The organism is Dolichospermum sp. UHCC 0352 (genome assembly GCF_009711925.1).
GTDB lineage: Bacteria > Cyanobacteriota > Cyanobacteriia > Cyanobacteriales > Nostocaceae > Dolichospermum > Dolichospermum lemmermannii.
This window is the reverse complement of sequence record NZ_VIKY01000029.1, coordinates 1-57,671: the sequence shown is the minus strand read 5'-3', so window position 1 is coordinate 57,671 and position 57,671 is coordinate 1. Positions and strand designations below refer to the sequence as shown.

Sequence of the window (57,671 nt, the reverse complement as noted above, 5' to 3'; positions counted from 1 at the left end):
TGCTGCGTCTGTAGAATACAAAAATTCCCGGGTAGGAGAACCATCACCCCAGACAGGAAGTTGTTTTTCTCCCCTGGTTTGGGCTTCTTCCACTTTGCGAATTAAAGCGGGAATTACATGAGAACTGCTAGGGTTGAAATTATCTTCAGGTCCATACAAGTTCACTGGTAACAGGTAAATACCATTAAACCCATACTGCTGACGATAAGATTGTAGTTGGACTAAGAGAGCTTTTTTTGCCACTCCATAGGGGGCGTTAGTCTCTTCTGGATAACCATTCCAGATGTCATCTTCTTTAAATGGTACAGGGGTAAACTTAGGATAGGCGCAAATAGTTCCTACACAGACAAACTTTTCTATCCCTTGTTGATAAGCTGCATGGATTAACTGAGTTCCCATGATCAAGTTATCGTAAAATAACTCGCCGGGTTTTTCTCGATTTAGACCAATGCCACCAACATGGGCAGCTAGGTGAATGATAATATCCTGTTGATCTGCTGCCCGTTGGCAATTTTCCCATACTCGTAGATCACAGTCGTGCGATCGCGTTACAGTAATTTTCTCACTGTTAGCGCCATGCTGACATAATTGATCTATCACCTGACGGCCGAGAAAACCCGCCCCACCAGTGACAAGAATCCGTTTATTTGCTAAATCTAAGGCTGTCATATTATTATCCTTGATCTGATTAAAAGTGCAGAGATCCTAATTCTTGACGGGTAGTAGCAATATCTTGAGGGTATTTTGCACCATTACCATTAGGGGAAGTACAACCCACAGCTTGTAAATCAGCTTCTACCATGAGCGCAACCAGTTCTTTAAATGTTACTGATGGTTTCCAGCCTAATTTTTGCTGTGCCTTAGTCGGATCACCAATTAATAAATCTACTTCTGCAGGACGCAGATAACGTTGATCAAACTCTACGTATTTCTGCCAATCGAGATTAACATAACTAAATGCTAACTCCAGAAACTCCTTCACTGAATGGGTTTCACCAGTTGCCACCACATAATCATCTGGCTGCTCTTGTTGCAACATCAACCACATTGCTTTTACGTAATCTTTGGCATAACCCCAATCTCTCTTGGAATCCAAATTACCCATGAAGATATTTTTTTGTTTACCAGCAACTATGCGGGCTATGGCTCTAGTAATTTTGCGGGTAACAAATGTTTCGCCCCTTCTGGGAGATTCATGATTAAAAAGAATACCGTTACAAGCAAATAAATTGTAAGATTCGCGGTAATTGATGGTTTGCCAGTGGGCGTACACCTTAGCACAAGCGTAGGGACTGCGGGGATAAAAGGGTGTGGTTTCACTTTGGGGAACTGCTTGCACCAAACCATACATTTCCGAAGAACCAGCTTGATAGAAACGGACTTCAATCCCAGTGCGGTGCTGATAATCGCGGATTGCTTCCAATAAACGTAATGTCCCCATACCTACAGCATCTACTGTATATTCAGGTGAATCAAAGCTGACCCGGACGTGGGATTGAGCGCCTAAATTATAAATTTCTGTAGGTTTGACTTCTTCTAAAATCCGCCGCAGTGTTGTTCCGTCTGTCAAATCACCATAGTGAAGAAACAGCCTTGCGCCCTCGTTATGAGGATCTTCATACATATGATCAATTCTGTCTGTGTTAAAGGTGGAAGTACGGCGAATAATCCCGTGGACTTCATAACCTTGTTCTAGTAAAAGTTCAGTTAAATAAGAACCATCTTGACCAGTAATACCAGTAATTAAAGCCCGTTTTCTTTGTGTCATGGTTGGTGATGCCTTGTTGTTTTTAGTTGAAGATTACAAACATTCTGATATAAACTAGCAGTTAATTGATATAACTGCCCAATAGTTAGGCTACAAATATTAGTTGCTATTACAAGTTAAAGGTCAACAAATATTTTTGCTAAAAAACACTTTAACAAATAATTATAGGTTTAGTTCAATTAATATTCTTGATTTCAAGTGTATCAATTATTGTCAGCACTAGAAATTCCTTGAGCCGTATATATGCGTAAGAATAAATTTTATACCTTTGCTATCGAAAATAGTTTTTGGGGCATAATGTTGCCCCATAAGATGGAATTTGCGTACTTACTTAGTAAGCTCCTTTATTTTTGGGCATAATGACAACATTAACTGTTTTCAGGATGATCCACAAATCAAGCCAAAAATTCCTAAAATTGACATAATGGAGGTCTATTTGCACCCGGCGAGGATATGGAATATCATTACGCCCGGATACTTGCCACAAACCAGTAATTCCAGGACGAATCGTTAAAACATGATTGATATAATCACCATATTTGATTAATTCTTCCGCGACTAAAGGTCTTGGACCAACTACACTCATATCTCCTTTGAGAACATTCCAAAATTGGGGAAATTCATCTAAGCTGGTAATTCGCAAAAAGTGACCAATTTTAGTGATTCTTGGGTCTGTTTTCAGCTTAAAATTGTCTTCAAATTCTGCTCGGAGGTTAGGTGATGTAGCCATCATTTCGACAAGAATTTCGTCAGCATTGTTGACCATGGTGCGAAACTTAATGCAATTGAAGCTGCGGTAGTTTTTGCCCACCCGTTCTTGAACATAAAAGATCGGACCCTTTGAGCTTATGGCTATCAATAAAGCCAATATCATGTAAATGGGAGAAAACAAAATCAAGACCGACAATGAAAAAACTATATCAAACAGTCGTTTAAAAAACTCTCCGTATAAACCCTGAAAAGATAAACTTCTGGATTTCACCTTTGGCTGTTTAACTTTTTGACCACGTTTTGATAAAACAGTCACAGATGTACTGTTATCCTTCCGCGGGTATCGCTTGCCGGAGAGGAGTGAACTCTGGGCAGTCATCATACTCCTTTATAATCCACACCACACATAGTCCCAATCTTAAAGCTAAAAGGCAGTAATTTTGAGGAAAAATTTGCACTCTTCTGAGAAAATAAATACAAAAGGCCGATGTTTACTTTTGGTAAACTCCTTTTTCACGACATTCATTCACAAAACCTAGATAACGTTCTGCAAAAACCTGGCGAGAAAATTGATTAGCGTGTGTTTGTATATACTCGTAATTGTATAAATGCTCATGATCTACAAATTTTTCTACGGCATCTACTATAGCTCCTACTGTTTGGATTTTAAATAATATACCAGTTCCTGTATCAGGATGTGTCTGAATATCTCTCACTGTTTCTAATGCACCACCTGCACGGTATGCAATTACGGGAGTTCCACAAGCTTGGGCTTCAACTAGGGCAATGCCAAAGTCTTCGCAAGCTGCATAAACAAAGGCTTTGGCACGGGACATATAATTTTTGACGATACGATCGGGTTGCCATCCTAAGATTTGAATATGTGGTTGAGCTATTTCCCGTAATTTGTTCATTTGAGGACCAGTGCCAATAATAACCAAGGGTTTTTTGAGGCTATTAAAAGCCTGAACAATTAAGGAAACTTGTTTATAACTTACTAATCGGGAAACTATCAAGTAAAAATCTTCTTTTTCTGGAGAAAATAAACATTCATCTAGGTTAACCGGTGGATAGATAACGGTTGCTTCCCGACGATAGCAACGCCAAATCCGTCTGGCTGTGTGTTGTGAATTGGCAATGAAGTAATCCACCCGGTTGGCACTAATTACGTCCCATTGCCGCAAATTATGGAGGATTTGGCGGGTGATCCAGCCGATTGCTCCTTGCCCTAGTTTGCTTTGGTTGAGATAATCAAAGGTTAAATCCCACGCGTAGCGCATGGGGCTATGGCTATAGCAGATATGCAATTGATTAGGGGTGGTTAAGACTCCTTTAGCTACAGCATGAGATGAAGATAAAATAACTTCATATTGTCGCAAATCCAATTGCTCAATGGCCAAGGGTAATAGGGGTAAATATTTTTGGACTCCTTGACGGGCTTGGGGAAATTTCTGTAAAAACGTTGTGCCAATTTGACGTTTATACAGGTAACTTTCTGGATTGCTGGATTCAAAATCAATCAGGGCGTATAAATCAGCGTCAATGTGATTTAATATTTCCTGGACTACGAGTTCTGAACCTCCTGTGGCTTGAGGGGTTAACCACTCATGAACTAAGGCATATTCTAAGGACACGTTTAAGTTGAATGGGTGGAAGGTAAGTAGGTGAGCATTAAAAATTGTCGTTCGGAGAAGGCAGGGGGAAAGAGTTTGATCTCTCTAGATTGAATAGAAGATATAATCCTACCAAAAGATGTTCCTCTAGTGATACTACAACCTGATAACCTCTACAGATAGCGGTAATTTTTATTCAGGAATTAGAAAGTTATGCGGATTCTGGTTATCGGTGGAACTCGGTTTATTGGGGTGTATTTGACTGAATTACTGATGAAAGCTGGACATGAGGTGGTTTTGTTCAATCGTGGTAATCATGCTGCACCTGCGGGGGTAGGACAAATTATAGGCGATCGCACTAACTCAACTCAACTTCAAGAAAAGTTAGCACCAGAAAGTTTTGATGTCGTTTTTGACAATAATGGTAGGGAACTCACGGATACACAACCTCTGGCAGAAATTTTTCAAGGACGGGTCAAACATTTTGTTTATATGAGTTCTGCGGGTGTTTACCTCAAATCTGACCAAATGCCCCATTTAGAAGGGGATGCTGTTGATCCTAAGAGTCGTCACAAGGGTAAACATGAAACGGAAGCTTACCTCAAGCAGTTGGGAATCCCCTTTACTTCTATTCGTCCTACTTATATCTACGGGCCGCAAAATTATAATCCTTTGGAAAGTTGGTTTTTTGATAGAATTGTACGCGATCGCCCGATTTGTATTCCCGGAAATGGTATGCACATCACTCAACTTGGCCATGTCTGGGATTTAGCTCAAGCGATGACCCAGATAATTGGGAATGATCAAGCAATTGGGCAGATTTATAATATTTCGGGCGATCGCTTTGTCACTTTCGATGGGTTAGCGCGTGCTTGTGCTGTAGCTGCTGGTAAATCTGCCGATGATGTGAAAATCGTCCATTATGATCCGAAAAAGTTTGATTTTGGTAAACGGAAAGCTTTTCCGATGCGGGTACAGCATTTCTTTGCATCAGTGAATAAAGCACAAATAGAATTAAATTGGCAACCTAAATATGATTTGATTTCTGGTTTGCAAAATTCTTTAGTAAATGATTATTTAATCAATGGACAAGATAAATTAGAAGTTGATTTTTCTGTAGATGATGAGATTTTGAAAGCTGGGTAATTTCTGGCAATTGCCGGGGTTTAGCATTGCTCATTGGTGAGGCAAGAGGCAAGAGGGTTTGGGCGATTTTACTTTTCTTTACACAGATTGGTTTTATTGTGTTCACCTACTTAGATGAAGATTAGAAAAACAAAGAACAAAGAAATTCCCGCTTCCGTCTTGCGTCTTGCCTGTTTTCGTGGCACCACATAGGAATAGTTTTAAGGTTTTGTGTTATAACCCAGTTGTGAAAATGAACTCAAACGAAAGACTACTCTATGGAACCAGATAAGCTGGCACGATTGAAAGAGTACGGTGAATTTATCCTCCGCAAAATTGACTCAGTTCCCCAGCGCCCTTCCCAGGAGGAAGATTGGGTTCCCACTAGCCTTGATGATTGTCTGCTGCGGCTGCGAGAGGCAGCAGAGAAAACTGTGGAACTGGCCAACTCACCGGTAAAAATTGGCATCATGGGGGAATTTAGCAGCGGTAAAAGTTTGCTGCTAGGAAGTCTCATTGGTTACGCAGACGCTTTACCCGTGAGCGAAAATCCGACAACCGGTAATGTCACGGCTATTCATATTAAACCCCAGGATGGTTTTGCAACTACCCAAGCAAATAATTATACGGTAGAATATTTATCCCATGAAGGGGTAAATGAGTGCTTACACTTCATGCTCAAAGAAGCAAACCGTCGCGCTGCGTCCGCTGGGGTGACACCTTTACAGGTAGCTAAAATTAAAACCGGTAAGGATATCAGTATTTGGTGTGAGGAAGTTTGGAAAAGTTCCAATAATTTAGAGTTGCGTTATTTGGTGCGGGAGTTAGTGTTATTTTTGCGGGCTTATCAGGCTTATGGTGAGGCTTTATGCGGTCGCCTTTACCCAATTGATGGGATTACAGCCCGTGAAGGTTTACAACTGGCAGAAATGCCCATGGCGATTCAATCTCTCAAATTTGAGGATTTACCAGCAGCGAATGTTCGCTTACCAAATGCGCCACAAAGGTTAGGAACGCAATTATTACAAACCAGTTTTCCCTTAATTCGTCGTGTTGATATTGATGTGAAAATATCACGAGAAATTTGGGATGTTACAGGTGCAGAAGAATTTGTCCTTTTAGATTTTCCCGGCTTGGGTGCAGCTAATTCTGGAACTAGAGATACATTTTTATCCTTGCGAGAATTGGCACAGGTACAGACAATTTTAGTCTTACTTAATGGTAAATCACCGGGGAGCGATCGCGCCAATAAAATCTTCACAATGATGCAGCAACAGCGTCCAGGACAAGACCTCAAGGATTTAATTCTTGTCGGTGTGGGACGTTTTGATCAACTGCCTTTAGAAAGTGAAGGAGGAGAAAGGGAACTAGATTTATTAATTAATAATCAATCTGATTCTCAACCGTTACAAACAAATGCAGTTTTTCAAAAATTGAAAGTTCTCAAAACCATTATTGATGGGGCGGAAGCATTTACTTCTCAAAAAGATAGAATTGTTTTATTATCGCCACTGTTAGGATTGTCTGAATTTGCCAAACGTTCTAGTCAAATTAAAGCAGGTTCTGAGGAATTTCTTGCCAATTTAGATTATCCTGATTATCTGGAAAGACCGAAAAAATTACAACAGAAATGGGGTGATTTAAGTGAAGCTTTATTAGCAGCAGATGGGAGGAATCAATTAGGAAGACAATTAGGTTATTTTGCTCAAGATGGTGGGATTAGTAAATTAAGAGAATTGATTCAAACTCATGTTGCTAATCATGGCTTAAAGCAACTGTATGAAGATACTCGTCGGGCTGCTGATGTGATTCGTCAACAACAAGAATATCTCAAAGAAATTATTGCCGAAATCCATGAACAAGGCATACCCACAGTTGATACTCCAGCTTTACTAGAATTAAGATCAGCCATAGAAAGTTTAGATAGAACCTACAGAAACTTTCAGAAAGATTTAGGTAAAGAACAACTTAAAGATAGAAGAGGAATTGTAGTTAGTGATGTCATTAAAGATGAACTAACTTTGAAAATTTTGAATTGGAGTCAATGGACATTATTATTTAATAAAATTCAAAATGGCACAATTACCTTAGCGGAATTTAAAGGTGCAGCGGGGAAATTATTTGATAGAGGAAATCGAGTCAATACCTCCATAGCAACCAAGAGTGATGACTTTTATCCGGCTTTCGAGAAAACCGTTAAAGAACTGGAGAACTTTGCGAGCGATCGCATTCATCAAGCTGTGGTAGACTTATTAAGCTCATTGGCACATCAAATTACCTTAGAACGGGAAAAACTGCAAACCATTCTTATCCCAGAAATGGAACAAGAAATTGAATCAAAATTTGGACTTGAAGAAGCAGATTTATTTTATAAACTCTTACTAGGATCTGATCCTCGTCAATGGAAAGAAGCCATTATTACCGAAATCAATAACCATGATCAAAGTATCAAACCAGAAAGTATTTTTCCCCTAGCCAGACAAGATGAAAAACACAGTGTAGGACAAATTTTTGATTGGTCACCAGAGAGAAATCAAAACACATCAAGAAGCGCAAATCATCAACTTTTCGTTTTACGACTGCGAGATGAAATTACCGCTAGTGCTAGTCTTCACCTCGTGCAATATGTGAGTGAAAGTAATCAGCAAGTAAATATAGAAATCAACGGAATTTTAGATCAAATTATTCCCAGCTTGCAAAACCTGGCCAAAAAAGAAGCACTACTAAGATATATTGCTGCAAGAGATTCACAAACCGAATTAGCCATTCCAGCTTGGTTAGAAATCTTAACCGATATTGCCACAATTAATGAAGAAGAATTATTTACCTGCATTTAATTGGTACTACTTTTATTCTTCATTCTTCTTCCTTCTTCCTTCTTCCTTCGTGTTCTTCGTCCCTTCGTGGTTCATTTAATCCATATTCTTTTATTAAGAAAAGAGTAAACCTTTAGTTATCAAATAAATTTAGGGAAATGCACTATCAATGAAATATTAACAAACAAAAAAGGAACATCAAAAATGCCTGTGGAAATTCAGCTTCTACCTAGCTTTAAATTAGGTGTGAAAGAAAACACACAGTTGCATCTACCCACCATCCAAATTGTCCCTATTAAAAGCAACATACCGTACATTTCTCGAATTACCTGCATAGTTAGAGGTACACCAAATGAATTAGCAGCACAAATTCAAAAAAGTTATAGACAACTTCACACAGCCACACCCAAACAAATTTATAATATTTCTCAATTAGGACAAGATCCCTGTCAGTTAGATGCACCTTTAATCACAATAGTTGATTGTACCTTAAAGGTGATTGTCGAATATTTTGATTCTGACGCTGGGGGAAAACCAAATTTGTCCATATCTAATCATGTATGTGCTGAATGTGATCTTTGGTTTATACCCAATTTACAAAAATCATCAAGTTCATCTACAAAAAATCATCTACCCATGAATACTTCACAATTTGATCACTATTTGAATAATTTAAGTCAACAACTCAGTGAAAAACTCAACGAAAAACAAAGAAAAAGATTTCCTGGTTGGTTAGCGTTAGATTTTGGTACTTCCAACTCCACAGTGACACTTTTTGACCCCATAGAAGTCCCCATTGCCGAAGTTTTACCCAGAGAACAAGAACTGAGATTAAGAGAACGGATGGCGGAATGGTTCAATTCCTCCCCAGATTTAGCCTTACCAGATGTTAGTAGTAGTGAGTGGGAAAAATTTCTAGTTGATATTAGCAAAAACTTAGCAATAGAATCAGATCAATTAAGTGAAATTTTTGAAAGTGATAACAAAGAATTATTTTTAGAAGCAATTCGCCAAATTGAATTATGTTTAGGAACAAGTGATAGATTTCGGCGGGCTGTTAGCAAGAAACTTTATGCTATATATCACGAAGTTTTCCGCGTTCCCACATTAGAATCACAAAATTTAATTCCCGTAATTTTAGATATTGATAGACGCAGTACAGAAATTCCCAGTGAAATGGAAGTATCGCAATTAATTCCCTTAAAACTACGCATGGGTAGAGACGCAAGAGATAATAGAAAAAAAGCCATAGCCCAAGGAACAACTGTTTCAGTTAAAGAAATTATTAGCAGATTTCATCATTCACCCAAACGCTATTTTGGACAAGATCGATCTTTCCCAATTATCTTAGAAGAAGATGAAGAAAACATTCAAGTTAATCGCCTCATTCAAGCAGCTTGGGCGCAATTAATTGAACTAACAGAAGATTATCGGCAACGGGCTAGACGGAGATTTTCAGAAGGCGATTTTTTAACAGCAGTTGTTACCTATCCCACCGTTGCCCCTCCCGTAGTTCGCAAAGAAATTAAGCAATTAGTCCAGGAATTAGGCATTGATGATGTGCAAACAGCCTATGACGAAGCTGTTTCTGTAGCTATCTTTTTCCTGTGGCGAGAATTTGGCGGAAATCTGAATATTGGGATTGAATCTTTTAAAACTCGTTGTCGTCAAAATGGGAATAAATGGTCACAAAATGTCCTGGTTTTAGATATTGGTGGGGGTACAACAGACTTAGCTTTAATTGAACTTACTCTAGAAGATAAAACTCCCTTCTTTGCAGATCATGAAGATAGAGGTTTAGGAGGACGTTACTATAAACTTACTCCCAAATTATTAGGTTCTTCGGGACATTTACAATTAGGTGGTGAATTAATTACTTTACGAATTTTCCGTTTGTTAAAAGTTGCAATTTCTGATTTTCTGCTGACCGCAGTTACCACAGGTGACATTGAAAGCGATAAATTAGAAGACTTAATTAACTCTGAATTAAATGACCGTTTTTTAGAAGATGGAAAATTTAAAACTGGTAGTTTATTAAAATGTATAGATAAAGAAAATCCCGAAGGTGACGTTGCTTTTAAAGATGCCCTAGATACAGCGGAAAAAGTCTTACCAACTCGTTGGCAACAAGCAACCCAACGCCTACAAACCTTTTACACATTGTGGGATCATGCTGAAGCTGCTAAACTCAAATTAGGGCAAAAACCACCCGCAGATGGTTCTTTATTAACCTTCACTTTAAATGAACAACAAATTGGTGAACTTCTTGCCCAAAGTGCGATTAAATTTCAAGTTAGAAGTTCTGAATCTATTTCTCTAACTTTAGATCATCAGCAATTTGAACGGGCAGCAACTTCTTCAATTAAAGAAGCCATTGGTATTGCAAAAGGCTTAATGGAAAGCCGTCTTAATTCAGAAACAAATCAAAAAGTAGATTGGTTAATTCTGTCTGGAAAAACTTGCAATTTTAATCTTGTTCAACAACAAATTTACGAAGAATTTAGTAAATCGCCTTATTTTGTTTGGAATCCCGAACGAATTACTTTTGTTTTAGAATTTACCAAAATTGCCACTTCCGCAGGTGCTTGTTATGCCGAAAAATTGCGTCGCTTTCGATTTGATCCAGAAGAATCTAAAAATCTGTTACGTAAAGGTGCAAATCAACTAGAAATTGATGTCAAAAACCTGTTTTATTATCTTCCTTGTAACTTCAAACGCAAAACCCAAAGTAACGAACCATTAGCCATTTTTAATGCTGGACAAGAACTATATCAACTTGCACCTTGGGACACTGTTGCTAAAGTGCGGACACCTTGGCAGGGCATCCAATTAACAAATATTATCCATCGTCAAGATTATGAAAATGGCACTTTTCGCCTGTGGGGTAGTTTCGACGGTAAAATATTGATGGATAAATTGGGTATGGAAGAACAGGAATTTCTCAAAAAAATTAAAATCCAATTTGAGATTGACCAAGCTTTACAATTTAGCGTTTTACTATGCCGAGGTAATCCCCATTATTTAATAGATGTGGTTGGCATTGATATTAATTCGGTCATATCTAAATCTACTGAAAATACCTTATTTACTGATGGTAATTTAAAATGGAATATCGCCATAGAAAACCATCAACACAACTTAAATGATGGTGATATTGCTGTTAATGTTTTAGAATCTGCCACAGTTGATCAACCTCATGCTTATCATTTAGTATTTGCAGTTGATAATAATGAAAGTAAATCAATGGAAACATTTCATTATTTACAAGATGGTGTCAAACAACCAGGAACAGGATTAATCAGTAAACCTTTGCCATCATTTCCCCAAAGTGGTCAACACACCTTCTATATTTATCAGACTGATAGTGATACAAATACTAAGAAATGGCTACGGATTGGCACACTCAGCAGACCAGATATTATCACAGATTATCCTTGTCAATATCATGTAACTATTGATAATACAGGCATATTAAGAATGCACGCTGGGGCAGTTCCTTATTGGACATCTAATAATCAAGAATGTCTGGAACAAGAAGGATGTGTTTATCGCGCAGAATTGGAATTACAACCTAACGAAGTTGATAAAGAACGTGATCCTTTTTGCGGTATTCATTAATCTTATATCCCCGACTTCTTTAAGAAGTCGGGGATATAAAATCTTCTATTTTCATCCTAACAAAATTATGCAGAATTTACATAAACTACTAAATACAAAAAACTCAGAATTAGCCAAAATATTACGGTTTAATTTATATGGATTAGCCGCAACTTTAACAAAAGCAAATCAAGAATATCCGCTTGATACCGGATTTCAGCTATCAGAAGAAATTCTCCAAGAACTTCATCAATTATTAGATCCCCGACTTCTTCAAGAAGTTGGGGATCTAAAACAACCTCAGTTAATAAAATTAAAAGATGCTTTTAATGATGATTCAGAATTAAAATCTTATCTTGGTAATTCTTGTATTCAAAGCCAAATTGATGCGGAAATATGGAACGAAATTCATAGAAAACTGTTGCGAGTTCCTGAAGATGTAGCTACATTTTGGCGACATAAGGCCTTAGAATTAGCGCAAGAAGTAGGTGCAGTTGTAGATCATATAAATCTGGAGGAATTACCATTTGTCCGTGATGAAATTATTTATCCAGGGTTAAGTGGTACAGTTAAGGCCAAAGGATTATGTTTATCTCAAACAGCTTTGGTAAATTCAGGAATTGCCCAAACTCATCTTTCTGAAAATTTATATTTAATCGCCGGATTTTTACTTTTATATATTAAGTTTATTGAAATAGATCCAGACTTACATCATGCTTTAAAAAGTGTTTTTAGCTTTGACGTAGTTTCTTTACATTCTAAATTAGAACAACGTCATCAATATATTGACACATTAAGCGATCGCTTTCACCGCCTGCAAAAATCCGAGGAAAATACTGATACTATTTTAAATTTATGTGCCTGGATTGACATGGATGAAGCCATTCATTCCTTAGTATTTATTCCCCCGGCTGAACGTTATTCTTGGTGGGGAAAATTACAAAAAGAATCTCGTCGTCTTCTCAGAAAAGCCGTTGATAAAGCTATGAAAGCAGGTAATGAAGTCCGACTCAAACAGTTATCAGGACTGTATGGTGATGTTTGTGAATTTTCTAAAGATGACTTGCAATTAGACTGTGGTGGTAATCCAGGTGAAGTATTAACTTGTTTGCGAGTCTATACCAAAATTAATCAGCAAGAGTATCCGGGAAGGGTGATATTTCGGACTTTAAGGTAAGAGAATAATTGAAAATCATGACAACCCTCCTTCGTAATTCATTCAGTTCTAATGTGTTTTTCCAAAGTGTGTTATTTTCTATCTTGTAATTTTGCTATGAATTTTGACTTGGAAATAGCTCGAATTAAACTACAGTTATTCGGGCATTATGGCTAGATTTAGGTTTTACTCTAATTTCTACATCAATTTCAAAAGCATTGAGAAATCTAAACATTCTTTCTAGAGAAAAACCTGTGAGTCTTCCTCTCATTAAAGCAGAAACTTTTGGTTGATCAATTCCTAATAATTCAGCCGCTTCAGCTTGGGTGATATGACGTGCGGTGATAGCATTACTGATTTTGCGTGCTAGTTCTGCTTTTACTAGCATTTCATCTGGGTTGGGTAAACCTAAATCAGCAAATACATTACCGCTACTAGTTGTTATTTCAATATTTTCTGTCATGATTATTTATTTTTCTCTTACCGATAAACTTGGTTATAATGCTGTTTTGCCCTTTCAAGTCTTGCTTCAATTAAGTCAATGTCTTGCTTAGGTGTAGCGATACCATATACTATTGTTCAGGAAGATGAGGAAAAATTTTTAATTAAATAACCGTGTTAACCAGTCAGTAAACTTTATAGCAATATCTGTATGAGGACGAAGAGATTGTTTAGTAATTGCCTGTCCCATAGGATATCCTGGTTCATCTTGCCAAGCTAGATATGTGTGAATAATTGCTTTACTAAGATCCAATGATTTAAAAGTTGTTAATTTATTAATTTGTGCTTTAGTAATACATTCTTTCGCAAATTCTAAAGATTTAGGTTTTGCTAATTCTGCACAAAAATCCTCTAATTTACCCGAATCTTGATTATTCGGCATCAACCAAAATCCAAGTTTAGGTTCATCTTCAATACCCTTAATTATTGTTCCATGCTTATCAGGAATCTTAGGTAAGTTATAGCTATAATGAGTTAATTTGCCTTTAATGCTTGCCCATCTTCCTTCTAGAGAAGGGCTATCAGCATCAAGCATTACTCCGATTACTTGAGGAGCATTAGAACGGGATATCAAAGCATTCAGACGCTTCAAAACTTCTGTATCTGCACCGCATTCATATATTCCAAAAGTTTCAGGAACTTGGTGAGCAGCACACAAAGCCATAACAACATGACAATCATTTTTACCTTCCAAAAGTAACACTTTATCGGTATCTTGTTTACAAATATCTTTCATACTATTTCTCTTTATCTTGTTTCAACGTCCATTTCAATAGAATCTGCCAATGTTTCAGCAGAATATTCTTTTACTTTAATCAGATTATTTTTAACTTCTAGTCTAAAGAAAGCACCAAGTAAAGGATACTTATTCCATGCACTATCAAAACCATTTACACAATCACGACTATGTGTGGTTGCAAATACTTGAACATTGAGCTTTTCGGAAAAATGAAAAAGAATCTCCCAAACTTTAGGTTGTACTGTCCAATGCAAGCCATTTTCAAATTCATCAATTAACAAAATTCCATCTTTCGCATTCACCAGAGCTACCATGATATGAAATAAACGATTTAAACCATCACCCATACTTTTAAGAGCTAATGGTTCATCTATACCTTCAACTTTTACTAGAGGAATACGATTGTCGCTACTACGGCCTTTACTAATGTCTTCTACAAAAGCAACTCCTGATATCTTAGGTTCAATAAGTTTAAGAGCAGAAATCACCTCTGATTCCAAACTGGTTAAACTTGTCAAATCCCATAGAGCAGCTAATTTTCGGTTGGGCATATTCTCTGTCGAGACAAATTGCCATTTGTATTTTAATTCAGAATCTTGTCGTTCATAAACAACTCTAGAACCACGTCTAATTTCTCTAAAATCCTTATCTAATCTCAAGATTCTTCGAGTTTTTTCGCCTTCTTCTGCTACTAGAATAACTTCAATATTTGATAAGTCTTCATATAGTTGCTCACCAGAAATGCGAATTCTTTTCATTGTCCCTTCATCATCAGATTTAATCTGATATACAGCAATGCCGATGTGAATTTTTGAGGTTGAAGAAATTTCTCCAATAATGATACCTTGTTCTCCTATATCGGGTAATTTATGACTAAAAAATAGATGACGTATGGGATTACTAAGAAAATTTGGAGGATGCTGTTGTGCTTCACTAATCCAAGATCCTTGCCTTGATTCTACAAGCTCAAGTATAGTCATAGGGGAAGCATTACTGGCATAGAGTTCTACTGCTTCGAGAAATGTACTCTTACCAGCATTATTCATACCGACAATAAGGTTAATATTACTTAATTTTTTAACCTCTATTTGATCAAAGATTCTGAAGTTGCGTATTTCAAAAGACTTCAGCATAGAAAATTGACCTAATCCTTTTTCATTAGTTTACAAGAAATTGGAGCATACAGCATCCTTAAAAGGGCAACCATACCCCACAAGAGTAACCTGTCAATTTCAAGGACAAAATGGACAAATTGTCCTAGACCAAATTCGCACAATAGATAAAACTCGATTAGTCAAACTTCTGGGTCAAATTACTACAGAAGAACAAAAAACAGTTCTGGATATCCTAGCTGAAATGTTCGCCGAATAACTCTTCTTCCTCCTCTTCCTTTGCGCCTTTGCTCCTTAGCGACTTTGCGCGAAACAAAAATAAAACAAAGACGCAGAAAACACCCTCCGTGCCTTGTGCGTCTGTTGCGAGAAAAAAACCCTTAAACCATCTCAGCAGTTTGTTGCGCTTGAGGCTGGAACATAAACAGAGAATAAACCACATCACGGCGGATATTCACCATCATATCCAAGAACAACTCATAACCCTCACTCTTATACTCAATGAGCGGGTCTTTTTGCCCATAACCACGCAAACCAACAGACTCACGCAAAGCATCCATTTGTTGCAGATGCTCCCGCCACAAAGTATCTATGCGTTGGAGAATAAAGAACCGTTCTGCTTGGCGCATTAAACCCGGTTGAATTTGGTCAATTTGCGCTTCCTTCATATCATAGGCAATCCGCGCTTGTTCATGGAGAAAAGCTTTAATTTCCATCATCCCCATATCCTCCAACTGTCCAGACTGCATATCAGCCAACAGGTAAACAAACTCCTTCACCTTATCTACTAACTTTTCTAACTCCCATTCTTCCGAAGGTAAATCAGGGTTGATGTAATAATCAACGATGTCGTCCATCGTTTTTTCTGCGTATTTTATCACCTGTTCCTTCAAATCCTGACCTTCCAACACCCGGCGACGTTCCGCATAGATAGCCCGCCTTTGGTTATTCATTACCTCGTCATACTCAAACACCTGTTTGCGGATGTCGTAGTAATAGGTTTCCACCTTTTTCTGTGCGCCTTCTAAGCTGCGAGTTAACATACCTGATTCTATCGGCATATCTTCTTCCACTTGGAAAGCATTCATCAAGCCGGCAACGCGATCGCCCCCAAAGATCCGCAATAGGTTATCCTCTAAACTGAGGAAAAATCTTGTCGTTCCAGGGTCGCCTTGTCTTCCCGCTCGTCCGCGTAACTGGTTATCAATTCGTCGTGACTCATGACGTTCCGTTCCAATTACGTGCAAACCACCTCTGTTGACAACGTCATCATGTTCGCGGACAGTAAATTCTTCATACTCATGCTTAATCTGCTGGTAAGCTTCCCGCAATTTCTGAATTACCAGGTCATCTGTCGGGGCTTTTTCCGCCGCCACAGCTACCTTCTCTTCTGCTTCCAATTCCGGTAAACTGCGCTCACCATAAGCCTTCACAGCCACCTCTACAGCCGCTTTTAAAAGCTGTTCTGTTTCTTTTCTTAATTGGGTGGGGAAAATTTCTGGAGAAGCCCGCCAAGTTTTCACCTTTTTACCAGGAACAAAGCCTTGTCCACCACCGCTACCACCCATAGGTAGACCCGAAGCCCTTTGTACGCCAAATTCATCATCTTCAGGGCTAACAATGCGAGGCATAAAGTATTCCCGCAGTTTCAACCGCGCCATATACTCAGAGTTACCACCCAGGATAATGTCTGTACCCCGTCCTGCCATGTTGGTAGCGATAGTTACAGCCCCACTGCGTCCAGCTTGGGCAATAATTTCCGCTTCTCGTTCCACGTTTTCTGGTCTAGCGTTAAGTAACTCGTGGGGAATTTCCATTTCCTTGAGGAGTCGGCTGAGAAGTTCGGACTTTTCGACGCTGGTTGTCCCCACTAACACAGGTCTACCATTTTCGTGCATTTCGGCACATTCTTTAGCGATCGCTCCCCACTTCCCTGGTTCAGTCTTAAACACCATATCAGACAGGTCTTCCCGTCTTCTAATCCGATTGGTGGGAATAATCGTCACTTCCCGTTTGTATATCTTTTCAAATTCCACTTCCTCAGTTTTTGCCGTTCCCGTCATTCCCCCCAACTTGGGATAGAGCAAAAACAGATTTTGATAGGTAATTGTCGCCAAAGTTTGGGTTTCTGGCTGAATTTCTACGTGTTCCTTGGCTTCAATAGCTTGGTGTAAACCATCACTCCAACGCCGTCCCGGCAGTACCCGACCTGTAAATTCATCTACAATCACAATTTCGTCATTGCGGACAATATAATTCACATCTTTGAGAAATAATTCCTTAGCCTTAATCGCATTAAACATAAAATGCGCCCAAGGGTCTTCTGGGTCAAACAAATCTGTCACACCCAACTGATTTTCCGATTCTGCAAAACCCTCATCTGTCAAGAGAACGTTACGATCCTTTTCATTAACTTCGTAATGCTCATCTTTTTTGAGACTAAAAGCAATTTCTGCCGCTTGTAAGTATTTTTCCGTTGGTCTTTCCACCTGACCAGAAATAATTAATGGAGTCCGGGCTTCATCCACTAAAATCGAGTCTACCTCGTCAATTACACAGAAATTAAACGGACGTTGTACCACCTCAGCCATTGAAGTAGCCATATTATCCCGGAGATAATCAAAGCCTATTTCGCTGTTGGTGACATAGGTAATATCACACTCATAGTTTTTTTGGCGTTCACTGGGGGTCATAGTGGACTGAATTAGCCCCACACTTAACCCTAAGAACCGGTGTACCTGACCCATCCATTCCGCGTCCCGACGCGCCAGGTAATCATTGACGGTAATCACATGGACACCTTTACCAGTCAGGGCATTTAAATAACTTGGTAGGGTAGCTACTAAAGTTTTCCCCTCACCAGTTTTCATTTCGGCAATTTGCCCAGTATGCAGAATTATCCCACCCTGAAGTTGCACATCAAAGTGTCGCAATCCTAAGACACGCCGTCCTGATTCCCTAACCACAGCAAAGGCTTCCGGCAAGATATCATCTAGGGTGTCGCCATTGGCCAACCGTTGTTTAAACTCGACGGTTTTCGCTTTTAACTGTTCATCAGACAGCGGCTTAATATCTTCCTCTAAGAGGTTAATTTCTGTAATGTAAGGTTGGTATTTTTTAAGTTTACGAGCGTTGGGATCGCCCAACAAAAGTTTTAGCATGGCAGTTTATAGAATTAAATCAAGGGAAATGGAGATTTAAGCTTTAGCTATATAATTATAGACTTTGAATGTCATTGGTAATTGGTAATTGGTCAGTGGTCATTCGTCATTGAGAAAATTCTTCTTCCTAAACTCCTACCCCTACTTCCATTCTGGACTAAGGCTGCGGAAGTCGTACTTATCAGCATTAAAATGACAACTCACACAACTACCCATATTTATAGGAGTGGGTAATTTGACACCAGGATGCAAAGCCTTAAAATAACGAGAGTCCTTGAGACGATAGGGTGTTGTTTCTTCCTGTAGTTGCACACGGGAAAAGGTGTAAAGATATTTTGATACTAAAAGATGTTCAAGTTTGCCTAAAGGCTTAATTTGTACGCTATAGTGCTGGGAGTCTTGTAAAAGGTTTTTCCAAGTTTAACTAGGAAATACAGCCGGTGGTAATGCGATATGACAAGATGAGCAGTTTTCTAAATACAGTTCTTGTCCTGGTTGGTATTGTGTTGGTACGACATCAACAGTCCCAATTGAGTCTACAGGATTTGCACCGCGAGCGCTGGTAGCGAATCCTAATATCCAGCCCATAGCCACACTCCAAGCAAAAATCACCAGCATGACGATAAGTAGTTGGCGTTTTAGTCGGCGGTGGGATTTGCTTTTTGCTACATTTGACATAAGGTTCTCAGTTAGGAGTTCAGGAGTTCAGACGGAAGAATTAGATCAAATTAGGAATAGTCTCGAATCTGGGAAGGTGATAGATTTTTGATAGAAGGGGGAAGGCAAAATTTTGATAGATGAAGTATGATTTTTTATCTAACTTCTCGCACTTCTCCCAACCGTGTAAAACGGATTTCAATTCGTCGTCGAGTGACATCCTCTTTCCGCGCTATCCCTGCAAATTTTCCATTTGGTAATATTAATTGTGCCGCAGAATAAGCACGAAATGATAGTCCAGATAGTTTACCTTGTTTTTTCTGGATATCACCCAGCACCTTCACAACTGACAAAGCCCGCATTAATCCTAAATCAGCATTAGAACCAGCTTGTAGTTTTCCTACTTGTAAGTTACCACTAGCTACATTTTCTAAATTTACATCTAAATTACTTGTTACTTTACTATTAGCTTGTCCGTCTGTATGTCCGATTATTTCTACTACATTAATCCCATATTGTTTAGTTCTAGCTTCTATTTCCGGTACTATTTGGTTAAATATATAAGTTGACATTTTCGCAGGAATTTCCGCACTACCGGAAGCAAATCTATAATCTCCTTGATCTTTTATAACTATGATTGGAGGTGTATCTGTTGATTGTTTTTCAGACTGTAGTTGTAGTTGTATTTGTAAATATTTTACTTGCTGCTGTAATTGTTTGATTTTTAAAGCTAACTGTTCTGAATTTTGAACACTTTGATTGATATTTTTACTAATCTGTGATTTATTGATTTGTGATATGATAATAGTTAAAAACAAAAATAAAACCAATATCATAAACGCATTAGACATTAAATCAGTAAATGCTGGCCAAACGTTTAGATCTTCATTATATTCTGTGTAGCGTGAACGACGAGCCATAATTGCAATGTTTTATTTTTGTAAATTTGTTAGTCAATTTAAACAGTAGGGTGTGTTAGCGCCAGCGTAACGCACCTCATGTATCGTTATTTGTGTCATCAAGTTTTTGTTGATATTTCTCAAGATTCTTGATTAATAGCTCCAAACCTTTAATATTAGCATCAAAACCCTTCTTGTTGATATTAGTTTGTCTGTCAATTCCTTGAATAATGGTATTACTCACATTTTGATATTCAGCAATTAGTTGAGAATTATTATTCTCTAATAATTTCATCAGTTTTTGATTATTAGCATCTATTTGATTAGATGCTATACTAGTAGCAGTATTCACATCATTTGTATATGTTTTCACAGTTTTTAATAACTGCTCAATAGTTGTGATTAATTTATCAAAACTATTAACTTTATCGCGCACTCTTTGATCTAAATCATCCAGTTTATTAACTGCTTTTTCATAACTATTAGCTCCTTGCTGAAGTCCGGGAATAATTTCAGTGAGAAGATTTTGGTTATTTTGATGTGAATCTAATACTTGAATTGAAGTTTGGTTCATAGCTTTTATCTCTTCAGCTAAACTAATTAAGCTCTGACTAGAATTTTCAGTTTCCGTTGAAACCGTGCTAATTAATTCCGTTGTATATGTTTTCACATTTTCTAATAACTGACTCATAGCTGTGATTAATTGATCAAAATTATTGAATTTATCTCCCACTCTTTGATCTAAATCATCTAATTTACTAGTTGCTTTTTCGTAAATATTAGCTCCTGCATGAAGTTGGGGGATAATTTCACTAAGAAGATTTTGGTTATTTTGATGTAATTCTAGTACCTGAATTGAAGTTTGGTTCATAGATTTTATTTCTTCTCCTAAATTAATTAAACTCTGACTAGAATTTTCTATTTCAATTAAGGCATTTATAATCAATTCCGTTGTTGCTGCTAAACTTGTAGCTGACTCAGAAAATTTCTGCTGTGTATTACCCAAATCTACAGTAGCTAATGATAATTTGAGAGGAAACTCACTTTGATTAAAAGTTTCAGCAGACTGTTTAAAGATTTGAGAGGTTGCATTTAAGTCTGACATAGAATTTTGAAACTCATTAGCAGCACGAGATATAGTTCCAGCAGCGTCTGTAAATTTTTCATAAACCTGTCTAGCTAAATCTGTAGTTTCTTTATTCCCGTCAGCAATTTGTTTTGCGACTTTTCCCATAGATTGTTCTACAGCTTTTCGCACTGTTTCCCCAAAATTTGTTAAAAATTCATCTTGCTGGGATACCATTTTATTAACTATTTTATCAAGACGGGTATCACCCTGCACTTCAGGAAAATATACATTATCTAGATAATCTTCTAAAGAACTAATTAATTGATATTTTGCAAAACTAGTATTCCAGATACCATTGGATATTGTTAATATAGAACTCAAGCAAATTCCTATCAAACTCGTACTAAATGCAATACTCATTCCTTGTAATGGTTTCTTTAATTCAGTAACTAAATTACTAACATCACTAGCATTAGTTTGATTAATCGTTTGACTAAGGGTAGATAAATTAATAGTGATACCTAAAAAAGTTCCCAGTAACCCAAAAGCTAACAGTAAATTTGGCAGAATTCGACATAAATAATCTATTTGTTCACAGGTAAATCCCTTGATTGTTTCCTGACTATAAATCTGGTCTATTAATGCTCCTGTATTTACCTGTTCTAATTGTTTACTAGCTTGTTCAAATCTAGCTTCTAATGTTTGGATAATTTTCGGTTGTCCTTCCGCTGATCCTGTTTTGATTAATCTTTGGACTTTATTAGTCAAAAGTATTAAATAGCGATAAAGAGATCTGCGAAGAAGAATAGTAACTATAGTAACTATAGATAGGATGATGAAAACTAAGTAAAGTAGTAATAGTGGCATAAAAATGACCTTTGGTAGTGCAAGAAGTTTGCGAGAATTGGGTAGATATGAACTACCCATGAAAAACTATAATGGATATTGCAGAAAGATTTTTTGTTTTTCTCGCTCGTATTCTTCTGGAGTCATAAAACCCTCATCTAAATCTTGTTTAAGCTGCTCTAATTCTTGTCGTCGTCTTGAACGATTATCAGAAGAATTAGCAACTATTTCCCCCACAATAGATTTTTGAGTTCCTGTATTGTTTCTTGGTAAAATTGACTTTGTGTTTATAAATTTTGCTTCCATTTTCTTCAAAAAACGATTTATAGCCCCCTCCCTTGTATTATCGGTAGTATTCCTTGTATCTGTATATACTCTTGTCTTATAGAGAGAATTAGGACTATCTTCGGAAATTCTGGTCAGCTTATCAGGAAATTGACGCAATTTGGGTAAATATTCATTTTCCCATAATGTTGGATTATTTTCCATTTCTAAAATTGTATTATCCAAAATTTGCTTTAATGCTTCAGTCATATTGGGGTTACTAGCTAGATATTCCAAAGATTCTATCCAAATTCCACTCAAGGAAACAGTATCATAACTATTCTGAAAATGGTCATAATATTGAAACTCTAATTCTTGAGTAGCATGATTTTCTGCTAACAGTTCTAATGCTAAACAAGGATAAAAAATATTTTCCACTTCTTCCATTTTTCCAGCATTAGGTGGCATAATATCAGGAAAGGATATACGATAATCATTATGCAAAAAAGATTTACCAGAATTTTGTTCTCGTAAATATGGATTTCTCATTCTTTCCAGACTACTAATTAATCTCAAAGGAAACGCAGCATATTCATTAACAATTAATATCTCATCATCTGCTTGAACTTCTTTTAATTGACTTTGTTGAACAGATAAGTCCTGTGTTAGCAAACTTTTAAACTGTTTGACTTCTAATTCATCTGTATTCTTATAACCTACTAATTTACTACTTTTACCAGTCTCATCTCGAAAATAAGGATCATTCAAATTTAAACGCAAAAGTGGTTGAGCTTCTTGCATAATTTGTGCTAAACGAGTTGAACGCGCAGCTAAGGAGTATTTTTGCATGAAGCGTTTAATCACAGAAGTAACAATATTGCTACCTCGAAAAGCAAATAAACTATCAATTTTCAGATCAATTTCTTGTTTTATCTGAGATTGAGTAGTACGTTCTATATTCAGGAAAAAAGCTAAAGATGCTCCTCTACCATTTTCTTCGGTAAGTGCTGAACTTGCTAATATTAATTGAGGACGACTATCATTTTCTGGAATCATTGTTTGATAGCAGAGTTCTATATCTTCAGTATCAAAAATTGCCTCTCCACTCATTTCATCGAAATTCAATTGTTTTAATTCTCGTTCCTCTTTTTCATAAGCACTTTCTAAGTCCTCTACTAAACTACTAAAAGCTGCAATTTGCTTTTCTTTTTCTTGAACTTGCTTTTGTAATTGATTGACCATTTTCAAAGTTTCTTGCAATACAGTTAATTCAAAATTATGCTTGATAATTTTGTAAACTTCTTGCATTACTTTTTTGCACTCCTCCTGAAATGGAATATTTTTGAAATCAACAAAGGGAATACCTATTTTATTTTCCATATCTTCAATTGTTTGTTCTGCATTATCCCATTTTCTTTCTACATCTTCTAAGCGCTTCATTCCTCCAAAATCAGTAATTGATTCTTGTAAATCTCGTTGATATTTATGTAATTCGTGTCGAAGAGAATCTAACCAATTGTGTGTATTTTTAATGGAGAAATTAGGATCTACTGGTGTGAGTAATTGCATCACATAATCATCAATATTCCCATTAAGTTCTTTGGTAATTTTGGGAGTAGCTTGCATTAATTTCGTCAACCAATAACCGCGACTACTTTCTGTTTCTCCTGGTTGCACTGTGCGAAATTGCTTATAAAACTCTGTTGCTAGTTGCTGACGGATATTAGTGCGGTCATCCTTGTTTCTACATTCAGTAATTAACCGGGATAATTTATTTTGCCAATTTTTGAGACTATTACTAAAGGTCTTATTAGATTCTTCTACAGACTCTGCTAATTTATTAGTTAAACCATCTCGTTTGCCTAAGTCATTATGCCAATTATGTTGAATCAAAAATTGCTCAAGTAAGTTAATAGGATCTGGACTTTGACCTTTACCATTTAACCAAAACCTGACTAACTCTAAACCTACCTTTGTTAAAGCAATTTCAATAATAGTATCACGAGGAAAATAAATTGCTGACAGTCCAAATGTTAAGTATCTTTGGGTGTTACGACGAGGATGTTTATCTGATTCAATCATTTTTTCTTTAAAATTATCCCTGTTGCTTTTCATTACAGGTGCTAATTCACCTGAAAAATCAAGAGCAATCTTATGAGCAATCACATTACATAGTTTACCTTGTGTCAGAATCTGATATTCTCCTAGCGTTTTATTAGAAATTAAATAAGCATAGTCAAATGGCTCTTTTTTATTTTGTACAATTACCGAATTTTCAAGATCATAAACTGCTTCAAAAGTTGTACCGGGAGTGCTGTAATAATTTAATTCTTTCAGAGCCGCATAAGTATTTGTAATCATTTTGTTGGTATTGCCATATAAATCAGGACTAATCACTAAATAGGCAAAAATTTTAGCAGTTTCATCTCTATAGATATCTCTAAGGCTATAAGCAACATCTAAAAACATCCCACTTCCTGTACCACCACAGAGAGAACCAACAACAAAAATATTTAACCCTGGTTCAATTCTTAACCCCGATTTCAGCAAAAAAGATTCGTGTCCTCTCGTTCGGTTTTCTGCTGTTACAATTGATGTTTTAATTTTTTGGTAGTTGTGAAAAAAGGCTAGTCTTCCTACAGGTCTTATACATTTTGCTCCGTCTTCAATTGCTCCAACATCTTGCAATAACCCAGGAGGAAACCATCTTCCAATATGGTCATAAGGTCCGTAATTACTATATTCCGAACGCCGTTCTAGTCCTTCTACAAACATGGTGACATCTCTTGATGACATGGTAGCGCCGACTTTTTCAGCTTCTTTAAAACTTAAATCCACACCATGATAGGTACTCCCTGTTCTAATCCCTGTAACTTGGGTGGCTGCTTTATCTGTGTCAATGTGAACAAAACTGACAATTGGTAAGTTATTTAGGTCTCCATAACGGTCAACAATTAACCTTCTAATTCGCATTAATACATCTCTACCAGTTCCCCCTAAACCGATACAAATTGTCCGATTAATTCCTCTAGTTTGGTTTTCCTTTGCAGATGCTTGAGTCATGATGTTTTTCCCTATAAACTATTTCTTGATTTTGATAGATATTTCGTATTCTCTCTGGCGTGAATCTGGGCAATTTAGGGTAAATTTAGAAGTTGATATGAGAGTTCGTGATGTAACTTTTTTATTGTTAAGTTCAATTTTTGTATCTTCTGTGGGAACTAAATAAAGTTTTTCTCCTTTCCGTTCTAAATATGCTTGTAATTCTCCACCTCTAAAGTCAATAGAATGTATACAGCTAGGATCATATTCACCAATAGCAATTTTTTTATTATTTGGTAATCTACATATTCGTTCTTCATCTTCTCCATCATCTTCTAACTTAATTCGTACCTCCCATTTTTTTTGCAATTTAGCATATTTTAATATACCCCCTACCATTGATGCAAGTATGAATAATAAAATTAAACTTGGTAGCCATAGCTGTTTGAATAAATAAGGATTAACTAAACAAGTTTCTTGTCCTCCTGGTACTGGTGTGCAAACTTCTTGAACTGTAGGATTAATGTCTACTACAGATAATGTATAATCTTTATTATCTTGGTTTTTAATGATGAGCGATCGCTCTTTGAATGATAAAGCCTTAATCCAATTCTGTCTTTCTTGACTTTCCGGTGATGTCGCAATTCTAAAAGGACTATTAGCAGGAGTTTCTATCCAAACTTGGGAAGTAATTCCTGGTTTAGTAGATAACGGTGCATCAGTAATCCAAACAACCGATTGCGGCTTAATTAGTTGATTTTTGGAAACTCGATTTTGATTAATCTGGGCAATACCTTGATATACTATTAACTCTGCTCTTTGAATATCTGTTCCATAGCGGTTAGGGTCGGAATTAAAAGGAATTTTCGCTAATACTTTATTAATATTTTCCGAATTTTTATCTCTAAAATATATGGGTGTTCCTAATGGATTTTCAACAGAGATAACGGCATCAAAAACCAAATTTTGAGCAAAGGGAACAACATAAACAGAATCTCCAGGTTTGAGACTGTCTTCAACTATTTGACGTAAATGAATCCGACCTTGATCATTTAAACCTACACTTTCCGTGATATCAATAGCTAAAACCACATCACGTTTACCCCCACCCCACAGGGATACTAACTGTAAGCCATTTCTTTGCGTATCAGTCAGTGGTTGTCCAGGGGTAATTTTTGTCAAAGTCACAAACCCTATAGCCCATTAAATAGTGTGTATCAGAATTATTACACAAAGAGTCTTAAAGTTTTCGTCTTTACGCCTTGACGCGAAACATAATTTATATAGCTATTATGTAACGCCGTCATATCATATCATGTATACTTCTTATTGATTATCAGTTAATACAAATCCACAATTGTTGAATCCTGCAATAAAACTTTACAATCTTTGCGTTTTACCCTCAACCAGCATCTCGTATTAAGACAACTTTACATATCGTTACATACCTTTGAATTTTTCTGTTCCCTGTTCCCTATTGCCTCTTTTAACGAGTGAATTTAATTTTGTCTGACAAAAGTTCATAGACTTTCTAGATAGCTTAAAAGGTCTGCCATTTCTTGAATACTGGGCTGGAATTTAGGCATAGGCGGAGTTTCACCGCTAGTTACTTGATGAATTAGTCCATAGCGGGATTTATATTTGGAGATTTCATGTAAACTCGGACCAACTAGTCCATTTCCTTCTAAACCATGACAACCAGCACAGTTGATTTGGAAAATAGCTTTTCCCTGGACTGGGTTTCCCTGGAGGGATAGAACACTTTTAACATAAGGATCAGAGGCTTTTACTATCTCAATCCCAAACAGGATTAATGGGAGGGCTATCAGCATCGCTACGGTGAACATAACGAACTGTTGAATTAGGGTTTCAGGTTTGATGAGCTGGTTATCCAAAAGGGTTGCTTTGACAATGTGCAAGTTTTCATTTCCTACACATAGCTTAAAATTTCTTGATGGTGTTCGCAAGTACAAATGATAATTTTTATCTAGTATTTAGATTTAAAACTGTTATGGGATGGGGGATTATTGCCAAATTTGGTAAAATCAAAAACAGGACACGAATCTTTCCATAATTACAACAAGGAGCTTTACAGTGGTTGAACCCCTACTATCAGGTATTGTGCTTGGTTTAGTTTTTGTAACTTTAAGCGGATTATTCTACGCTGCTTATAGACAATACAAACGTCCTACCGAATTGGGCGGCTGATATTAATTGATGAGTTGGGAGTGAGGAGTCAGGAGTGAGGAGTCAGGAGTCAGGAGTCAGGAGTCAGGAGTCAGGAGTCAGGAGTCAGGAGTGAAGGAAGAAGAAAGAAGAAAGAAGAAAATTCTCCGTATATTCCCTATTCCCTATTCCCTATTCCCTATTCCCTATTCCCTATTCCCTATTCCCTGTTCCCTGATCCCTGTTCCCTGTTCCCTGTTCTTGATAAAATGTCAAAGCTGTTTTGCCATAGCTTTTTTGACGGCAGATTTCCCAGTTGTCAATGTTTGCTGGTTGCCAATTTCTGTAACGATGTTCGACGGCTATTTCTCCTTGGCAATCTAAAAGCTGATATTGAGCGATCGCTTGTAATACTGGTTCATATAATCCACTAGTATAAGGTGGGTCAAAATATATTCTGTCAAATTTTTGACCTGATAATTTTTTTAACTGTTGGGTGACATCTCCCCGTAATAGCTGAAATTTTTGGTCTGGTTTGGCTACCTGTTGCCAATTTTCTTGGATAATGGCACAGGATTGACTAGATTCTTCAATGCCGATAACGACGCTGGCTTCCCTGCATAAAGCCTCCGCGCCCATAGAACCACTACCGGCGCACAAATCTAACCAGCGACAACCAACGATTGTTCCCTGCCAAATATTAAACAATGCTTCCCGGACTCGCGCACTGGTAGGTCTGGTATGTTCACCTGGTAAAGTTTTAAGCAGACGATTCCCGTAAATTCTTAGACTCATTACTTAATTGATCATTAAATCTTCAACTTTGAGCAAATAAACACCTGAAAATATTACAAACTTTTGTTAAGCAAAAACTTTTTCACGGACTTGAGCCACAAAATTAGATAGAATTTGCAATCCGACATTTGATGATTTTTCAGGATGGAATTGGACAGCCATGAGATTTTCATGAGCGATCGCTGCTGTAAAACTTTGATCACCATGAGTCACAGTTGCCGCGCGAACTTGGGGATTTGTGGGTTCAACATAATAAGAATGCACAAAATAAACCCAAGGATCGATAGGTAAATGTTCCCATAAAAGACTTTTTGGTTGGTTAAGTTGGAGTTGATTCCAACCCATGTGGGGAATTGTCATCCCCGGTTGAGAACGAAAACGGCGGACTTTTCCGGGGACAATTCCTAGTCCTGGTAACGTTCCTTCGGCGCTGGATTCAAACAAAATTTGTAATCCTAAACAAATACCCAAGAACGGTTTACCAGAAGCGATCGCATCTTTAATCGGTTGTTCCAAACCACGCGATCGCAAATGTTGTACCGCTGGATCAAATGCTCCCACTCCTGGTAAAACTATAGCATCTGCTTTTGCCAACTCTTGAGAACAATAAGTAACGAGAGGGGTCGCACCAGCTTTTTCTAATCCTTTGCAAACAGAGTGCAAATTTCCCATATCGTAATCAACAACTGCAATCACTGCCATTTAGCTGCTCCTTGTAAATTTATGAGGCAGGGCTTTTAATTATTCTAATTCTAATTATTATTTATAATGCAAAAAAAAATACTATTAACTTCTTTTGACATTTGGTTAAGCCAACAAGAGTCAAATTCATCCGATGACTTGTTACTCGGACTAGCCAAAATGGCTTCACTCTCCCATGATTTAGAATTTTTGCACCGTCTCCCTGTCGATGTGCAACTGGCAAGTTCTCTCGTCATTGCCAAAATTAATGAACTCCAACCTGACTATATTATCTGTTGTGGTATGGCTGCAAGTCGTTCCCAATTAAGCGTAGAAGTCCTTGCCAGTAGCACAAGCACCTTGCCTGTAGAGTCTACAAATTCTGCCGACATCTTACCTCAAGAGTCTAGAAATTCCCCCGAAAATATTTTCCAAACCAGCGTGGATTTAGAAAAATTATTAGTCGGAACAGCCGCAGTTGAGATTAGCTACGACTGTGGTAAGTTTGTCTGCGAGGGACTTTATTATTCAGTTTTAGACTATTTACACCGGTCTCAACTGTCAGTTAAGTGTATTTTTGTTCATGTCCCAATTTTAAATCCAGAAAATTCGCTCAAGATAATTGCCGATTTCGTTTTGATCATGAATAACTTGGCACTTCTTTAGAAAAATTCCCGTCTGTTAAAAAAAAATTACTCAGTATTATTATGTTGCCACTATTACTAGCTTTAACTCTTGCTCAAGCTGTTCCTGCCACACCACCACCAGAAGAAATATTACAAATACAATCAGTCCGTCCTTTACCGGGAAAATTGGATTCAGTGCCGGTATTTAATAGCAATAGTCCAGAACTGGTATTAAAAGAAGGAATTTTACTTTCTACCTTTCCCGCAACGGGAAAAAAAGTCACATCAGCCCATTTAGATTTTCCCTTGCGTGGACAGTTTGATATTTTTGCCCATCATATTGCTAAAGCTGACCCACCGGAAAATTTACGTTCTTTGTATTTGGGCATCATCTTACATAATCCTGGTTCTCAACCGGTGACAGTAAATATATGGCAAGGTGCGAGTTATTTAAGTCAACCAGATGCCCCATTTAAGGAATTACCATCTTTAATCCCTAATGATTTAGGAACAGTTTTTGCAGGTCCAGGGAGTCGAGTCATGTCTGATATTTTGAGAGGAAAAAGACAAGATATTTTTCCCTCCCAAATTGTCATTCCCCCAGGGACAAGTCAGATGTTATTAAATTTACCAATTCCCGTCCAAGGACTAACACCCCCTTTAAATGGTCGTTCTACATATCTGCGACTGCGAAGTAATGGTAATGTTTACGCCGCAAGTTTGGCGATGTTTGCCCGGACAAATACTGACGGTAGTGAGCGATCGCCTAATTTAGCAGAATGGCAAAATTTATTAGATAATGGTGAATTATCCACCCCTAGAGATAAAGTCCCCACTCCTATCACAGGAAACAACAAACCGACAATTTACGGACGTGTAGCGGGAGTATCTAAGGGTTCTCGATGGTTAGCCGATATAGTAGATACACCAAAAAGCAAGTATTTAACTATTCCTCAACCGGGTGCAGCGTTTTCCTACGGTTTGAGTACCTTACATGGGGGAACATTAGGAACAAATCAAATTCAAACCGCACCCATGTTAGTGCGCTATCCTGATACTGCTTATTACGCTCATGGTAATTATGGGATTCAATATAGTCTCAAGTTACCTTTATACAACAATACTCAAAATCAACAAACCGTAAGTGTTGCAGTCCAAACTCCCCTCAAAGAAAATCAATTAAGTAAACCTGGACTTCGCTTTTTTAAGCTACCAGCGCGTCAAATCTTCTTCCGAGGGACTGTGCGCTTACGTTATCAAGACCAGGGAAAATGGCAAAATAAATTTGTGCATTTAATTCAAAAGCGTGGTGAAACGGGAGAACCTTTGGTATCGTTGAATATAAAACCAGGAAATACATCTTTAGTCCAAGTTGACTTTCTGTATCCACCAGATGCTTCACCACCACAGGTTTTAACGGTATCAACTCAAGTTAAGTAGGTAAACAGCATTAAACTGTAGGGGTTTAGCAATGCTCATTGGTGTCAAATTAAGGGTAATTAAAAGAATGCAGAATTTAGAATTTAGAATTTAGAATTACGTTTTGCAACGGGGATTTTACCCCGACGCAAAACCCGCTGCTTGTAGAAGCAGGGGACTTTAACCCCCAAAGGTAAGTTAATAAATAAAATCCCTATTTTCATCTAAATTCTTGTTGCAATTCTGCCCCATAATCAGCTTGACAATGATATTCCGATAATTCTTTCCAGTTAAGTACAGATTCTAGTAAGTCCTGATAACCCAGTGTATTCGGGTGCAGTCCGTCATTGGTAATCCGTTCACTTCTCCATCCTTGACTACGTTGCATCCATTGATCAAAAATATCTAAATAGGGAATTTGTCTTTGTTCACAAGCTTGCCGTGTTGCTTCTTTGTAGCGGTATTGGTCAGCGTGATTGTAGAATAAACAATCCAGAAAAGGCATTTTTGTTTCGTCTACGGGAACCATCCCCACAAACACCACAGGACAAAGTTGTTTTGCTTGATCTAGTAATGTGGCGATTTCTGATTCAAACTGACTAAAATCTGTGTAGTTTCTGCCCTTGGGACTTCTTAATCGAGGTGTATCGTTGACACCGACAGATAAAATAATCAAGTCTGGTACACGATTGCGGATTTCTCCCCGGTGGCGAAATTCCACTTCTAAGCGTTGGGCAATTTGCTGTGTGCGATTGCCCCTTACTCCCAAATTATAAAGCACATGACCCACACTATCCGGTAGCATCCACCACCGTCGCAGTTGTTCCACCCAACCACCTTTTTCTGGATCACCGTATCCATATACTAAGCTATCTCCCAAGGCGACAATCTTTAAAGGTTGACAAAGTTTTGGCGATACAGATAATTGCATTAAGGTAGAAGTCTGAAAACTTGACATTTTAAAAAGTAATGTAATGGATATTTGCAGAAGATTCTATTACAGGAGTCAGGAGTCAGGAGTCAGGAGTCAGGAGTCAGGATGAAGAAGAAGGAAGAAAAAAGAAGAAAAAAGAAGAAAAAAGAAGAAAAAAGAAGAATAGTTTTCACCAATCACCAATCACCAATCACCAATCACCAATCACCAATTATAAACTAATGGGTAACACGCTATAACTACCAAAGATTTTCAAGATTTCTGTATAATTTTGTAACTCTCTTAAAGCAGATTTCATCATCTGTGCATTCACATCTGCTTCAATATCCAAATAAAATAAATATTCGCCCAAAGAGCGTTTTGTAGGACGCGATTCAATCCGACTGAGATTAATACCCAAACGAGCAAATACCGCCAATGCTTTCATTAATGCGCCCGGTATATTAGCTGGTACACTGAATGCTAAGGATGTATGAGTACAATCAATGGGATGATTTTCCTCCGTGCTAACCACCCAAAACTGAGTGCAGTTTTCTGGGTAATCATTAATACTCTTAGCTAAAATAGGTAAATTATACAATTGCGCCGCTCGACTAGAAGAAATTGCCGCTGTAGTTACTTCCTGTTCTAATCTCTGTAGTGCTTCAGTAGTAGAATTACTAGGAATTAAATTGACATTTGGTAAAAAACGTGACAACCATCCTTGACATTGAGCTAACGCTTGGGGATGAGAATAGACAGTTTTAATAGTATCTAAGTTAGTTGCATAGGAAATTAATGTATGTTGAATTGGTAAAACTAACGCCAACTGAATTTTTAAATTATCCAATTGCCATAAGCTATCCAGTGTCATGTTGACACTACCTTCAATAGAATTTTCCACAGGGACAACAGCTATTTCTGCTTTTTTATCTGCTATAGCTTGTAGTGATTGAGCTATGCTAGGATAAGGATATAAATTAGCGATAATGCCCTGATGGGTTTTTAACCAGTTGAGATAAAAAAAAGCTGCTTGTTCGGTATAAGTTCCCTGTGGACCTAAATGAGCGATTTTCAGATTCATGCTTTTAAATTTGGCGAATTTAATTAATAATGAAATGAAAGTTTGATTTTTTAGCAATTTAAATTGTTAAAAAATATTACAATAAAAAAAACAAATGGTTTAATTTGCTCATGGTTACTAAGTTTATTGCCTCTCAATCGGTGGAAATTTCCGTTCCTAAGCAATCTATTCCTATTCAACACTACTTGCGTCAACCTCAACGTTTGGTCAATGCCTTAGCTGATAATACAAGAATTCAACAACTTTCTGACGAAGTTTTTCGGTTAAAAATGCGTCCTCTGTCTTTTATGTCACTGAGTATTCAGCCAACCGTAGATATGCGAGTTTGGGCAGATGCCAGCGGTACAATTTATTTGCGATCGCTCGGTTGTGAAATACTGGGTTTTGAGTATATTAACGAAAGGTTTGCGCTGAATTTAAAAGGCTATTTATCACCAGTTCAACTCAATGGTGAAACTCACTTGCAAGGGAAAGCTGATTTGGAAGTTTTAGTAGACATACCACAACCATTTTCCTTTACACCCAAATCAATTTTAGAAACTACAGGGAATGGATTACTCAAAAGTGTGCTACTGACAATTAAACAAAGATTGTTACATCACCTCTTAGCAGATTATCGGCATTGGGTAATCTCGCAAACTCAAAATAACGAGATTGATCATAACATTCCTGATAGCGGTAGAGTGACCAAGCCATATTACCAACTTTGAATTTTGAGTAGTTTTAAGATGGAATTTGGCAAGGACGAAAAGAACGCCGATGTAAAGGTGAGAGTCCGTATTTTTGAAGTGCCAGTAAATGACGCGGACTTCCGTAACCTTTATTCCGTTCTAGATCATATAAAGGGTATTTTAATGCTAACCGTTGCACCAAATCATCACGCCAAACCTTAGCCATAATACTAGCTGCGGCAATATTAAGCGATAGTTCATCACCCTTAACAATTGTTTCTTGTGGTATTGGCAAATTCTTCACCAACTGATTACCATCAATCAAACACAGTTCAGGCTTTACCTTCAACTTCAAAACAGCCCGCTTCATAGCTAATAGAGTTGCCTGTAAAATATTCAACTCATCTATTTCCGCAGTTGTAGCATAACCAATTCTCCAGTCTAACGCCAGGGTATTAATTTTTTCAGCTAGTTTAGTTCTGCGAGAGCTAGACAACTTTTTACTATCCTTAATGTTATCTACCATCAGGATTGATAAAGCCTCTACTGGTAATATAACTGCCGCTGCCACCACAGGACCAAATAAAGCCCCTCTTCCTACCTCGTCCACACCCCCAACTGCACCCTGCATATTTGAGTAGCTAGAAAACTCTAACCAACTCGAATTATCCCAGAGTGCAGGTTTAATTTCTCCCATTGTCTAAACTGTGATTTGTGTGATTTGTTTGATTCAGATGATTAGTCGTAACTATGATTTATGTAATTGATTTAAGTAAGTAAGTAAGTAGACGAAAATAAATCAAAGTAGATTAAGTAATGTAAAAAATCTGGAATTTATTCCTCACTACAAACTTTGAATTATTCAAGCCGTTCTACCTACCTACTTAATTAATTAATTAATCAATCAATCACATAAATCACACAAATCATGAAAATCATAGTCCGAAAACATCTGGATCTAAGGCTGATGAACGACGACGACGACGACGATTAGGAGTAGATCCATTATTAGTTTCAGCTTCTATTTCAGCTTCTATTTCAGTTTTTCCTTCAGTTTCAGTTGCTTTTACTTGGGGAACTATTGTCAATTCTGGGAATATTGCTAATGGTGGGAAAGATGATTCTTCTTCTAGCTCAAAAGTTGGTTGCGGTATTTTAATGGTGACAACTTCAGGAATTGTCTTTTCCATTACAATTGGTTCGGGGATAAATTCAGTTTCTTCAATAGGTGATTGTCCTGGTTGAACAACATTAATAATCACCGATCTTGGATTTTTTCCCTCCCGATCTAACTTGAGTAAAGGAGAAATTCCCATTTCAGCATAAGTATCTTGTTCCTTTGCTGACATTTCCACATTAATAATCTCTGGTGGTTCTACCTTAATCGGTTCTAGTTTGACTTTTGCCCGTTCTGGCCTTTCTGTCCAACCGGATTTATTAATAGTAGGTGGAGCGATTTCTGGGATTGGTAATTCAGGTTCTTCTAAGTCCAAATCTGCATCATTGACAAAAGCTAAAGGATTGGTAGGTAAGCGGGATTCATCTTTATCATTAGCGCCATTCACACCAATACGACTCCGACGAGTCCGGGTCCGGCGCTTATCATTTAGTTCTTGGTAACTAGGATGATTGATCAAATGGAGAGAGCTAAATTCTGGTTCAGTTTCAAAACCATCTCCAAAACCATCATAGGTATCGCGGGGTGTGGCTTGGGCTACGCTACCAATATCAGGAATGCGGGTAGGTGCAGGTGTCCGAGATTCCCTTTGTGGCATCGGTACAAACCGCTCTGGGATGTCCGCAGCCGGAATGGGTAAGCGGTTTTCCGTTTCTCCCGGTAATCTGACGGTATGTCCTAAACCGCCGCAAGTAGGACAAGTTTCGCCAAATAATTCATAAATGTTTTGGCCTTGACGTTTACGAGTGAGTTCAACCAAACCTAGTTCAGTCAGTTGAGCAATTTGGGGACGAGCTTTATCAGCTTTTAGAGCTTTGTTAAAGTGTTCTAAAACTTGCATTTGATCACGTCGAGATTCCATGTCAATGAAATCAACCACAATCACCCCAGCAATGTTCCGCAACCGTAACTGACGAGCAATTTCCGCCGCAGCTTCACAGTTTGTCCACAGCACTGTTTCTCTAGCGGTTGCGGAACGAGTAAAAGAACCAGAGTTAACATCTATGACGGTTAAGGCTTCTGTCGGTTGGATGATGACATAACCACCTGATGGTAAGTCTACTCTCGGTCTGAGGGCTTCGCGGACAGCCGCATTGATCCGGAAATATTCTAAGATAGGAGAGCGATCGCGGTGATGATCAATTAGCAATCCTTGGGGTGTTTGTCCACCACTCCAATTTTGTAAATACTGCTTGACCCGTTTTAAGCCCGTGCTGGAATCAACAACAATGCGATTCACATCACCACCATACATATCCCTGAGAACGCGCTGAATAAAGTCATCATCACGATTCAGTAGAGCTGGGGAACGAGAGGTTACTGCTTCTTGTTGCACAAATTCCCACTGCTTTTGCAGCACTTCTAAATCTTCAATAATTGCTTCTTCTGGCTTGCCTTCTGCTTCTGTGCGTACCAGCAGCCCCATTCCGGCTGGTTTTACTAGAATTGCCAAAGCTCTCAGGCGATTACGTTCACTTTCGCTCTTAATCCGTCTCGATAAATTTACTCCCCGTCCGTAGGGCATCAACACGACATAACGACCAGGTAAGGTGATGTTACCTGTCAGTCTGGGTCCTTTTGATCCCGTTGGTTCTTTCATCACCTGCACTAAGGTTTTTTGCTGTGGTGTCAACAGTTCTGTAATCGCTGCTGCACTACGTTTTAGCCTTAATGGACCTAAATCAGTGACGTGAATAAAACCGTTGCGTTCTGGGTCGCCGATATTGACAAAAGCCGCATCTATCCCAGGTAAGACATTTTCTACTACACCTAAATAGATATCACCAATTTGGTGATGACCAGTAGCTACAACGAGTTCTTGTATTTGATCTTCCGAAAATACAGCAGCGATTTGATGCTGCTCCGCGATGATAATTTGTTTTGGCATTCAATTTCCTCAAAAATTGGCAGCACCGCTGGGAATTACAAGGAAGTTCTCTGTTATCCCGCTTGTCCTGACGGTCGCTGCTACAAGACGCTACTAGTAATAAAAATTCGCAATTTGAGTAGCTCTGCAAAGTTATGAAGAGCTAACTAATGATACCTTGGATGCGTTTATACGCCGGATTATTCCTGAATAGCTGCATATATTTTACAGACTTCAATCAACCGCCTTTGGCCGATTTTCCATACTATACGCTGCTATTTAAACTTTGGATATCCGTAGATATCTATTTCAAAGTTAACGCTTCATCAAGTAAAGTTGACTATATCTAAATAGCACACACTTTGTGTAAAACCTCCGCGTTTAGACACGGTTTCTTTTTGGGTTTACCATCTGCTGACGGAGGGAAATCTGCCTTTAGCACTGGATTCACTATCCGTGTTTTTACTAGAAAGTCTAGCTGGGTGCAGATAACTCACTGAGTCATCTTTACAAGAATTTTGGCAGGGTTTTAATCTCTGTCAATACTTACGTGGTATTTTTTACAATTAAACACACTTGCATTTGCAGCAATTGCATAAAAGCCCGCAATCAAAGCAAGTCTTATTTAAGAGATAGAATGTATCAGTGAATGGAGAAGTTGACGAAAGCTATTGTTAGTGATTGATTCACAAGGTAGCCATAGAGAGAGTGGTTTGTAATCAGCAGCGGAATTTGTCTGGGATACAATCTTAGAAGTTACACTCTTATATTTTTGCCTTCGCTCCCGTGATGATCACAGGTAGTGAATCAATTGACATACTCACCGAACTGAAGGTGCGGTGATTCTTGACACTTCGCCAGAACACGCCACAAGTGGTCTTATCGTCCCTCCATGTCCGTTTAAAGTCTCCCAATGCCCTATGGCGACTATGACCAAATTTTAACATAAAGCCGTCCTGGAAGGACGAGGCTTGTGTCCCGTCTTTTCGGTCATTCAAGGCAGCACCAGAAAATTTCTCTTGATTATCATTCTAACGCAAACTTACAAAAAATCAATTGTCACAATGTCCTAATTTTTGTCAACTATTAGCAAGTTATCCAATAACTAGACGCTTGCGGTGGATATGCAAGAGGTGAAATTCAAGATTAGCCACAATTTCTAGCATAGACAAGATTTGCTCAGGACGCAAGATCACACCGTCGGGACGACAGACACCCAAATAACGCAATACTGCTGTTGAGTCTGATTCTCGGTGAGAGGATGATACTAATTCTATCTCCCACAGGCGATAGCGCAGATTTATTAATTGCTGCTTACCGGATTTAGTTGTATGTGCCGATAAAATCTCCTCTTGATTTTTAATAGTTTCAATCCAACCTTGCCATTGTGCCGGTTGTACCTCGCTTTGGGGTATAGACACTGTTAGTAAATACTCGGCTGCTTCTAGAGATTGGGTAGCAGAGGGAGACTTGATATCTACTTCTACCACATTATATATAGGGATGTCAGTAGGTAGCTGCTTAACCAATTGGGCATGAAAAGTTTCAATATCAATGGCTTGGGTCAACTCAAAATCAACAATTTCCCCTTCACTGGTAGCACCTAAAGTCAAAGCACTGGCTAGACAAATCCTCGGACCAGGATGAAAACCACCTGTGAATGTAATTGGTAAACTGGCACGGCGCATAACTCGATCAAATAGACGCATTAAATCCAAGTGACTGACCAAAGCCATATCCCCTTGTTTACCAAAGCATACTCGCAATCGTTGGGCTTTGGTGGTGTTGGGAACAAAATCACCGGTAAAGCTGGGAATGGGTGGTGCAGCCACAACCACATTATGACCGAAATCAGTGCCACAGACTCCACAATGAGAACAACCTTCAAAAGAGCAGTCGGGGACAATTGCGGCTTCTAGAGCGCGTTGGAGGTCTTCTTGTAGCCACTTTTTATCAATGCCAGTATCAATATGATCCCAAGGTAAGGGAGTATCCAAAGGTGAGAGGGTTTCTGGTTCTTTGTTGTCAGCAGCAAACAGATTCCATTCGCCATTTTCAACTTGACGGTATTTCCAGTCTAGACCGGCTTCGGTAATGGCTGTTTCCCAAGCTGTAAATGCTGCATCTACATTATCATACCAAGAATCCATACCTGCACCCAGTTCCCAAGCGCTACGTAACACTTTCCCCAGAGTGCGATCGCCTCTACCAATAAAGTCTTCCATGGCGGAGATGCGAAAATCCGTGAAATTTACTTTCACATTCTTCATTTTGCGAAACTCTTGTCGCAGGAGATTTTGCTTTCTCGCAAATTCCGTTGTGGAGACTGAATGCCATTGAAAGGGAGTATGGGGTTTGGGGGTAAAATTAGAAATGGTCAAGGTAAAGTTTAACGATCTTCGGCCTTTTTCCCAACATTCCTGTTTTAACCAGTTGACCGTTTCTACAATACCGATCACATCGGCATCTGTTTCACCGGGTAAACCAATCATAAAATACAACTTGATTTTATCCCAACCTTGTGACCAAGCTGTTTTTACACCCCGCAATAATTCTTCATTTGTCAAACCCTTATTAACAATATCCCGCATTCTTTGTGTACCCGCTTCCGGGGCAAAGGTCAACCCACCTTGGCGCGTACCTCCCAGGATATTAGCAATATTCTCATCAAATCTATCTACTCTTTGACTAGGTAAGGTGAGGGAAATATTGTCATTTTTTAAGCGATTTTTAATTTCCATCCCCACCGCTGGTAGGGCTAAATAATCAGAACAACTTAAAGACAACAGGGAAAACTCATTGTAACCAGTTTCCCGCATTCCCTTTTCTATAGCTTCTACTACTTTTTCCGGTTCGACATCCCTCGCTGGTCTAGTTAGCATTCCTGGTTGACAGAAGCGACAACCGCGAGTACAACCTCGACGAATTTCAATGGTGAGGCGATCATGGACTGTTTCTACATAAGGTACTAAGCCAATAGAATAGGCAGGAATGGGCGTAGCTACTCTTCTCAGGACTCTTTTGGGGACATCTGGACGCAGGGGATATACAGCCCCACCAATACCCATTTCATAGAACTGCGGCACATAGACACCAGGGATTTGTGCCAAGTCTAATAATAGTTCTTCTCGATTCCAGCCTGTTTTTTTCCCTTCTTCTAAAACCAAGCCTATTTCGGGAAGTAGTTCTTCACCATCTCCCAAAACGATGAAATCAAAGAAATCTGTATAAGGTTCGGGGTTAGATGTTGCTGTTTGTCCACCGGCAAAAATTAGCGGGTAATTTCCCTGTAACCGTTCTTCTCTAGTGACGGGAATTCCGGCTAAATCTAACATTTCTAAGATGTTAGTTGCGCCTAATTCGTAACTGAGACTAAAGCCTAAAATATCAAAGTCCGTTAACCACCGTTTAGATTCCACTGCAAACAGGGGTGTCTGCGTAGTGCGGAGTTTGGCGGCTAAATCTGCTCCTGGTAGGTAAGCGCGATCGCATAATTGACGAGGTTGGGCATTCAAAATGTTGTATAAGATGATATGCCCTAAATTTGATGCTCCTACCTCATACACTTCTGGATAGGTCAAAACCCAACGAATTGTTGCCGTATCCCAAGGCTTATGGACTGCTAAACGCTCATTACCCAGGTAACGAGCAGGTTTTAAAATATCCGATGTTATTAATTGTTCAACTAAAACAGCCACTTGCTATCTTCTAGCTACCATAAATTACAGCTAACCAATCTAAGAATAGCATTAATTAGAGATTTTAACTTGAGTTCAATAATTTTATCTTGTAAATTTGGTGCTGCATGAATTATGTTTCGCGCAAAGACGCAAAGGAGCAAAGGCGCAAAATTTTAGGAATTATATTGAAATTATCATATAAGCTTTGATAAGTTTAGATTTGCATTTGATTTGAAGATAACCTTTTTTCTGACTTGGCTACAAGTTGGAAGTCTCTTTACTCAATCTTTATAGGTTGAGTGGGTTTATTTAAAGATTGTCATAAGTCAATGGTAAAGTGTACTTATATATACATTTTTTTTTAGCAAGTTAAAAAACAATCTACTTATGCCTTCTGAATGCAGATTAATCATCTGTCGCTATAGCAATACTATTGCTGAAGCTAGGAATGGAGGTGGTTTCAGTAAAATTTCTCTGTAGTTGTCAGCCCTGATTTTTACCTTTGTCGCTGATAAAAACAGAGTTACCGAATAACTGGTCTTGATTATTTAGTAGTGATCTAAATCACAGGATCGAGAGGTATAAATCACCTTTTATACCGAAAATTGTCTGAGATAATGACTAGTAACTGCAATTTGGTTTATTTGTTATGAAAACTCGATACGTGATTCGTCAGTTGGTAGAAAAAGCCCTGCATATCCGCAAATTAACGCCAGAAATCGAAAATGAGATTAACTCAGAATTAACAAAGCTTGGTCATATCTCTGATGTTGACTATGAAGCTTTAGAATTACTAATGGCAGAGATGGATGCTGGTCGGGTACAGTTAGTTCCTACCTGGGGATAAGTCTCATCGCACTGGGCATCAACGCTGCTTACTAACATCCTATGTTGCTAGTGTTACCTATGCAATTAAGTCTCTTTATGTTTCTTGTCCTTGTTGATATGCTTGCCACAGTTGATGAATAAATAAATTAAATTGTTGTTTAGCTCCTAAATCAGGCTCAAATTTGAGTTCTTTGGGAAAAAGTTGCCCTAAAAAAGCAATAACTTCTGTATCTAGAGCCGGTCTAAATAAATCTAATGGCCATAACAAATCAGATACATTTCGTAAATCCATCACAAGTGGTAATTCTTGGGTAGAGTTCACAAGCAGTAAAGGACGCACCCAGCACAATTGACGGGAAACCACGATTTCAATAACTTCTGCATAAAGATTTTGATGACTATAATCCAAGGACACAATTTGTCCTGGTTGAAATTTTGGGCTGATATCCATAACTATCTAGAGTAGGAACTATGTTGCAGTTTCCTTGATTTTAATAATTTCTGTTGCTAGTGAGGAGATAGAAGGCAAAGAAAAATTTTCTCTGTCCCATTATCAATGCAAATTTCTTTTATTTGTGTTATGATGCTTTAGGAAAAAACTTCTCAGCAACGCCAAAAGTATTTCCAGGTGAAACCGCGGCAGTGCAGAAGTAAATAACTGTTGAGCAAATGCCTAACAGGACTGTATTGTAGTAAATCAACAATAAAAGAGCAAAGAATCGTGTCAGTCGAAACCATTGAGAAGCGTTCTACATCCCGCAAGCTTGCGCCTCAGTATCGCGTCTTGCTCCATAATGATGATTATAATCCGATGGAGTATGTAGTACAGGTGCTAATGACTACTGTTAATAGCATCACCCAACCGCAAGCTGTTAGTATTATGATGGAAGCTCACCATAACGGGTTAGCTTTAGTAATTAGGTGCGCTCAAGAACACGCGGAGTTCTATTCTGAAACCCTCAATAATCATGGTTTAAGTAGTACGATTGAACCTGACGAATAGTCATTGGTCATTGGTCATTAGCAGTATATTGTTGACTAATGATAACTGACTAACTTTATGAAAATTAATCTCACTCAACTTACCCAATACCCCGTTCCTGTGAGGCTGGTTTGTTTTATACTGGCCTTACTATTTTTATGGCTACCCCTAGCTGTACCAATTTATTTGCTAGTCAAAGATACCAATTTAGAAAGTATTTTGACACTGGTTATATTATATGTAGAGTTTATTTTTCTGCTCAATCTTTGGGGTAAATGGGTTTATCAGCAATCAAAAATATTTAGCCATTATGGATTAGAATTTACGGGTCTTAATGGTGTGAATGTGTTGCAGGGGTTGGCTATTGGTTTAACCACTGTTTTGGTTTTATTTGGTTTAGAAGGTTTGCTGGGTTGGTTAGTATGGCAACAACCACAAGTGTTTTTGGGAAGAATAATTTTAGAAGGTTTATTAGTTGGTTTTGGGGTGGGGTTTGCAGAAGAATTATTATTTCGGGGTTGGTTATTGGACGAGTTACAACGAGATTATAAATTAAATATCGCTCTCTGGATAGATGCAATTTTATTTGCTGTATCCCATTTTATTAAACCTTTGGAGGCAATTATTCATACTTTACCCCAGTTTCCGGCTTTGGTGCTGTTGGGCTTAACGCAGGTATGGGGAAAACGTTGGAAACGGGGGCGTTTGGGTTTACCTATTGGTTTACATGGTGGGTTGGTTTGGGGTTATTACATCATTAATGTGGGACAATTAACCAAATATTCGGGTCAAGTTCCTGATTGGGTGACTGGTGTGAATAATAATCCTTTACAGGGAGTTATGGGGGTATTATTTATGGGTGGTTTGGCTTGGTGGATAGGTAATCAGCAAAAACCCGATTAAGAAAAAACTATGGGGTTCAAAGTAGATGCGGTTTAATTCAAAATCACTAAAATCATCATCAAGACTTGACAAAGCCAAAAGTTTATATTATAGTTATGTTATGAGTGGAAAAGTGTGCGCCCATATATATAGACTTTTCCAACACCAACATAATTATTTTCCTCTTTATCCTGAAAATCCTCAAATCCTGGACATCCTGATTCTGACAATTTAATCCATCAAGACTTGACAAAGCTCAAAGCTTGAGTTATCCTTATGTTATAGGTGGAAAAGTGTGCGCCCATATATATAGACTTTTCCAACACCAATATAATTATTTTCCTCTTTATCCTGAAAATCCTCAAATCCTGATTCAGACAATTTAAATTTTATTATGGCTTATTTTACCCCAGGGCAACTACTCAAAAAAGGACAATACGAAATTATTGATACTCTTGGACAGGGAGGATTTGGTATTACCTATTTAGCGCAAGACCATAAACGCAAAAAACAAGTAGCTATCAAAAGTCTCAATGTCTCTTTTTTGAAACAACGCTATCGAGATAAATATGGGAATACAGAAGGTTTTGGAGATTTTCTAGCAGAAGAACAGGACAAGTTTAACACCGAAGCGATGGTATTAGCTACCTTTGATCATCCTCACATTGTCAAAGTGTATCCTGAACTGTTTCAAGAAAATGGTTTATCTTGTATGGTGATGGAATATGTCAAAGGCAAAAATTTAGAACAATATTTATACGCGAATGGTGTTTTTAGTGAAAGTGCTGGTTTAGAAATTATTAAAGGCATTGGAGAGGCTTTAATTTATATTCATGGTCGTAATTATCTGCACCGAGATATTAAACCTGCGAATATTTTACTGCGAGAATCTGACAATAAAGCCATATTAATTGATTTTGGTTTAGCTAGAGAAGTCAACTTTGCAGAATTGATGAGTTTAACTAATGCCAAAACTCCGGTTTTTGCACCACCAGAACAATTTGAAAATAGAAGTAATTTCACTCCGGCTTTAGATATTTATGCTTTAGCTGCCACATTATATGTAATTATCGCTGTTCATGAACCTCCTTTCATTCCTCTGCCTAGTCCTTATCTGAATGCTAAGATAATGCTAGATATGAAAATGGCGATTGAACCACCGCAAAAATACAATTCTCAAATTAGTCAAAAGGTAAATGATGCTATTCTCAAGGGAATGGAATTAGATTATCAAAACCGTCCTCAGTCTATTACAGAATGGTTTAGGTTTTTAGGTATTCAAACAAATGAAAAACCTAACCCCCCTAACCCCCCTTCCCTACAAGGGAATGGGGATATTAAAGCCTCTCTCCTTGTAGGAAAGAGGTTTTTAACTAACCTGAAAACTTTCACTTTTGAAGTTGTCACAACGAACGCAAAAGGAAGCATTATCAACCGACGCAACCACTCAGCAAATTACTTTGTGGAAGATTTGGGAAATGGGGTGAAGTTGGAAATGGTGGAAATACCCGCAGGAACATTTTACATGGGTTCACCGGAAGATGAAGCGAAAAGAAGAGATAGTGAAAGTCCCCAACATCAAGTTAATGTTCCCAGCTTCTTTATCGGTAAATATCCTTTGACTCAAGCACAATATCAGGCTATTATGGGAAATAACCCTGCTCACTTCAAAGGTGCTAATCGCCCTGTTGAAAAAGTGAGTTGGCATGATGCAGTAGAATTTTGTCAAAAGTTAAGCCAAAAAACAGGTAAAAACTATAAATTGCCCAGTGAGGCACAATGGGAGTATGCTTGTAGGGCGGGAACAACTACACCTTTTTATTTTGGTGAAAATATTACCTCGGATTTGGTAAACTATAATGGTAACTACCCCTACGCTGCTGCACCAAAAGGACAATATCGAAAACAAACCACAGATGTAGGAACTTTTCCCCCTAATGCTTTTGGTTTGTATGATATGCACGGGAATGTGTGGGAATCGTGTGAAGATGATTGGCAGGAAAATTATATAGACGCGCCTATAAATGGCAGCGCTTTGATTGGTCGAAGCAACATCGTTATGCTGCGCGGTGGTTCGTGCTTCAACAATCCTGAGAATTGCCGTTCTGCTTCTCGCTACTACAACAACCTCGATGACCCCTACGACCCCTTCGATACTGGTTTTCGGGTTGTATGTAGTGGTGCGGCGAGGACTTAGTAGCCCTTTATACTCTTGCTCTTTTGCCCTCTGCTCTTTTTTCTTTTCCCTTACCCCCGCCGTTAGGCGGAATTCTTTTTGGATAAATACTGGATGTGGAAACCTTATATATATGGGCGCATACTTTTCCACCTATAACATAAGCATAGTCGAAACTGAGAACTTTGTCAAGGGGTAAAATTGTCAGAATCAGGATATCCAGGATTTTCAGGATTTACAGGATTTGCAGGATTTGCAGGATGTTGTTTAATGATTGTTTATGGGAAGTTGGGATTTTTCAGGATGTTGTTTAATGATTGTTTATTGAGATGATTTTGTCTGAATCAGGATATCCTAATTCAGACATTTAAGCAACAAAAGGATTAATTGTATTCAGAAATTCTGCTTCTGCTTGTTGAGCATAATATAGATCCCAGCGAACTTGTAAATTCATCCAGAAATCAACAGATATGCCAAAAAACCTGGATAAACGCAGTGCTAAACTGGGTGTGATATGCTGTTTACCTGCGATTAAATCTACAATTTGCTGTTCTGTAACACCTATAGATTCAGCTATTTTCTGGGGTGTTAAACCTTTATGGATCATAAACTCTTCTAATAACATTTCTCCAGGATGGGTAGGAGGACGATGGGTTGGGATTTTCATAAATGTGATTAATACCTCAATGATAATCTATAATTTCCACGGCATCTACCCCTAATTCTCGCCAAAAAAAGCAAATTCGATATTGATCATTAATCCGAATACTATACTGACCTTCTTTATCACCTTTTAATGCTTCTAGACAATTACCTGGGGGAATTTTTAAATCTTCTAGACTTGTAACTGAGTCTAATTGATCTAGTTTACGAACTGTACGCTTCCAAAGAGATGAGGGACAGGTTTTTCGAGCAGCTTTAGAATCTTTACCATCAAAAATGTCTTGTGTACCCAAGTTCTTGAAAGAATGAATCATTTATAAACATTGGTTTTACTGCTTTGAATAATTTAATAAATAAAAACCCTATATATATGGGCGCACACTTTTCCATGCATAACATAAGTGTAATTGAAACTGAGAATTTTGTCAAGGGCTGAATCAGGATTTACAGGATAAATTATTTGTGTATAGTCTGCACAATTTCCCAGCCATAACAGGAGCATGGTGGAAACTGAGAATTAAGGCAAATACTTTTGCACCACAGTCCAACCGCTGAGAGATACCCAGGCAAATCCTAGTAATAAGCAGAGATTACAACTAAGATGTAATGGTCTAGCCCAAGGCTTTATGGTGCTAATTTGAGTGGCACTAAATGCGGATACTAAAACTAATATTACTACTATTAAGCCAGCTAATAAATGTGGTGAGTGTCCTAATGTACCAAAGTGTCCTAATGTACCAACAATGCCTACGACTAGAAGTAGTAAGACTAGACTAACCATAATTATGCCAATTATATAATGGAGCGATCGCACCTGCTGACGATACCAAGGTAAGAGAATACCGAAAGATTCTGGGTTTGTTCTAACCCGTAACATCCAAAGACCAGTTATGGCTAAAAATAAATAGGCTAGTAAAGATAATCCCATTGACCAAGCGGCTATTTTCCATAACCATAGAAAGGAAGGTAGGTGCATAAAACAGTTCAGTGCAGGAAAGTTACCTATTGAGCTTAACAGGACTTAGGCTTTTTTTGTTTTTAGCCGTCCATGTTTTTTGCCCAGCGACAAAGTTCACAAGTCAATATAAACATAAATCAAAATTATGGTTGGTTCTAGAAATGATTGGTTTCCCACTTCTGTTTGGCATTTTTCCCTAGAAAATTATCAACAATTAAATCCTCCACTCTTACAAACTATCTATGCGGAAGAACGTCGAGATAGTCAGGGTGAGAAATGGTCAAATATACTAGGATGGCATAGTACAGATAGGTTGCATGAAAGGGATAGTTTTGACAACCTGATACAAATCATTAATCAAAATGTCTTAGAAGTTGCCACATTTTTACAATGGGACTTACAAAAGTTTAGTCTCAAAATTACAACTTGTTGGGGAATTATTAATCGTAAACTTGCTTCCAACTCTGTACATAATCATCCCAACTCAGTTTTAAGTGGAGTTTATTATCTGAAAACTCCTGAAAATTGTGGTGGCATATTTTTCTCTGATCCGCGACCAGCTTCACAGATGATCGTACCACCATCTATAGAGTTTAATCTCTGGACTTTCCCCAAAATCACTTATAAAGCTCGTGAAGGGACGATGTTAATATTTCCCAGTTGGCTGTTACATGGTGTGGAAATGAATATGAGTGATGAAGATCGGGTGTGTATTAGTTTTAATATTGGCATAGTACCGATCAATAGATAATCTTTTCTCTTTTCTTAATCTAAAATTAACTTCTAGAAAAATTTTTAATTAAGAAATAGCTAAATCATAGTGCCTTCTTAACCTCTGCGTGAGATTCTACTGGAAGGTAATATTCATATTCGGTAAATATAGGTTTTCCTAAATTTACCAAGCATTGATTCAGTAAGCATTACAAAGAAAACTGAGGGATTTTATGGCTAACACACCATTCGATACAACCGAACCGTCTCAAGTCAAAGGATTAAACGGTTACACAGTTGACCCAATTTTTACAGTTGGCGACAAAATTGGCAACTATGTTCCTCCCGGTATTCTTGACGGTATTGGTGCTTTTTCACTCAACGATACAACTGTTCGTGTATTAGTTGTTAATGAAGTAGGGGCTGCTGATGGTTATAAGTACACCCTGAAAAACGGTACTCAACTCCCCGGTGCAAGAGTTAACTATTTTGATGTTGACAAGCGCACATTGCAAATCGTCGATGCTGGATTAGCCCATGACACCATTATCAACCGCAAAGGTGAAGTTGTTGATGCTGCTGCTGATTTAGAGAACGCTGGTATTCAACGTTTTTGTTCTGCTGCTTTATTTGAAGCCAACCAGTTTGGTGCAGGTATTGGTTTAGCTGATCGTATTTTCTTCTCTGGTGAAGAAACCAGTAATGGTACACAATTCGCCTTGGATACACAAACAAATACTTTATATGCAGTACCCGCATTTGGTCGCGCTTCGTGGGAAAACGTCACAGAACTAAATACAAGCCGCACTGATAAAGTTGCCTTTTTAATTGGTGACGATAGCAATAACGCGCCTTTATATCTCTATGTTGGCGATAAAAAAGCTGGCGGTTTCCTGGAACGCAATGGTTTAGCACAGGGTAAACTATTCGTATGGGTGGCTGACGATCCTGCAAATGCTACTGATGCAATTGAAGCTAATCCTAGCCAGTTCAAAGGCAGTGGTAACAGCACAAACGGTCAATTTGTAGAAATTTCTTACTACGATCCCACAAAAGCAAATACTACAGGTTATGACTCTCAAGGTTTTGCTACACAAACAAAACAAAATGAGTTAGCTACCGCAGTTAATGCCTTCAGGTTTTCTCGTCCTGAAGATATCGCTACAAATCCTTCCGATGGTACTCAAGCTGTTTTAGCCTCCACTGGTATTACTGCAGGACCTGATGTTTGGGGTACAACCTACAAAATTGATGTTGACTTTAGCCAACTTCTTTCTACTACTGCTACTGTTCCTACAGCAGAAGACACTGCACCCTTTTTACTACCAACAGGATTCACTCAGACAGAAATTGTTGACCGCAACAAAGCTAATCTAGATCCTCAATTTGCTGCCACCTTTGGTAACTGGGACATGGTGGCACTCGATCCCACCAACCGCTACATCTACATTCCGATGGAAGTAGGTCAAGGCGCTGGTTTAGCTCGCTACGACACCCAAACTGGTGACTTTGTTTCAGCCTTGACTGGTCAAGCGGCCTTACCCTACACCACCAATCCTACGGTTTGGGATAAGAATAATGATGATTTTGGTCCTTTTGACCCTGCGGTATATACTCCCTATGGAACAGTTATTACAGCCGAAGAAAGAACCAATGGTCGTCTATTTGAGTGGCTTAACCCCTTGATGGCTGCTGGTGATACAGCTAATGTGGTTTGGCGCAGTAATATTCCTGCTGTTTCCCATGAAGGCTTGAAGTTTGATGCTTCTGGTACTTTGTACTTTATTGATGAGAGCAACACTGGTTCTATCTACAAGTTTGTACCTAAGACTGCTGGTGATTTGAGTGTTGGACAAAGTTTTGTCTTGAAGGTAACTGCCTTTACAGGTATTGCTTCGGAAAACTGGGACTCTGCTACAAATACAGCTACTACTCGCACTGGTGCAGCTACTTGGGTGGCGATTACCGATGCTAATGGCGTGAAAACCACCACCGCCGATCCCTTTGACTTTAGTAGCACTACTACGGGCGGACGGGCAGCAGCGGATGAAGTTGGTGGTACACCCTACGGTCGTCCAGAAGACTTAGAAATTATTGGTGACATTCTTTATGTAGCTACAACTAGCGAAAACGCAGTTTATGGCATTAACCTCAAAACTAATGAAGTTAAGCTTTTTGCTAGTCGTAGCACAATTGATGGTGGTACTGCTTTAGCTGCGGGTACCAACCTCAATAACCCTGACAACTTGGCTAGTGATGCTGCTGGTAATCTTTACATTATCGAAGACAACGGTCCTGGCGATATCTGGAAGGCATCTGATAGCAATAAGGATGGTGTAGCTGAATCAATTACTCGTTGGGCTAGTTTGGGAGTTCCTGGATCTGAACCTACTGGGTTGATTTCTACAAACAATCCCAATGAATTTATCGTTGCCATTCAACACCCCACATCTGGAAATGATGCTCTGTGGAAGATTACAACTGCACCAGAAATCACTGCAAAAATTGACATCCTTTACGATGGCAACGACGCTGGTAAACAAGATTTCGGTATGCGTAGTCCTGATAACCTCGACTGGGCTGATAATGGCAAAATTTACTTACAAGAAGACCGCGCACTAGGAGCAGATATCTGGGGTGCAACTTCTAAGCAAGAAGCCTCTATTTACGTTCTTGATCCTGCTGCTGCCAATCCAGCGGACAGCTTAACTAAAATTGCACAAGTTGATCGCTCGGCTGTTCCTTCTGGTCAAACTGATTCTAGCCCCACTGATATCGGTAACTGGGAAACTTCAGGTATTCTAGACGTTTCTAGTCTTTTTGGTAACGCTCCTGGTACACAGTTTGTGTTTGATGTCCAGGCGCATAGTATTCGTTCTGGAACAATTATTACCGCCACAAATATTGATGGTAATGGTGATGGCACAAAAACTAGACAAGAAAACCTGGTTGAAGGTGGTCAGTTATCTTTCTTGACTGCGCCTAATGCCAATTTGATTCAGGACACACAATTCTTTGCTGGTACACCTAATGCCGATACGATTGTAGCCAAGCAAACTCCTGGCTTTGGTGGTATTAAGGATGTCGTGTTTAGTGGCGCTGGTAATGACGAGGTTGATAGTGCGGCTGCGGGCGCTCTTGCCAGTAATAACATTATTGACGGTGGTAGTGGCAATGATACCGTGTTTTTAGCCAATGGCGATCGCGCTTTTGGTAGTGCTGATAACGACACATTCTTTGGAGATGAAGCCAATAATTTCCGTGCCTCTGGTGGCGCTGGTAATGATTTATTCTTCCTGGGTAATGGTACTGGTGGTCGTGCCTTGGGTGGTGATGGTAATGATACCTTTGAAATCGGTCTTGGTGGTGGTCACACCCTATCTGGTGGTGCTGGCGCTGACCAATTCTGGATTGTTTTTGGTGAATTAACCAAAGCTACTAACACCATTCTAGATTTCCAAATTGGTACTGATGTAATTGGTATTTCTGGCGCTGCCAGTTTAGGTATCACTACAGCCAATCTAACTTTGACTCAAGTTGGTGCTGATACTGCGGTTATCTTTGGTGGTCAAACTTTAGCCACTTTAACTGGTATTCAAGCCAGTGCTTTGAGTGTGGCTAATCCTAATCAGTTTGTCCTGGTTTAATTAAAGCCAGCATTTAATAGTAATTACTTGTAACTAAATACCTTGGCAGGACTTGATATTTTTCCAAGTTTTGCCAAGGTTTTTTAACTTTTGAATATTGTGCATAAGTTCTAGTATTTGATATTTTTTTACTTAAACCACTAGTTTTACATATAGATAATGCCAGAAATATTGAATTATGATGATTAGAGCCAGTAAAAGTAAATAAGTATGACAGAAAGTTTTAATATACAACCCAGTTGCCATAACGTAATTATCGTATTAGTAGAACCAGCCGGACCATTGAATATAGGTTCAGTGGCCAGAGTTATGAAAAATTTTGGCTTATCTAAATTAATATTAGTCAATCCTCAATGCGATCGCACATCCTCGGATGCTATAAAAATGGCAGTTCGTGGCAAAGACATTTTAGAATCTGCGATCATAGTAGATACATTACCAGCAGCATTACAGGGCTGTGTCCGTGCCATTGCAACCATGGGACGGGACTACAGTGGAGAAATTCCTCTAGAAACCCCTCGCACCGCTTTACCCTGGTTATTAGCAGCAGCAGAAAAGCCTGTAGCTTTAATTTTTGGCAGGGAAGATAGGGGATTAACTAATGAAGAATTAAATTATGCCCACAAATTAGTTTTTATTCCCACTAATCCAGAATATCCATCTTTGAATTTAGCTACTGCGGTTTCTATTTGTTGTTATGAATTGTCACAATCTACAGAATTATTTATAGATGAGAATATACCTGTTTCAGAAATTGCCCCGTTAGATGCGATGGAAGCATACTATCAACAATTGGAATCTTTATTGCTGTCCATTGGTTATCTTTATCCTCATACCGCAGCTAGTCGCATGGAAAAATTCCGCTACCTGTATAATCGTGCTTATCCACAAACTGCGGAAGTGAGAATGTTAAGGGGGATTTTACGACAGATAGAATGGGCAATTAACAGGCAAAAACCTGAAAAACGTGATTTATTATAGTTAGGATTTTGCAAAGTGCGCCCTGCTGGAATCGAACCAGCCTGAAGACGAATTATGAGTTCGTTGCCTCCCCAATCGGCCAAAGGCGCTTATTTACTTGGATTTTAACCCTGTAGTTTTAGTTTAGTCATTGATTTATAACTTCACTTCAACAACAGTACACTATTCTACCATAATTTGGCAACCTGTAAACAATTATCAACAAAACCACTAATTTCACTAAATCTAGTGTTCGGCGAATATTTCTGGTAGTTCTGTTTATTGACACCCCCCGGTCTACAGACACGGGGAGTGTCAAACTAACGCTACTTGAATTCTGGCATAAACTTTTACAGCTTTCCCATTTTTAAACTGTGGATTTTTGACCTTTATGGCATTCAAGGCATTAAATTTTACATTTCTTATTATTTGTTGACACTTGTCGGATGATTTTAATCATTCCATTCACCACGAGGGGGAACGGGTGTGCGTAGGGGTGTACGTGTTAACTCATCATCTCTGGTGAAATCACCGCGTAACCATTGACGGATAGCCACTTCAATCACTTTACTGGGGTCATTAGTGAGATGTTGAATTTGCTCTATTAATTCAGAATCTAGATGCAGAGCGATTTCTGTCTTGTCAGCGCGTTTATTATCTGCACCGTTAGGTTGTTCTTGCATATTCATCGTTTTAAATACTCTGAAATAGTTTAATTGAAAGCGTTGTCAAGCAGTTATGATATTTATAATTTCAGTCTATTTAATTGTAAGCTGCTGAGTCATCAACACTAGGAATTATAAATAGACTTTACACCCTTTCCAGGTAAGCGTAAAGCTCAGTTGCTTAATTCCTAGTATACAAGCAAAACTTCTACGTAGTTGAGTAACTACTCTGAGATAAGTGGATTGGTGTTAAAATGGATTCAGGATAATTATAAACAACAAGGTATAAAATCTTTGGCAATGTCGGCTTTAGGTTGTGGACTTGGTAATTTACAATGGCAAGATGTTGGACCATTGATGTGCAAGTTTTTAAAAGAGTTAGATATTCAAGTTTGTATATACTTACCCACTGATGGAAAAATCGCTGATGAATTTATGACAAAAGAATTCTTGCTTTCATTAAAATGAATAAAACATTTAATAATTCATGTGCAATATACATTTTTACTAAATTATGAAAACTTACGACTGGATTATTATTGGTGCGGGAATTACTGGTGCTGCACTTGCGTATGAATTAACAAAAATTGGATTTTCTGTACTTTTGTTGGAACAATACCAAACACCCCAAAATGCTACCCGTTATAGTTATGGTGGCATTAGTTTTTGGTCAGCAACAACAGCAATTACAAAACAATTATCTACAGAAGGGTTAACCCGTCATCGGATATTATCAGAAGAATTAAATGCAGATACTCAATTTCGGGAATTAAATTTATTAATGACTATTTCCGTAGATATTAATCCCGAAACAATGGCTAAATCTTATCAAGATGTTGTTATTCCTCCGCATTTAATTAGTATTCAAGAAGCTTGTGAATTAGAACCTTTTTTAAACCCCGAAGCTATATCTGGTGCATTAACTGTTAAACATGGTCATGTTCACCCAGAAAAAACTACCCAAGCTTACATTCAAGCAATGGTAGATTTAGGAGGAGAAATCCAATTTGGGGAATTTATAGAATTAATCACTACTCCCATAAAAAAATGTACAGGAGTGAAAACAAATACTAATACTTTTCATAGTGATAATGTTGTGATTTGTGCTGGGGGAATTACTCGTAAACTACTAAAATCAATGGGTATTGCTGCGAAAATATATTTTTCTCATGCAGAAATCATTGAAATACCATCTACAGATATTCAATTACATAGCTTAGTATCACCCGCAAATTTGCAAAGATATGAACTAGAAGCAGAATCTACTCAAATTGATGAATTATGGGATAACCCCAATCATGAAATAGTATCACCAATTTTAGATGCTGGTGTGGTGCAATTTCTGGACGGGAGTTTACGCATAGGTCAAATTAGCCGGGTTTTAACAAATCCGCAAGCGGAAATTAACTCAACAGCAAGTGAACAATGGTTACGAGAAAGTATTACGAACATATTACCAAGTTTAGGAAATTTACCAGGAACATGGCATCATTGTTTAGTGGCATTTACTCAGGATAAATTGCCTTTAATTGGTGCTATTTCTGAACTTTCAGGACTACATATATTTTCCGGTTTTAGTAGTCCTTTTCTCTTTGTACCACCTTTAGCTGTCCGGTTTGCTAATTTTGTATCTGGTCAAAAAGATGAGATAATTAAACAGATGTCTCCTGACCGTTAGAATTAGTCATCATATTTTCTGGATCTGATTTCATGAGTTTAGCAGCTTCTTGTAATAGTGCTTTTTGTTCGTTGTGAATAACTTCTAAACGCTGGGAAATTTCAGCTAACCGTTGCTGTTTACTTTGAATTTTACCAATGCCGAAAATTCCCACTTTAGGAAATGTTATCCAAAGAGATTTTAATAATTTTTGTAGTAATATAAAAGGAATTTTTAAAATTGACCAACTGGCAGTTTCTATGATTCTAACAATTGCTTTAATGATACTCCAAATCACTGCAATTGTAAATAATAAAATTATTCCACCCCTGACAGGGTGATTTATTCCCCATGTGAATATTTCTAATACTTGGAAAAACCAGGGATATTGTGATAAAAAATCATGCACAGATGTATTAATAGTTTTTTGAATTACTCCTGATGTATTATTACTAATTCTCTCGACATTGTGCCAATTATTTTCTAAATAATCTTTAGTATTATCAGTTGTTTTTGTCGCTTGTTGTTGTACAGATTGAGTGAAAGAATCTAAATTGTGATTAATACCATTTTTCAATATTTGCCAACGTTGAGTAACTGTTTCTGATAAGTTTGAATTTAGCTGCATGGTTACTGAGCCTGTCGAAGTATAATCTTAAAATATACTAACTAAATTTCAGATCCCCGAGTTCTCAAAGAAGTTGGGGATCTCATATAATTACTAATTAGCAAATAAGTCCAAATCTGTTACTGCACCCACACTACTGGAAGCTACAAGTTTGGCATATTTCGCAAGTACGCCCTTAGTATATCTGGGTGGAAGTGGTTGCCAATTTGCGCGACGAGTAGCTAATTCTGCTGCTGATACATTCAGTTGCAACAATCGGGCATTGGCATCTATGGTAATGCTATCACCTTCTACTACTAAGGCGATGTTACCACCTACAGCCGCTTCTGGGGCAACGTGACCGACTACCATGCCGTAAGTACCACCGGAGAAGCGTCCGTCGGTAATTAAGCCTACAGAGTCACCTAAACCAGCCCCAATAATAGCGGAGGTGGGGGCTAACATTTCTCTCATACCGGGTCCGCCTTTTGGTCCTTCGTAGCGGATAACTATAACATCCCCAGCTTGGATTTTTTTGGCGAGAATTGCCTCTAAACAGGATTCTTCCGATTCAAATACTCTCGCGGGTCCTGTAATTACAGGCTTTTTGACTCCGGTAATTTTGGCTACTGACCCTTCTATGGCCAGGTTGCCTTTGAGAATGGCTAGGTGTCCTTGGGCATACATGGGGTTATGCCAAGGACGAATTACGTCTTGGTCTGTCCGTGGTTCTGCGGGGATATCTGCTAAGACTTCGGCGACTGTTTGCCCGGAAATGGTGATACAATCACCATGCAGCAAGCCATGGGCTAATAGCATTTTCATGACTTGGGGAATACCGCCGGCTTTGTGTAGGTCGGTGGCTACATATCTACCACTGGGTTTTAAATCACAGATGACGGGAACACGACCGCGAATGGTTTCAAAGTCGTCTAAAATTAGTTCAACACCAGCAGCGCGGGCGATCGCTAGAAAATGTAATACTGCATTGGTAGAACCACCCACAGCCATAATCACGGAAATGGCGTTTTCTATGGATTTGCGGGTGATAATTTGCCGAGGTAATATTTGTTTTCGTATAGCTTCAACGAGGACAACGGCTGATTTTTCGGTGCTGTCGGCTTTTTCTGGATCTTCAGCAGCCATGGTGGAGGAGTAGGGTAAACTCATGCCCATGGCTTCAAAAGCTGAAGACATGGTATTGGCTGTAAACATCCCTCCACATGAACCTGCACCGGGGCAAGCACCGCGTTCAACTGCTAACAGTTCATTTTCGTCAATTTTACCAGCACTGTATTGACCAACGGCTTCAAAGGAACTGACAACGGTTAGATCTTTACCCTCATAGTGTCCAGGTTTGATTGTACCACCGTAAACAAAGATAGCAGGGATATTCATCCGCGCCATGGCTAACATTGCCCCTGGCATATTTTTATCACAGCCACCAATTGCTAATACACCGTCCATACTTTGCCCAGTACAGACTGTTTCTATGGAATCAGCGATAACTTCCCGTGAAACGAGGGAGTATTTCATCCCTTCTGTTCCCATGGAAATGCCGTCACTAATGGTAATTGTCCCGAAAACTTGGGGCATTGCACCGGCGGTTTTAATCGCGGTTTGCGCCCTTTGTGCCAGTTCGTTTATCCCCATGTTACAAGGGGTAATGGTGCTATAGGCATTGGCTACACCGACAATGGCTTTGTTAAAATCTGCATCTTCAAAACCTACAGCCCTAAGCATGGCGCGATTAGGCGATCTTTGTACCCCTTGTGTGATAGTTTTACTTCTAAGATTTTCTGACATTTATCTTTTTCCCTTCTGTGCCATTATTGCTTCTTAGTTAGTATCCTAAGTTAAGACGAAGCTGCATAGAACAAGATTTTCATAATCATTAACCGCAGATAATGATAGATTAATGAACTGGGTATTAGAAGGGCAAAAATTGTAATAAGACTGAACCTAGACTACCCGCAAAATCCATAAAGCTAGGTTTACCTGTATTCACTGTTTCTGTGTAAGGGGTTTTTAATTCTAAAATAAATGCTTTGGCTGTTTGTGTTCCTTCACTATTCTTTTCTTTTTCAAATAGTTCTATTGCTTTTTGGGCATCTTCTAAAGCGTTTTTTCTATCTAAACTTTGGTAACTAGCGACACCACGGGCTAAATATGCCCCAGCATAGTCTGGTTTAAGTGCGATCGCTTGGCTAAAATAATCAATAGCTGGTTTAAGATTCCCCTTTTCTGCTGCTGCTACACCCCAAGCATAAAAATCTTCTGATTTAGCAATTTGCGAAGGTATTCCTACCGCACCTTGAAAATTTGTACCTGTAATATTCGCACCTTTCAATTCAGCATTCATTAAATAAGTATCTCTTAAATCAGCACCGCTTAAATTTGCACCACCAAGTTTAGCCTCACTTAAATTCACGCCAAATAAACTCGCACCGCTTAAATTCGCACCTCGCAAATCCGCACCAGCCAAATTTGCCCGACTTAAATTCGCACCCGCAAGATTTGCACCGTTTAAATTTGCCCCAGCTAAATCAGCCATTACTAACCCAGCGTTACCAAGAAGACATTTTGGACATTGTTTATTTGCCAATAACTGTCTAATATCTTCATAATTTGCCGCTTGCACTGTACCTGATAAGCTGACTGTGACTAAAAATACAGATGTTAGCAAAATTTTACTGTTCATAATTTATTTTTGTATTAATCTAAGTTTCTGGTTTAGTGTGGTCAGTTATCAGTTGTCAGTAGGGGCGAAGCATTTGGAA

At 38.4% G+C, this 57,671-nt stretch carries 47 protein-coding genes, 1 tRNA gene and 1 pseudogene (1 of these 49 running past the window's edge); 19 read left to right on the top strand and 30 right to left on the bottom strand.

All coding sequences use genetic code 11. From position 1 onward, the window contains the following. From FJR06_RS02075 to FJR06_RS02060, 4 genes are all read right to left on the bottom strand, one after another. Positions 1 to 669, bottom strand: partial view of a GDP-L-fucose synthase gene (locus FJR06_RS02075; RefSeq protein ID WP_015078771.1) — the 5' portion only. Its footprint begins 276 nt before the window's first position; only the first 669 of its 945 coding nucleotides appear in the window; its start codon is at positions 667 to 669; its stop codon lies beyond the left edge, outside the window. A 19-nt stretch (positions 670 to 688) separates the two neighbouring features. Further along, on the bottom strand, positions 689 to 1,768 hold the full coding sequence (gmd, locus tag FJR06_RS02070; RefSeq protein WP_015078770.1) for a GDP-mannose 4,6-dehydratase: 1,080 nt from the start codon (positions 1,766 to 1,768) through the stop codon (positions 689 to 691). A gap of 331 nt (positions 1,769 to 2,099) precedes the next feature. Further along, positions 2,100 to 2,858: a sugar transferase gene (locus FJR06_RS02065; RefSeq protein ID WP_015078769.1), complete on the bottom strand. Its 759-nt coding sequence runs from the start codon at positions 2,856 to 2,858 to the stop codon at positions 2,100 to 2,102. A 112-nt stretch (positions 2,859 to 2,970) separates the two neighbouring features. Continuing rightward, positions 2,971 to 4,113: a glycosyltransferase gene (locus FJR06_RS02060; protein WP_015078768.1), complete on the bottom strand. Its 1,143-nt coding sequence runs from the start codon at positions 4,111 to 4,113 to the stop codon at positions 2,971 to 2,973. A 192-nt stretch (positions 4,114 to 4,305) separates the two neighbouring features. On the opposite strand from FJR06_RS02060, the gene FJR06_RS02055 reads away from it, so the two are divergent. The 4 genes from FJR06_RS02055 (at position 4,306) to FJR06_RS02040 (ending at position 12,807) form a co-directional block, all read left to right on the top strand. Next, positions 4,306 to 5,238 (top strand): NAD-dependent epimerase/dehydratase family protein, encoded by a 933-nt coding sequence (locus FJR06_RS02055; RefSeq protein ID WP_168650569.1) that lies wholly within the window; start codon positions 4,306 to 4,308, stop codon positions 5,236 to 5,238. Between the two features lie 257 nt (positions 5,239 to 5,495). Further along, positions 5,496 to 8,054, top strand: a complete 2,559-nt coding sequence (locus FJR06_RS02050; RefSeq protein ID WP_015078766.1) for a dynamin family protein — start codon at positions 5,496 to 5,498, stop codon at positions 8,052 to 8,054. 183 nt (positions 8,055 to 8,237) lie between these two features. Then, positions 8,238 to 11,651, top strand: coding sequence for a virulence factor SrfB (locus FJR06_RS02045; protein WP_015078765.1), 3,414 nt, complete (start codon positions 8,238 to 8,240; stop codon positions 11,649 to 11,651). 67 nt (positions 11,652 to 11,718) lie between these two features. Then, entirely contained in the window at positions 11,719 to 12,807 is a 1,089-nt protein-coding gene (locus FJR06_RS02040; RefSeq protein WP_015078764.1) for a hypothetical protein, read from the top strand. A gap of 124 nt (positions 12,808 to 12,931) precedes the next feature. Here the strand turns inward: FJR06_RS02040 and FJR06_RS02035 are convergent, their stop codons facing one another. The 3 genes from FJR06_RS02035 to FJR06_RS02025 form a co-directional block, all read right to left on the bottom strand. Further along, on the bottom strand, positions 12,932 to 13,249 hold the full coding sequence (locus tag FJR06_RS02035; protein WP_015078763.1) for a helix-turn-helix domain-containing protein: 318 nt from the start codon (positions 13,247 to 13,249) through the stop codon (positions 12,932 to 12,934). A 138-nt stretch (positions 13,250 to 13,387) separates the two neighbouring features. Next, entirely contained in the window at positions 13,388 to 14,023 is a 636-nt protein-coding gene (locus FJR06_RS02030) for a DUF3226 domain-containing protein (protein ID WP_015078762.1), read from the bottom strand. An 11-nt stretch (positions 14,024 to 14,034) separates the two neighbouring features. Beyond that, positions 14,035 to 15,159: an ATP/GTP-binding protein gene (locus FJR06_RS02025; RefSeq protein WP_015078761.1), complete on the bottom strand. Its 1,125-nt coding sequence runs from the start codon at positions 15,157 to 15,159 to the stop codon at positions 14,035 to 14,037. A gap of 40 nt (positions 15,160 to 15,199) precedes the next feature. On the opposite strand from FJR06_RS02025, the gene FJR06_RS02020 reads away from it, so the two are divergent. Then, complete coding sequence (locus FJR06_RS02020) at positions 15,200 to 15,397, top strand: type II toxin-antitoxin system PemK/MazF family toxin (RefSeq protein WP_168650567.1); 198 nt, start codon at positions 15,200 to 15,202, stop codon at positions 15,395 to 15,397. Between the two features lie 121 nt (positions 15,398 to 15,518). Here the strand turns inward: FJR06_RS02020 and secA are convergent, their stop codons facing one another. The 7 genes and pseudogenes from secA to FJR06_RS01985 form a co-directional block, all read right to left on the bottom strand. Beyond that, entirely contained in the window at positions 15,519 to 18,299 is a 2,781-nt protein-coding gene (gene secA, locus FJR06_RS02015; RefSeq protein WP_168650565.1) for a preprotein translocase subunit SecA, read from the bottom strand. Positions 18,300 to 18,440: 141 nt separating this feature from the next. Next, positions 18,441 to 18,977, bottom strand: a pseudogene (locus FJR06_RS02010) (cytochrome C). Between the two features lie 134 nt (positions 18,978 to 19,111). Continuing rightward, positions 19,112 to 19,876, bottom strand: coding sequence for a hypothetical protein (locus tag FJR06_RS02005; protein WP_015078759.1), 765 nt, complete (start codon positions 19,874 to 19,876; stop codon positions 19,112 to 19,114). A 76-nt stretch (positions 19,877 to 19,952) separates the two neighbouring features. Further along, complete coding sequence (locus FJR06_RS02000; RefSeq protein WP_168650563.1) at positions 19,953 to 21,791, bottom strand: hypothetical protein; 1,839 nt, start codon at positions 21,789 to 21,791, stop codon at positions 19,953 to 19,955. A gap of 66 nt (positions 21,792 to 21,857) precedes the next feature. Further along, positions 21,858 to 25,097 carry a tubulin-like doman-containing protein gene (locus FJR06_RS01995; protein WP_168650561.1) on the bottom strand — a complete coding sequence of 1,080 codons (3,240 nt, stop codon included), beginning with the start codon at positions 25,095 to 25,097 and terminating at the stop codon, positions 21,858 to 21,860. A gap of 18 nt (positions 25,098 to 25,115) precedes the next feature. Beyond that, complete coding sequence (locus tag FJR06_RS01990) at positions 25,116 to 26,264, bottom strand: VWA domain-containing protein (protein ID WP_168650558.1); 1,149 nt, start codon at positions 26,262 to 26,264, stop codon at positions 25,116 to 25,118. Positions 26,265 to 26,596: 332 nt separating this feature from the next. Then, complete coding sequence (locus FJR06_RS01985; protein WP_041458229.1) at positions 26,597 to 26,971, bottom strand: cytochrome c; 375 nt, start codon at positions 26,969 to 26,971, stop codon at positions 26,597 to 26,599. Positions 26,972 to 27,170: 199 nt separating this feature from the next. Here FJR06_RS01985 and petG point away from each other — a divergent pair, with 199 nt between their 5' ends. Then, positions 27,171 to 27,284, top strand: coding sequence for a cytochrome b6-f complex subunit V (gene petG, locus FJR06_RS24165; protein ID WP_015078754.1), 114 nt, complete (start codon positions 27,171 to 27,173; stop codon positions 27,282 to 27,284). A gap of 171 nt (positions 27,285 to 27,455) precedes the next feature. Here petG and rsmD read toward each other — a convergent pair whose 3' ends face one another. Next, a complete protein-coding gene (gene rsmD, locus FJR06_RS01975; RefSeq protein WP_168650556.1) occupies positions 27,456 to 28,037 on the bottom strand; it encodes a 16S rRNA (guanine(966)-N(2))-methyltransferase RsmD in 582 nt (193 codons plus the stop codon). Positions 28,038 to 28,103: 66 nt separating this feature from the next. Continuing rightward, positions 28,104 to 28,739, bottom strand: a complete 636-nt coding sequence (gene hisH / locus FJR06_RS01970) for an imidazole glycerol phosphate synthase subunit HisH (protein ID WP_015078752.1) — start codon at positions 28,737 to 28,739, stop codon at positions 28,104 to 28,106. 66 nt (positions 28,740 to 28,805) lie between these two features. On the opposite strand from hisH, the gene FJR06_RS01965 reads away from it, so the two are divergent. Both FJR06_RS01965 and FJR06_RS01960 read left to right on the top strand, forming a co-directional pair. Continuing rightward, entirely contained in the window at positions 28,806 to 29,384 is a 579-nt protein-coding gene (locus tag FJR06_RS01965; protein WP_015078751.1) for a pyroglutamyl peptidase, read from the top strand. Between the two features lie 41 nt (positions 29,385 to 29,425). Then, positions 29,426 to 30,784 (top strand): DUF3370 domain-containing protein, encoded by a 1,359-nt coding sequence (locus tag FJR06_RS01960; RefSeq protein ID WP_015078750.1) that lies wholly within the window; start codon positions 29,426 to 29,428, stop codon positions 30,782 to 30,784. A 199-nt stretch (positions 30,785 to 30,983) separates the two neighbouring features. On the opposite strand, the gene FJR06_RS01955 is transcribed toward FJR06_RS01960, so the two are convergent. Then, positions 30,984 to 31,721, bottom strand: coding sequence for a GDSL-type esterase/lipase family protein (locus FJR06_RS01955; RefSeq protein WP_168650554.1), 738 nt, complete (start codon positions 31,719 to 31,721; stop codon positions 30,984 to 30,986). Between the two features lie 24 nt (positions 31,722 to 31,745). Here FJR06_RS01955 and FJR06_RS01950 point away from each other — a divergent pair, with 24 nt between their 5' ends. After that, positions 31,746 to 31,919 (top strand): hypothetical protein, encoded by a 174-nt coding sequence (locus tag FJR06_RS01950; protein WP_158310505.1) that lies wholly within the window; start codon positions 31,746 to 31,748, stop codon positions 31,917 to 31,919. Here the strand turns inward: FJR06_RS01950 and pheA are convergent. Beyond that, positions 31,909 to 32,760, bottom strand: coding sequence for a prephenate dehydratase (gene pheA, locus FJR06_RS01945; RefSeq protein ID WP_168650552.1), 852 nt, complete (start codon positions 32,758 to 32,760; stop codon positions 31,909 to 31,911). The genes FJR06_RS01950 and pheA overlap by 11 nt on opposite strands. Positions 32,761 to 32,870: 110 nt before the next feature. Here pheA and FJR06_RS01940 point away from each other — a divergent pair, with 110 nt between their 5' ends. Then, positions 32,871 to 33,470 carry a DUF1997 domain-containing protein gene (locus FJR06_RS01940; RefSeq protein ID WP_015078747.1) on the top strand — a complete coding sequence of 200 codons (600 nt, stop codon included), beginning with the start codon at positions 32,871 to 32,873 and terminating at the stop codon, positions 33,468 to 33,470. Between the two features lie 13 nt (positions 33,471 to 33,483). Here the strand turns inward: FJR06_RS01940 and FJR06_RS01935 are convergent, their stop codons facing one another. The 3 genes from FJR06_RS01935 to FJR06_RS01925 form a co-directional block, all read right to left on the bottom strand. After that, positions 33,484 to 34,128, bottom strand: a complete 645-nt coding sequence (locus FJR06_RS01935; protein ID WP_015078746.1) for a ribonuclease HII — start codon at positions 34,126 to 34,128, stop codon at positions 33,484 to 33,486. A gap of 238 nt (positions 34,129 to 34,366) precedes the next feature. Continuing rightward, on the bottom strand, positions 34,367 to 36,496 hold the full coding sequence (locus tag FJR06_RS01930) for an Rne/Rng family ribonuclease (RefSeq protein WP_168650550.1): 2,130 nt from the start codon (positions 36,494 to 36,496) through the stop codon (positions 34,367 to 34,369). Between the two features lie 1,073 nt (positions 36,497 to 37,569). Next, positions 37,570 to 40,173, bottom strand: a complete 2,604-nt coding sequence (locus FJR06_RS01925; protein ID WP_168650548.1) for a TIGR03960 family B12-binding radical SAM protein — start codon at positions 40,171 to 40,173, stop codon at positions 37,570 to 37,572. Between the two features lie 631 nt (positions 40,174 to 40,804). Here FJR06_RS01925 and FJR06_RS01920 point away from each other — a divergent pair. Then, entirely contained in the window at positions 40,805 to 41,002 is a 198-nt protein-coding gene (locus FJR06_RS01920; RefSeq protein WP_015078743.1) for a hypothetical protein, read from the top strand. Positions 41,003 to 41,077: 75 nt separating this feature from the next. On the opposite strand, the gene FJR06_RS01915 is transcribed toward FJR06_RS01920, so the two are convergent. After that, positions 41,078 to 41,434 carry a hypothetical protein gene (locus FJR06_RS01915; RefSeq protein WP_174783055.1) on the bottom strand — a complete coding sequence of 119 codons (357 nt, stop codon included), beginning with the start codon at positions 41,432 to 41,434 and terminating at the stop codon, positions 41,078 to 41,080. A 270-nt stretch (positions 41,435 to 41,704) separates the two neighbouring features. Between FJR06_RS01915 and clpS the strand changes: the two genes are divergently transcribed. The 3 genes from clpS to FJR06_RS01900 all read left to right on the top strand — a co-directional run bounded on the left by clpS (position 41,705) and on the right by FJR06_RS01900 (position 45,044). After that, complete coding sequence (gene clpS, locus FJR06_RS01910; protein ID WP_041457654.1) at positions 41,705 to 41,986, top strand: ATP-dependent Clp protease adapter ClpS; 282 nt, start codon at positions 41,705 to 41,707, stop codon at positions 41,984 to 41,986. Between the two features lie 57 nt (positions 41,987 to 42,043). Beyond that, positions 42,044 to 42,868: a CPBP family intramembrane glutamic endopeptidase gene (locus FJR06_RS01905; protein ID WP_168650546.1), complete on the top strand. Its 825-nt coding sequence runs from the start codon at positions 42,044 to 42,046 to the stop codon at positions 42,866 to 42,868. Positions 42,869 to 43,241: 373 nt separating this feature from the next. Continuing rightward, on the top strand, positions 43,242 to 45,044 hold the full coding sequence (locus FJR06_RS01900) for a bifunctional serine/threonine-protein kinase/formylglycine-generating enzyme family protein (protein ID WP_168650544.1): 1,803 nt from the start codon (positions 43,242 to 43,244) through the stop codon (positions 45,042 to 45,044). A gap of 346 nt (positions 45,045 to 45,390) precedes the next feature. Here FJR06_RS01900 and FJR06_RS01895 read toward each other — a convergent pair whose 3' ends face one another. From FJR06_RS01895 to FJR06_RS01885, 3 genes are all read right to left on the bottom strand, one after another. Further along, a complete protein-coding gene (locus tag FJR06_RS01895) occupies positions 45,391 to 45,690 on the bottom strand; it encodes a HigA family addiction module antitoxin (protein ID WP_096670912.1) in 300 nt (99 codons plus the stop codon). Between the two features lie 16 nt (positions 45,691 to 45,706). Beyond that, the gene (locus tag FJR06_RS01890; RefSeq protein ID WP_168650542.1) at positions 45,707 to 46,000 is read right to left on the bottom strand and encodes a type II toxin-antitoxin system RelE/ParE family toxin; all 294 of its coding nucleotides are present in this window, start codon (positions 45,998 to 46,000) and stop codon (positions 45,707 to 45,709) included. A gap of 203 nt (positions 46,001 to 46,203) precedes the next feature. Then, the gene (locus FJR06_RS01885; protein ID WP_168650540.1) at positions 46,204 to 46,662 is read right to left on the bottom strand and encodes a DUF4079 domain-containing protein; all 459 of its coding nucleotides are present in this window, start codon (positions 46,660 to 46,662) and stop codon (positions 46,204 to 46,206) included. 127 nt (positions 46,663 to 46,789) lie between these two features. Between FJR06_RS01885 and FJR06_RS01880 the strand changes: the two genes are divergently transcribed. The 3 genes from FJR06_RS01880 to FJR06_RS01870 all read left to right on the top strand — a co-directional run bounded on the left by FJR06_RS01880 (position 46,790) and on the right by FJR06_RS01870 (position 51,983). Beyond that, positions 46,790 to 47,395, top strand: a complete 606-nt coding sequence (locus tag FJR06_RS01880; RefSeq protein ID WP_168650538.1) for a TIGR02466 family protein — start codon at positions 46,790 to 46,792, stop codon at positions 47,393 to 47,395. A gap of 193 nt (positions 47,396 to 47,588) precedes the next feature. Further along, complete coding sequence (locus FJR06_RS01875) at positions 47,589 to 51,002, top strand: alkaline phosphatase PhoX (RefSeq protein ID WP_015078734.1); 3,414 nt, start codon at positions 47,589 to 47,591, stop codon at positions 51,000 to 51,002. Positions 51,003 to 51,212: 210 nt separating this feature from the next. Further along, positions 51,213 to 51,983: an RNA methyltransferase gene (locus FJR06_RS01870; protein ID WP_015078733.1), complete on the top strand. Its 771-nt coding sequence runs from the start codon at positions 51,213 to 51,215 to the stop codon at positions 51,981 to 51,983. Between the two features lie 16 nt (positions 51,984 to 51,999). Here the strand turns inward: FJR06_RS01870 and FJR06_RS01865 are convergent. Further along, positions 52,000 to 52,072 (bottom strand) — tRNA-Ile (locus tag FJR06_RS01865). A gap of 342 nt (positions 52,073 to 52,414) precedes the next feature. Next, positions 52,415 to 52,651 carry a hypothetical protein gene (locus tag FJR06_RS01860; protein WP_015078732.1) on the bottom strand — a complete coding sequence of 79 codons (237 nt, stop codon included), beginning with the start codon at positions 52,649 to 52,651 and terminating at the stop codon, positions 52,415 to 52,417. Positions 52,652 to 52,843: 192 nt separating this feature from the next. Between FJR06_RS01860 and FJR06_RS01855 the strand changes: the two genes are divergently transcribed. Together FJR06_RS01855 and FJR06_RS01850 are read left to right on the top strand one after the other, a co-directional pair. Continuing rightward, positions 52,844 to 53,095: a hypothetical protein gene (locus FJR06_RS01855; protein ID WP_148279023.1), complete on the top strand. Its 252-nt coding sequence runs from the start codon at positions 52,844 to 52,846 to the stop codon at positions 53,093 to 53,095. A 46-nt stretch (positions 53,096 to 53,141) separates the two neighbouring features. Beyond that, positions 53,142 to 54,305 (top strand): FAD-binding oxidoreductase, encoded by a 1,164-nt coding sequence (locus FJR06_RS01850; protein ID WP_168650536.1) that lies wholly within the window; start codon positions 53,142 to 53,144, stop codon positions 54,303 to 54,305. On the opposite strand, the gene FJR06_RS01845 is transcribed toward FJR06_RS01850, so the two are convergent. The 3 genes from FJR06_RS01845 to FJR06_RS01835 all read right to left on the bottom strand — a co-directional run bounded on the left by FJR06_RS01845 (position 54,280) and on the right by FJR06_RS01835 (position 57,592). Continuing rightward, positions 54,280 to 54,912 carry a hypothetical protein gene (locus FJR06_RS01845; RefSeq protein WP_015078729.1) on the bottom strand — a complete coding sequence of 211 codons (633 nt, stop codon included), beginning with the start codon at positions 54,910 to 54,912 and terminating at the stop codon, positions 54,280 to 54,282. The genes FJR06_RS01850 and FJR06_RS01845 overlap by 26 nt on opposite strands. Positions 54,913 to 55,005: 93 nt before the next feature. Then, positions 55,006 to 56,697, bottom strand: coding sequence for a dihydroxy-acid dehydratase (ilvD, locus tag FJR06_RS01840; RefSeq protein ID WP_015078728.1), 1,692 nt, complete (start codon positions 56,695 to 56,697; stop codon positions 55,006 to 55,008). A 124-nt stretch (positions 56,698 to 56,821) separates the two neighbouring features. Continuing rightward, positions 56,822 to 57,592 carry a pentapeptide repeat-containing protein gene (locus FJR06_RS01835; protein ID WP_015078727.1) on the bottom strand — a complete coding sequence of 257 codons (771 nt, stop codon included), beginning with the start codon at positions 57,590 to 57,592 and terminating at the stop codon, positions 56,822 to 56,824. Between the last annotated feature and the right edge of the window lie 79 nt (positions 57,593 to 57,671).

Coding starts and splice junctions, on each gene's coding strand:
- gmd (WP_015078770.1), bottom strand. CDS start 1,768: ATGACACAAAGAAAACGGGCTTTAATTACTGGTATTACTGGTCAAGAT.
- FJR06_RS02065 (WP_015078769.1), bottom strand. CDS start 2,858: ATGACTGCCCAGAGTTCACTCCTCTCCGGCAAGCGATACCCGCGGAAG.
- FJR06_RS02055 (WP_168650569.1), top strand. CDS start 4,306: ATGCGGATTCTGGTTATCGGTGGAACTCGGTTTATTGGGGTGTATTTG.
- FJR06_RS02050 (WP_015078766.1), top strand. CDS start 5,496: ATGGAACCAGATAAGCTGGCACGATTGAAAGAGTACGGTGAATTTATC.
- FJR06_RS02045 (WP_015078765.1), top strand. CDS start 8,238: ATGCCTGTGGAAATTCAGCTTCTACCTAGCTTTAAATTAGGTGTGAAA.
- FJR06_RS02040 (WP_015078764.1), top strand. CDS start 11,719: ATGCAGAATTTACATAAACTACTAAATACAAAAAACTCAGAATTAGCC.
- FJR06_RS02035 (WP_015078763.1), bottom strand. CDS start 13,249: ATGACAGAAAATATTGAAATAACAACTAGTAGCGGTAATGTATTTGCT.
- FJR06_RS02030 (WP_015078762.1), bottom strand. CDS start 14,023: ATGAAAGATATTTGTAAACAAGATACCGATAAAGTGTTACTTTTGGAA.
- FJR06_RS02025 (WP_015078761.1), bottom strand. CDS start 15,159: ATGCTGAAGTCTTTTGAAATACGCAACTTCAGAATCTTTGATCAAATA.
- secA (WP_168650565.1), bottom strand. CDS start 18,299: ATGCTAAAACTTTTGTTGGGCGATCCCAACGCTCGTAAACTTAAAAAA.
- FJR06_RS02005 (WP_015078759.1), bottom strand. CDS start 19,876: ATGGCTCGTCGTTCACGCTACACAGAATATAATGAAGATCTAAACGTT.
- FJR06_RS02000 (WP_168650563.1), bottom strand. CDS start 21,791: ATGCCACTATTACTACTTTACTTAGTTTTCATCATCCTATCTATAGTT.
- FJR06_RS01995 (WP_168650561.1), bottom strand. CDS start 25,097: ATGACTCAAGCATCTGCAAAGGAAAACCAAACTAGAGGAATTAATCGG.
- rsmD (WP_168650556.1), bottom strand. CDS start 28,037: ATGAGTCTAAGAATTTACGGGAATCGTCTGCTTAAAACTTTACCAGGT.
- hisH (WP_015078752.1), bottom strand. CDS start 28,739: ATGGCAGTGATTGCAGTTGTTGATTACGATATGGGAAATTTGCACTCT.
- FJR06_RS01965 (WP_015078751.1), top strand. CDS start 28,806: ATGCAAAAAAAAATACTATTAACTTCTTTTGACATTTGGTTAAGCCAA.
- FJR06_RS01960 (WP_015078750.1), top strand. CDS start 29,426: ATGTTGCCACTATTACTAGCTTTAACTCTTGCTCAAGCTGTTCCTGCC.
- FJR06_RS01955 (WP_168650554.1), bottom strand. CDS start 31,721: ATGTCAAGTTTTCAGACTTCTACCTTAATGCAATTATCTGTATCGCCA.
- pheA (WP_168650552.1), bottom strand. CDS start 32,760: ATGAATCTGAAAATCGCTCATTTAGGTCCACAGGGAACTTATACCGAA.
- FJR06_RS01940 (WP_015078747.1), top strand. CDS start 32,871: ATGGTTACTAAGTTTATTGCCTCTCAATCGGTGGAAATTTCCGTTCCT.
- FJR06_RS01935 (WP_015078746.1), bottom strand. CDS start 34,128: ATGGGAGAAATTAAACCTGCACTCTGGGATAATTCGAGTTGGTTAGAG.
- FJR06_RS01930 (WP_168650550.1), bottom strand. CDS start 36,496: ATGCCAAAACAAATTATCATCGCGGAGCAGCATCAAATCGCTGCTGTA.
- FJR06_RS01920 (WP_015078743.1), top strand. CDS start 40,805: ATGAAAACTCGATACGTGATTCGTCAGTTGGTAGAAAAAGCCCTGCAT.
- FJR06_RS01915 (WP_174783055.1), bottom strand. CDS start 41,434: ATGGATATCAGCCCAAAATTTCAACCAGGACAAATTGTGTCCTTGGAT.
- FJR06_RS01905 (WP_168650546.1), top strand. CDS start 42,044: ATGAAAATTAATCTCACTCAACTTACCCAATACCCCGTTCCTGTGAGG.
- FJR06_RS01900 (WP_168650544.1), top strand. CDS start 43,242: ATGGCTTATTTTACCCCAGGGCAACTACTCAAAAAAGGACAATACGAA.
- FJR06_RS01895 (WP_096670912.1), bottom strand. CDS start 45,690: ATGAAAATCCCAACCCATCGTCCTCCTACCCATCCTGGAGAAATGTTA.
- FJR06_RS01890 (WP_168650542.1), bottom strand. CDS start 46,000: ATGATTCATTCTTTCAAGAACTTGGGTACACAAGACATTTTTGATGGT.
- FJR06_RS01885 (WP_168650540.1), bottom strand. CDS start 46,662: ATGCACCTACCTTCCTTTCTATGGTTATGGAAAATAGCCGCTTGGTCA.
- FJR06_RS01880 (WP_168650538.1), top strand. CDS start 46,790: ATGGTTGGTTCTAGAAATGATTGGTTTCCCACTTCTGTTTGGCATTTT.
- FJR06_RS01875 (WP_015078734.1), top strand. CDS start 47,589: ATGGCTAACACACCATTCGATACAACCGAACCGTCTCAAGTCAAAGGA.
- FJR06_RS01870 (WP_015078733.1), top strand. CDS start 51,213: ATGACAGAAAGTTTTAATATACAACCCAGTTGCCATAACGTAATTATC.
- FJR06_RS01860 (WP_015078732.1), bottom strand. CDS start 52,651: ATGAATATGCAAGAACAACCTAACGGTGCAGATAATAAACGCGCTGAC.
- FJR06_RS01850 (WP_168650536.1), top strand. CDS start 53,142: ATGAAAACTTACGACTGGATTATTATTGGTGCGGGAATTACTGGTGCT.
- FJR06_RS01845 (WP_015078729.1), bottom strand. CDS start 54,912: ATGCAGCTAAATTCAAACTTATCAGAAACAGTTACTCAACGTTGGCAA.
- ilvD (WP_015078728.1), bottom strand. CDS start 56,697: ATGTCAGAAAATCTTAGAAGTAAAACTATCACACAAGGGGTACAAAGA.
- FJR06_RS01835 (WP_015078727.1), bottom strand. CDS start 57,592: ATGAACAGTAAAATTTTGCTAACATCTGTATTTTTAGTCACAGTCAGC.